Here is a 56,363-nt window from a genome sequence, read left to right on the forward strand (position 1 = left end):
ATTACCGGCTGCGCGGAGGGTCGGGCGGAGGATCAGCGGAAAAAATGATCGATCAAATCGGTGGCAAACATCACGAGGCCCTTCCGGAACCGGAGTCAAGGGGGCAGGATGAGTAAGTTGGCGGCACTGAGTGCCGCCAGTAGGTCCAATGGACGACCCCGAGTGCACTCTCCTGAGCCAAATGGGGGAGGGTGGAGACAGTCAGGGAACCTCGAAGAAGAGGCACTACGTCGGTGAGGGATGACGTGAGCGACAACTCTGTAGTACTGCGGTACGGCGATGACGAGTACACCTACCCGGTGATCGACAGCACCGTCGGCGACAAGGGCTTCGACATCGGGAAGCTCCGGGCGAATACCGGCCTGGTGACGCTGGACAGCGGATACGGCAACACCGCCGCGTATAAATCCGCCATCACCTACCTCGATGGTGAGCAGGGCATCCTGCGGTACCGCGGCTATCCCATCGAGCAGCTCGCCGAGCGCTCGACGTTCCTCGAGGTCGCGTACACGCTCATCAACGGTGAGCTTCCGAAGGTCGACGAGCTTTCGACCTTCAAGAACGAGATCACCCAGCACACGCTGCTGCACGAGGACGTCAAGCGGTTCTTCGACGGCTTCCCGCGCGACGCCCACCCGATGGCCATGCTGTCCTCGGTCGTCAGCGCGCTGTCCACGTTCTACCAGGACAGCCACAACCCGTTCGACGAGGAGCAGCGCCACCTCTCGACGATCCGCCTGCTGGCCAAGCTGCCGACGATCGCCGCGTACGCGTACAAGAAGTCGATCGGCCACCCCTTCGTCTACCCGCGCAACGACCTCGGGTACGTCGAGAACTTCCTGCGCATGACCTTCTCGGTCCCCGCCCAGGAGTACGAGCTGGACCCGGTCGTCGTCTCCGCGCTCGACAAGCTGCTCATCCTGCACGCGGACCACGAGCAGAACTGTTCGACCTCCACCGTGCGTCTGGTCGGTTCCTCGCAGGCGAACATGTTCGCCTCGATCTCGGCCGGTATCTCGGCGCTGTGGGGCCCGCTGCACGGTGGCGCCAACCAGTCGGTGCTGGAGATGCTCGAAGGCATCCAGGCCAACGGCGGCGATGTCGACTCCTTCATCCGCAAGGTGAAGAACAAGGAGGACGGCGTCCGGCTGATGGGCTTCGGCCACCGCGTCTACAAGTCCTTCGACCCGCGCGCCAAGATCATCAAGGCTGCGGCCCACGACGTGCTGTCCGCGCTCGGCAAGTCCGACGAGCTGCTCGACATCGCGCTGAAGCTGGAGGAGCACGCGCTCTCCGACGAGTACTTCGTCTCGCGCAACCTCTACCCCAACGTGGACTTCTACACGGGTCTGATCTACCGGGCCATGGGCTTCCCGACCGAGATGTTCACCGTGCTCTTCGCGCTCGGCCGGCTCCCCGGCTGGATCGCCCAGTGGCACGAGATGATCAAGGAGCCGGGTTCCCGCATCGGCCGCCCGCGCCAGATCTACACTGGCGAGGTCCTGCGCGACTTCGTCCCGGTCGAGGGTCGCTGAATCCCGTAGCACCCTCTGCACCGCCCCGGCCGCAGCGGCCGGGCTGCCTTCGCCCCGCGTACCGCGCTTTCGCACAGAGCGCGGTGTCCGGGGCGATTTGCGTACCCGGCCGGGCCCCGAGAGCGAGAAGCGCCCCGCCATCGATCCCCCCACGGGCCGACAGCGAGGCGCTTCCCATATCCCGGAGCGGATTCCCCCCACGGGATCCGGCCGGGCGTCTGCGGGAGCCGAAGCTCCTGGGTGTTCCTCGACACTGCTGCACTACGTCACTGCGGTTGCACGTCTCGCGGTCTGCCGGGGTACGTACCTTCGGGAGGGCCGCTCATAGCTCCCCGGTGCACGTGCCCCGGCCAACGCTTGCCTGAAGCGTCCCCCAAGACACTTCGTCGGACGTCCCCCAAGACATCCTTGGCATCGCTCTCTTAGACTCGCGAACCCATCGGATGGTTACCCTCAAACCGATGTGATCTAGATCTCTTTGTGGAAATCATGTGAAGGCGCGCAACCGCAGGCTGTTCGTCACGACGAAGACCGATGAGAAGGCCATCGCCGCTCCGGCAATCATAGGGTTGAGCAGGCCAAATGCCGCAAGGGGTAGGACGGCAACGTTGTAGCCAAATGCCCAGAAAAGGTTGCCCTTGATCGTGGTCAGGGTGCGCCGGGAGAGCCGGATGGCATCGGCGGCCACCTTGAGATCTCCACGAACGAGAGTCAGATCGCTCGCCTCGATCGCGGCGTCCGTGCCGGTGCCCATGGCCAGCCCGAGGTCGGCGGTGGCGAGGGCCGCCGCGTCGTTGACACCGTCCCCGACCATCGCGACCGAACGTCCCTCCGCCCGGAGCCGCTCGATGACGTGCACCTTCTCCTCGGGGAGCACCTCGGCATAGACCTCGTCGATGCCGACGGCACGGGCGACGGCGTCCGCCACGGCCCTGTTGTCGCCGGTCAGCAGCACCGGCCTCAGACCGAGGGCGCGCAGCTCGGCGACGGCTGTCGCGCTGGAGTCCTTGATCGCGTCGGCGACCCCGAGAACGCCACGCGCCTCGCCGTCCCAGGCGACCGCGATGGACGTACGCCCCTGGGCCGCCGCGTCCGCGAGGGCGCCGGACAGCGCCTCGGGGACGGCGATCCCGGCGTCGGTGAGCAGCTGGGGACGTCCGACGAGCACCTGGTGCCCGTCGACGGTGCCGCGTATCCCGAGCCCCGGGACGTTGACGAAGGTCTGGACGGCGGGGAGCGCGGCACCGGTGCGTTCGGCGGCGCCGGTGGCGACGGCCCGGGCGATCGGGTGCTCGGAGGCGTGCTCCAGGGCGCCGGCCAGTCGCAGCAGCTGTGTCGCGTCGGTACCGGGCGCGGTGTGGACGTCCTGGAGCGTCATCCGGCCGGTGGTGACCGTGCCGGTCTTGTCCAGGACGATCGTGTCGATACGCCGGGTGGTCTCCAGGACCTCCGGGCCCTTGATCAGGATGCCGAGCTGCGCGCCGCGCCCCGTACCCACCATGAGCGCGGTGGGTGTGGCGAGGCCGAGCGCGCAGGGGCAGGCGATGATCAGTACGGCGACGGCGGCGGTGAAGGAGGCGGTCGCATCGTTCGTGAGCAGCAGCCAGACGACCAGGGTGGCCAGCGCGAGCAGCAGGACGACCGGGACGAAGACCGCGGAGATCCGGTCGGCGAGGCGCTGCACCTCGGCCTTTCCGTTCTGGGCGTCCTCGACGAGCCTGGCCATCCGGGACAGTTGGGTGTCGGCGCCGACCCGTGTCGCCTCGACGACGAGCCGGCCGCCCGCGTTGAGCGCGGCACCGGTGACGGAGTCCCCGACGCCGACCTCGACCGGCAGGGACTCGCCGGTGAGCATCGACGCGTCCACGGCGGAGGCGCCCTCGGTGACGGTGCCGTCGGTGGCGATCTTCTCGCCGGGACGGACCACGAAATGGTCGCCGACGGCGAGATGGGCGACAGGGATGCGCACTTCGGTGCCGTTCCTGAGGACGGAGACGTCCTTCGCGCCGAGGTGCATCAGCGCACGCAGCGCGGAACCGGCCTTCCGCTTGGACTTCGCCTCCAGATGGCGGCCCAGCAGGATGAAGGTGATGACCCCGGCGGCCACCTCCAGATAGATGGTGGAGGAGCCTTCCCCGAGCTCTCGGCTCCGCTCGAGCAGGGGAGACCCCATTGCGCGTGAGACCGAGAAGTCGAAGCCGTGCCGCATCCCGGTCATGCCCGCGTCCCCGAAGAACAGCGCCCAGAGCGACCAGCCGAACGCGGCGAGCGTGCCGACGGAGACGAGGGTGTCCATGGTGGCCGCGCCGTGCCGGAGGTTGGTCCAGGTGGCGCGGTGGAAGGGCAGCCCGCCCCAGACGACCACGGGTGCGGCGAGGGTGAGGGAGAGCCACTGCCAGTTGTCGAACTGGAGGGACGGGATCATGGCCAGGAGCACGACGGGGGCGGCGAGGACGGCCGAGACGAGCAGCCGCTGCCGCAGTGCGGCGAGAGCATCGGCCGCGCCGCGCTCGGCTTCGGTTTCCTCCGGCGCGGTGTCGGTGTCCGCCGCCGCTCCGGATTCGCGGGTCCGTCGGGTCCCTGCGGTCCGTTCGGCCTCGGCGGGGGTGGTGGCCTCGGGCGCCGATGGCGTTTCCGGGGGCGGCGTCGGTGCGGGCAGTTGTACCGGCTGCGCGGTGTATCCGGTCTTCTCGACCGTGGCGATCAGGTCGGCCAGCCGGGTCCCGGCACCGAACGCGACGCGCGCCTTCTCCGTCGCGTAGTTCACGGACGCGGTGACGCCGTCCATCCGGTTGAGCTTCTTCTCGACGCGGGCCGCGCACGAGGCGCAGGTCATCCCGCCGATCGTGAGTTCCGCTTCCGAACTCACGACTGCCGGGGCTCCGGCCTCTGTGGCGCTGTGCATGTCCGAACTCCTGAAATGCCGACCGGGCCGTGTCCCACCAGTATCTGCTGGTCGGTCCGGCCCGGCGGTGCAAGGAGTGGTGCAGGTGATGCTGGCGGTGCGGGGTCCTGGGGGTGTCCGGGTGGGCCCGGACGGCGTTCAGGCCTGGCCGACGAGCTCGTATCCCGCCTCGTCGACCGCGGCGCGGACGGCGTCCTCGGAGAGCGGCGCCTCGGAGACGACGGTCACCTGCCCGGTGGAGGCCACGGCCTTCACCGAGGTGACGCCCTCGATGCCGGAGATCTCCTCGGAGACGGCGCCCTCGCAGTGCCCGCAGGTCATGCCCGTCACCTGGTAGACGGTGGTGACCGCGCCCGCCGGTGCTTCGGTCCCCGCACCGTCGTGGCAGGAGCCACTGGGCGAGCAGCAGGAGCCGGTGGCCTGGGGGAGCTGGGTCTCGGTGGTCATGGTGTTCTCCTCTTCGACGCGTACAGCCGCAGTGTGGCGCCAGGGAGCCCCGGGAAGGCCGGTGCGCCCCAACGGATAGCAACTCTATACCCCTAGGGGGTATGAATGCGAGGGGGGGGGGTGATGTCGCTTCGTGCGCTATCGGCCGTTCGGTGGAGCGGAGGCCGGGGTGGCCGAGGGGGCCCGGAGGGCCCGGTCGCCGACGAGTGGCTCCAGATAGCGGAGGAGCACGGTCTTCAACTCCTTGATGTACGCCTCCCGCTCCTTGCCCTCATGCGCCATGATCACGTCGAGTCCCGCCTTGAAGAGGATGAAGATCATGGTGGCGATGCGGGTGATCTCGGCGGGCGGTGTGTCCGGGAGGTAGCCACCGAGGATGGCCTCGACCCGGGAGAGCATCGTCGTGTGCAGGGTGTCGTGCTCGCGGATGATCACGCCGGGGATCTCGGAGCCGTGCATCAGGACGGTGAAGGCCGGATTCTCGCAGTTGAACGTGATCAACGGATCGAGGATGGCGTCCAGCATCCGGTCGAGGGGGAGTGCCAGGTTATCCGGCAGGAAGGCTGCTCCGTACGTCTCGCGCCAGCGCCCCAGCAGCTGGTCGCCGAGTTCGACGGCGATGGCCTCCTTGTTCGGGAAGAACTGGTAGAGCGTGCCGGGTGAGACGCCGGCCTCGCGGGCGATGGCGTTGGTGCTCGCGGCGGTGTAGCCGGTCGCGCAGAAGACGCTGGCGGCCGCTTTGAGGAGCTGGGCGATGCGGGCTTCGCCGCGGGCCTGGCGGCGGCGGGGCCGGCCGGCGCTGGTGCCCGCGCTCCCGGCGGCGCGTGCGGCCTCGGTGGCACCCTTCCCCTCGGTGGCGCCCGCGTCCCCGGTGGTGCCCTTCCTCCCGGCGGCTCCGGCGGCTCCGGATCTGGCCTCCGACACGGTAATCCCCAGCTTTCCTCACGCGTTTGACAAACGCGAGTGGGCGCTCGCATTCTTGTGGAACGCGAGCGATGACTCGTGTTTGCCAGTGTATGTGGCAACGAGTGACCCATGCTGCCCTGTGCCGCCCGGGTCTGGGGGAAGGGGACACCGCACCATGCCTCAAGTCAACCGCTCGGAGCGTCTGGGGGGCTGGACCCGGTTCGTCACCGCGCGACCACGGCTCGCGCTGCTGGCCGCCCTGGTGATCACGGCGCTTGCGGTGTTCGCGGGCAGCGGCGTCGCCGACCGGATGGGCAGCGGTGGCTGGGAGGCCCCCGCTGCCGAGTCCACGTACACGACCAAGGCGCTGGAGCGCGAGTTTCCCGCGTCACAGCCCAACCTTCTGCTGCTGGTCGACAGCGGCAGAGCTTCTGTCGACGACCCTGCGGTGGCCGCCGAGGCCGCACGGCTCACCGAGGAGCTGGCTGCGGAGAAGGACATCACGGGCGTCGGTTCGTACTGGCAGAGCAAGTCGCCCGGGCTCCGCGCCAAGGACGGGCGGGAGGCATTGATCGCGGCCAGGATCGAGGGCGACGACAAGGCGGTGGGCGAGGTCCTGGACCGGATAGCCCCCACCTACCGAGGGACGCACGGCCCGGTGAAGGTCTCGGTCGGCGGCCCCGTCGCCGTGCGGCACGAGATGCAGACGATCATCCAGGAGGACCTGCTGCGGGCCGAGATGATCGCCCTTCCGGTCACTCTGGTGCTGCTGGTCATGGTCTTCGGCAGCGCGATCGCGGCCCTGCTGCCACTCGGCGTCGGCATCGTCGCGATCCTGGGGACCAACGCCGTACTGCGGGGCATCACCGAATTCACCGACGTCTCGGTCTTCGCCCAGAACCTCACCACGGCCCTCGGCCTCGGGCTCGCCATCGACTACGCCCTGTTCATCGTGCGCCGGTTCCGCGAGGAGCTCGCAGCGGGAGCGGACACCCGGGCGGCGGTGGGCACGACGCTGCGCACCGCGGGGCGCACGGTGGTGTTCTCCGCGCTGACCGTGGCGGTCTCGCTGGCCGCGATGCTGGTCTTCCCGCAGTACTTCCTGCGCTCGTTCGCCTATGCGGGCATTGCCGTGGTTCTGCTGGCCGCCGCTGCCGCGCTGATCCTGCTGCCGGCCGCGCTGATGCTTCTCGGTCCCCGGGTCAACTCCCTGGACCTGCGCCGACTGCTGCGCCGCCGGGGGAGCGAGGCGCACCACGAGCCGGACGCGTCGGGCAGGGGATGGGGGCGGTTCGCGACCCTGGTGATGCGCCGGGCGCCGGTCTTCGCCGTCCTCACCACGGTGGGCCTGGTCCTGCTCGGACTGCCGTTCCTCGGGGTGAAGTTCGGTACGGCGGACGACCGCCAGCTCCCCGCAGGTGCCGAGTCGCATGTCGTCCAGCAGCACATACGGGACGGTTTTCCCGGCAGCCCCGGCGGCGGCCTCGAAGTCCTCGCGGAAGGCAGCGCGACGCCCACCCAGTACGCCGACTACCGGAACAGGATCTCTGCGCTCCCCGGCGTGCTCCGAGTCGACGGACCGGTGACGGAGGGGCGGTCCGCGTACTTCAGCGTGCTGCCCAAGGGGGAGGCCGTGGGGGAGGAGTCCCAGCAGCTCGTACGCGAGCTCCGGGCCCAGCCCGCCCCGTTCGATACCTCGGTGACAGGTACGGCGGCGGTCCTCGTCGACTCCAAGGACGCCATCGCGGACCGGCTGCCGTGGGCGGTGGGCATCATCGTCCTCGTGACGCTGCTGCTGGTCTTCCTGCTCACCGGCAGCGTGCTCATCCCGCTCCAGGCAGTGGTGCTCAACGCTCTGAGCCTCACAGCGATGTTCGGAGCGGTCGTCTGGGTCTTCCAGGACGGGCATCTGTCCGGACTGCTCTCCTTCACCAGTACAGGGGACATCGAGACGACCTTGCCCGTACTGATGTTCTGCGTCGCCTTCGGACTCTCCATGGACTACGGGGTGTTCCTGCTCTCCCGGATCAAGGAGGAGTACGACCGCACCGGAGACCACGAGCATTCGGTGACCTTCGGGCTGAGGCACACCGGCGGACTGATCACCGCGGCGGCCGTGATCCTCGCGGTGGTGATGGTCGCCATCGGTACGTCGCGGGTGACCAACACGAAGATGCTGGGCCTCGGTATCGCGCTGGCCGTGCTGATGGACGCCATGGTGGTGCGGAGCCTGCTGGTGCCGTCGGTGATGAAGCTGATGGGCCGGGTGACCTGGTGGGCACCCGCACCGCTGCGGGCCTTCCACCAGAGGTTCGGGCTGAGCGAAGGGGGGCCCGCACCGGTCCTCACCGGGGACATGTCCGCAGCCGCTCCCGATCGGGACAAGATCAGCACCGGGGCGTAGATTCGACGGTCCGACGATTGCTTCGACGGACAGCACAGGTGGCGGTCCGGCCGGCGGGCGGAACGAAGGGCGGGCTGATGAGGGCAGTGGTGTTCGAGGAGTTCGGGCAGGACGCCGGGGTGCAGGATGTCCCGGATCCGGTCCCCTCCGAGCAGGGTGTCGTGGTTCGGGTCGAGGCGACCGGGCTGTGCCGCAGCGACTGGCACGGCTGGATGGGCCACGACCCGGACATCACCCTGCCGCATGTGCCGGGCCACGAACTCGCCGGTGTGGTCGAGGAGGTGGGGCGGGGTGTTGTCAACTGGCGGCCCGGCGACCGGGTCACCGTGCCCTTCGTCTGCGCCTGCGGGCGCTGCCCCGCCTGTGCGGCCGGGGCCCAGCAGGTCTGTGAGCGGCAGACCCAGCCGGGCTTCACCCACTGGGGCTCGTTCGCCCAGTACGTGGCCCTGGAACAGGCCGACGTCAATCTGGTCGCCGTGCCGGAGGGGCTGTCGTCCGCCACGGCAGCCGGTCTGGGGTGCAGGTTCGCCACGGCGTTCCGGGCCGTCGTCGGTCAGGGGCGGGTTGCACCGGGTGAGTGGGTCGCGGTGCACGGCTGCGGCGGGGTCGGTCTGTCCGCCGTCATGATCGCGGTGGCGTGCGGGGCACGGGTGGTCGCGGTCGACGTCTCGGCTCGCGCGCTCGAACTCGCCCGGTCGTTCGGGGCGGCGGCGTGCGTGGACGCGTCCGCACACCCGGGCGGGGCGGACGAAGCAGTGCGCGAACTGACCGGAGGCGGAGCGCATCTGTCACTCGACGCGCTGGGCTCGCCGGTCACCTGCGCCGCCTCGGTCCGCAGCCTGCGGTGGCAGGGGCGCCATGTCCAGGTGGGACTGCTGCCCACGGTGGCCGGTGACCCCGTTGTTCCCATGGCGCGGGTGATCGGTCAAGAACTGGAGATCCTCGGCAGCCACGGAATGGCCGCGCACGACTACCCGCCGATGATGGACATGGTGCGGGCCGGAACTCTCCGCCCCGACCTGCTGGTGACGTCCACCATCCCGCTGGACGCGGCACCGGCGGCACTCGCCGCGATGGGGAAGACGCCAGGGGCAGGAGTGACGATCATCGACCCCATGAAGTAGCCCGCCCGGCCGAGGGCCGGGCGCCACGGGAACCGGACACGGACGGAGGCCCCGTGCGGCGCCGGGTGGGAGCCGGTCGCCGAACGGGGCCTGGAACGGACGGAGGAGGGGAGAGGGCGTCAGTCCTTGCGGCCCCGGTTGCTCGGGCGGGCAGCGACCCAGGCGCGGACGGTGTCCGCGTACCAGTAGGGCTTACCGCTCTCCACATGGTCGGGTGCGGGAAGGAGGCCGTGCTTGCGGTACGAGCGAACGGTTTCCGGCTGCACCCGGATGTGCGCGGCAATGTCCTTGTAGGACCAGAGCCTTCTGTCCGTCATAAGTGACACCTCTCTGCGCCGCAGCGGCAGCTGGGGGGCTGTCGGGGGCACTGCGGCACGGACGCTGACGATCACTCAGCCTGTGTCCGGTCAACGACACGGAGTGACGGGCGGGGAGGGGCTGTCGAGTGTCTGTGACGGAAGACCCACGTGACGCAGACATGTGTGACGAGGGGGTGATATCTGTGACAGAAGGCGTGCATCTGGGCCGGAGGCGGCTATGCGTGCCAGAGTGCGAACCAGGTCTGCGGACCGACCAGGCCGTCCGGGACGAGTGGCGGGTGGTCCGCCTGGAAACGCAGAACAGCGGCGAGGGTCGTCGTCCCGAAGGTGCCGTCGACGGCGCTCCATGGCAGATAGCGGCGGTTGGCCAGAAGGCACTGCACCTCGGAGACCCGTTCGCCCTGTTCGCCGAAGAAGGTCAGCTGGTTGCCGTCGTAGAACACGCAGGCCGCGCCGGGCGAGGGGAGCGACTGCTCCGGGGCGCGCCCGGCGGCCGAGGCGCCGGGCGCGGCGGTGAGGGTGGCGGCCAAAGCGAGTGCGGCCAGGGCCGAGGCCCCAGCCGTCCTGGCGGAGAGAGACATCGTGCGGATCACGGTGAGTTGCTCCTCGTGCGGTCACGGGGTGCGGAAGGGACCGCACCCGCTTCTCTCCGAGCACAACACCGCACACCGCCCGGACGTCACATCCGAGCCCGGTTCGGTGTGTCCTGCTCGGGCGCGGGTGTCTGCGCAGGGGTGCCGCAGGAGCGAAGGAAGGCGCGGGTACGGCGGGCGATCGGCAGTGGCTTGTCGGGCGGGCACGGATACATGTCCTGCTCGACGATCGCGAACAGGTCGACGTCCAGTCGGCGGGCCGCGTCCAGCACGGGACCCAGGGCGGGCACACCGTTCGGTGGTTCGCACATGACGCCCCGTGCCACGGCCGGTCCGAACGGCACCTCGTCCGCCACGACTTCGGCCAGGACGTCCGGATCGACCTGCTTGAGGTGCAGGTAGCCGATCCGCTCGCCGTAGGTCTCGATCATCTTGACGCTGTCCCCGCCGCAGTAGGCGTAGTGGCCGGTGTCGAGACAGAGCGAGACCAGGTCGGGATCGGTGGCGTCGAGGAACCGGTTGACGTTCTCCTCGCTGTCGATGTGGGTGTCGGCATGGGGGTGGACGACGATCCGCAGTCCGTAACGGTCCCGCACCTCGCGGCCCAGCCGCTCCGTCTGCGTGGTGAGGTGGCGCCACTGTTCCGCGGTGAGGGTGCGGTCCTCGAGGATCTCGCCCGTCCTGTCGTCGCGCCAGAACGACGGAATGACCACCAGATGCCCGGCGCCCATCGCCCGGGTGAGTGCCGCGATGTCGGCGACATGCGCCCAGGTCCGTTCCCAGACGTCCGGGCCGTGGTGCAATCCGGTGAATACGGTGCCCGCGGAAACGGTGAGTCCGCGGCGACCGGTCTCCTCGGCGAGGCGGGCCGGGTCGGTCGGGAGATAGCCGTACGGACCCAGCTCGATCCACTCGTAACCCGCCTCGGACACCTCGTCGAGGAAGCGCTGCCACGGCACTTGACGGGGATCGTCGGGGAACCAGACCCCCCAGGAGTCGGGTGCCGAGCCGATACGGATGCGGGCCGGAGCGGAAGCGGAGGAGGTCATGCGGCCAAGAATTCGGCGCCGGAAGACGAGTGTCAAGAGTACGTCCGTATGTCCGGACAAAATGTTGACAGGGTTCCGGAGAGAGGGCTAGACCTGGGGGCAGCCGCTCCGGTCGCCGGTCGAAGGGACGCGTATGCCTGAGATGTACGACGTGATCACCATGGGGCGGATCGGGGTGGACCTCTACCCCCTGGAGACCGGACGCCCGCTGGCTCAGGTCGACACGTTCGGGAAGTTCCTCGGCGGCTCACCGACCAATGTGGCTGTTGCGGCCGCCCGGCTCGGCCGACGGACGGCGGTGGTGACACGCACCGGCCGGGACGCGTTCGGGGACTATCTCCACCAGCAGTTGCGGGAGTTCGGGGTGGACGACCGATGGGTGACGCCTGTCGACGCGTATCCGACGCCGGTGACCTTCTGCGAGATCTTTCCGCCGGACGACTTCCCCCTCTACTTCTACCGCCTACCCAAGGCGCCCGACCTGGAGATCCACGAAGCGGAACTCGACCTGGACGCGATCCGGGCGGCCCGGGTCTTCTGGATGACCGGCACCGGACTGTGCGCGGAACCCAGTCGCACGGCGACGCTGGCGGCGTTGCGCGCCAGGGGCGAGGCGCGGGCGGAGTCCGGCAGCGAGCGAGGCCTCGCTCGAGGTCGCTGCACGGTCTTCGACCTGGACTGGCGCCCGATGTTCTGGGCCGGCGAGCCCGATCACCCCGGCGCGGACCATCCCGTCCACCCCACGGCCACCGCGCGCTACCGCGAGGCCCTCGCTCACGCCACCGTCGCCGTCGGCAATCTCGACGAGTGCCGGATCGCCACCGGGGAACGCGAGCCGTATGCGGCCGCCCGCGCCCTGCTCGCCGCCGGGGTCGAACTCGCCGTCGTCAAGCAGGGCCCCAAGGGTGTTCTCGCCGTCCACCGGGACGGCACCGTCGCCGACGTCCCGCCCCTGCCCGTGGACGTCGTCAACGGTCTCGGCGCCGGAGACGCCTTCGGCGGGGCGCTCTGCCACGGGCTGCTCGCGGGCTGGGAGACCGAGCGCATCATGCGGTACGCCAACGCAGCCGGTGCCATCGTCGCCTCCCGGCTCGCCTGTTCGCCCGCCATGCCCTTCCCCCACGAGGTGGAGGAGGCACTCGTCCGTGGCGCCGTCACCACCGGCGAACCCGGAACCGGGCCCGGGGCGGTCTCATGACACCCGCGGCCTCCTCCGTCGCCGACCTCGTACGGCTGCGCGTGCGCCACCCCGAAGCCGTCGCCGATGCCGCCGCCCGCCGCCGCAGACGGCCCCTCGTCGGTGACAGCGGGCGCCTGATGATCATCGCGGCGGACCATCCGGCCCGCGGCTCCTTCGCCGTCGGCGGGCACGAACTGGCCATGGCCAACCGGTTCGAGCTCCTGGAGCGGCTCTGCCTCGCCCTCTCCCGCCCCGGCGTCGACGGCGTCCTCGGTACCGCCGACATCCTCGACGACCTGCTGCTCCTCGGCGCGTTGGAGGACAAGGTCGTCATCGGCTCGATGAACCGCGGTGGACTCGCGGGCGCCTCCTTCGAACTCGACGACCGCTTCACCGGCCACCGGCCCGACGACCTCGCCCGGCTCGGCTTCGACGCGGGCAAGTTGCTGCTCCGCATCGACTACGACGACCCCGGCTCCCTCGACACCATGCACGCCACCGCCCGCGCCATCGACGCCATGGCCGCGCACCGGCTGCCGGTCTTCGTCGAGCCGTTTCTCTGCCGCCGGATCGACGGCAAGGTCCGCAACGACCTCGGAGCGGCCGCGGTGACCACGTCGATCGCCATCGCCTCGGGGCTCGCGGGGACCTCCGCGTACACCTGGCTCAAGGTCCCCGTCACCGAGAACCCCGACGACATGGCGCGCGTGATGGAGACATCGACGCTGCCTGCCGTGCTGCTGGGCGGCGAGGTGGGCGGTGACCAGGAGGGGGCGTTCGAGAAATGGCGTGGCGCGCTGCGACTTCCCACCGTTCAGGGGCTGGTGGTGGGGAGGTCGCTGCTCTACCCGGTCGACGGGGATGTGGCCGGTGCCGTCGACACGGCCGTGGCACTGCTGTAGCGAGTGGACAGGGACGGGTAGGGAGAGGGCATGACGACGGACCATGAGGAACGCGTACGGGAACGGCCGCGGAACCGGTGGCATCTGCCCGCGGGCAGCACGGCGGAGGGACCGTACGCCCTGGACATCGATCCGAAGCGGGCCGGCTGGGACCGGTCGAGCCTGCGTGTGGTGGAGCTGCAGCCCGGTGGTGTTCACACACTTGTCACCGGGGAGAGTGAGTGGATCGTCCTGCCGTTGACCGGTGGCTGTACGGTGCACACCTCAGGTGAGATCTTTGAACTGCTGGGCCGGGAAAGCGTGTTCAGCGGGGTGTCCGACTTCGCCTACGTACCACGTGAGGCCCACGCGCAGATCGCCTCCGGCGCAGGAGGCCGCTTCGCCCTGGCAGGAGCGAAGTGCGAGCGACGACTCCCCGCTCGCTACGGCCCCGCGCCGGAGGTACCCGTCGAGCTGCGCGGCTCCGGGACCTGCTCGCGCCAGGTCAACAACTTCGCCGCCGCCGACACGTTCGAGTGCGACCGGCTGATTGCCGTCGAGGTCCTCACCCCCGGCGGCAACTGGTCCTCGTATCCGCCGCACAAACATGACGAGCACCGCCCCGGAGCCGAGTCGGTCCTCGAAGAGATCTACTACTTCGAGATCGAGGAGCGGGGCGGCACGGCCGGGTTCGGCTATCACCGTGTCTCCCCGTCCCGGCCCGGCGGCACGGATGTCCTCGCCGAGGTCCGCAGCGGCGACGCGGTCCTGATCCCCGACGGCTGGCACGGCCCGTCCATCGCCGCCCCCGGCCACACCATGTACTACCTCAATGTGATGGCCGGCCCGGGGGAGCAGCGGGAGTGGCTGATCAGCGACCACCCCGATCACGGCTGGATCCGTGACACCTGGCCGGCGCAGCCGGTCGACCCCCGGCTCCCGCTCCACGGACCCTCCGGTCCCTCCGGACTCTCCGGCCAGGAGGCATCCCGATGAGCACCCGCAGGCTCACCACCGCCCAGGCCCTGGTCTCCTTCCTCGCCCGCCAGTACACCGAGCGTGACGGCCGGCGGCAGCGTCTGATCAGCGCCACCTGGGGCATCTTCGGCCACGGCAACGTCGCCGGAATCGGCCAGGCGCTGCTGGAGACCGGGCCCTCCATGCCCTATCTCCAGGGCCGCAACGAGCAGTCCATGGTGCACGCCGCCGTCGGGTACGCCCGTCAGTCCGGCCGGCTCTCCGCACACGCCGTCACCACATCCATCGGCCCCGGCGCCACCAACCTCGTCACCGGTGCCGCCCTTGCCACGATCAATCACCTCCCCGTCCTGCTGCTCCCCGGCGACACCTTCGCGACCCGCCCCGCCGACCCCGTCCTGCAACAGCTCGAAGTCCCGTCCGCCGGCGATGTCTCCGTCAACGACTGTCTGCGCCCCGTCTCCCGCTACTTCGACCGGATCACCCGCCCCGAGGCGCTCGTCCCGGCCGCCCTCCAGGCGATGCGGATCCTCGCCGATCCGGCGGAGACCGGTGCCGTCACACTCGCGCTGCCGCAGGACGTACAGGCGGAGGTGTACGACTGGCCGGAGGAGTTCTTCGCCGAGCGGATCTGGTACGTACGCCGGCCCGCGCCCGACGCCCATGAGCTGGAGCAGGCGGTACGGGCCGTGCGCACCGCCCGCCGGCCACTGATCGTCGCAGGCGGCGGCGTCCATCACAGCGCCGCCGAGGAGACCCTCGCCGCGTTCGCCGCGGCCACCCGGATCCCGGTCGCCTCCACCCAGGCGGGCAAGGGCTCGCTGCGCCACGACCACCCCGCCGACGTCGGCGGCATCGGCCCGACCGGCACCGCGGTCGCCGACGAGCTGGCCCGCAGCGCCGACCTGGTCATCGGCATCGGCACCCGCTACTCCGACTTCACCACCGCCTCCGCCACCCTCTTCTCCAACCCGGCGGTGCGCTTCCTCAACCTCAACATCACCGGCTTCGACGCCCACAAGCTCGCCGCACTCCCGCTCGTCGCCGACGCCCGCACCGCCCTCGAAGCGCTGAGCGGGGCCCTGAACGGGCGCAACTACCGCGTCGACCCGGCGTACGAGACCGAGTGCACCGAGGCGAAGGAGCGCTGGGAGCAGCGCGTCGACGCCGCGTTCGCCGCCGACGACCCCCACGCCCGGCCCACCCAGGCCCAGGTCCTCGGCCTGCTCGACACCCTGGTTTCCGACGACGACATCCTGATCAACGCCGCGGGTTCGCTCCCCGGCGACCTGCACAAGCTGTGGCGGACCCGCTCCCCACGCCAGTACCACGTGGAGTACGGCTACTCCTGCATGGGATACGAGATCCCGGCCGCGATCGGCGTGCAGCTGGCCGCCCCCGGCCGTCCCGTCTGGGCGCTCGTCGGCGACGGTACGTACCTGATGAACCCCACCGAGATCGTCACCGCCGTGCAGGAGAACCTCCCGATCAAGGTCGTCGTCCTGCAGAACCACGGCTACGCCTCCATCGGCGGGCTCTCCGAGACGGTCGGCGGCGAACGCTTCGGCACGGCCTACCGGCACCGGAGCGCCGACGGGAGTTTCACCGGTCCCCCGCTGCCCGTCGATCTCGCCGCCAACGCGGCCTCCCTCGGAATGCAGGTGCTGCGCGCGAAGACCGTCCATGACCTGCGCGAAGCCCTCACCGAGGCGCGGGGCGCGGACCGCCCCACTTGTGTCTACGTCGAGACCGAAACGGCAGACACAGTGTCGGGCCCCCCTCCGGCGCAGGCGTGGTGGGATGTTCCTGTAGCCGAAACGGCCACCCGCCCATCGGCGGTAAAAGCCCGGGAAGACTACGACCGGCAAGTCGCAGCCCGACGCCGCCACCTCTGAAGGCCTGAAGGAGTTTCGTAATGAAGACCGTCAACCACTGGATCGGTGGCAAGACCGTCGAGGGCACGTCGGGCAACTACGGCCCGGTCACCGACCCGGCCACCGGCGCCGTCACCACCCAGGTCGCGCTCGCCTCCCTCGAAGAGGTCGACGCCGCGGTCGCCGCGGCGAAGGACGCGTACGCCACGTGGGGCACGTCCTCGCTGGCCGCCCGCACCGCCGTCCTCTTCCGCTACCGCGCGCTGCTCGACGCCCACCGCGACGACATCGCCGCGCTGATCACCGCCGAGCACGGCAAGGTGCACTCCGACGCGCTCGGCGAGGTCGCCCGCGGTCTGGAGATCGTCGAGCTCGCCTGCGGCATCACGACCCAGCTCAAGGGTGAGCTGTCCACCCAGGTCTCCAGCCGGGTCGACGTCTCCTCGATCCGTCAGTCGCTCGGTGTCGTCGCGGGCATCACGCCGTTCAACTTCCCGGCCATGGTGCCGATGTGGATGTTCCCGCTGGCCATCGCGTGCGGCAACACGTTCGTCCTGAAGCCCAGCGAGAAGGACCCGTCGGCCGCCAACCTGCTGGCCGAGCTGGCCGCCGAGGCCGGTCTGCCGGACGGCGTGCTGAACGTCCTGCACGGAGACAAGGTCGCGGTCGACGGGCTGCTGAACCACCCGGACGTCGCCGCGGTCTCCTTCGTCGGCTCGACCCCGATCGCCCGCTACATCCACACCACCGCCTCCGCCAACGGCAAGCGTGTCCAGGCGCTCGGCGGTGCGAAGAACCACATGCTGGTCCTGCCGGACGCGGACCTCGACGCCGCCGCCGACGCCGCGGTCTCCGCCGCGTACGGTTCCGCCGGTGAGCGCTGCATGGCGATCTCCGCGGTCGTCGCGGTGGGCGCCATCGGTGACGAGCTCGTCGCCAAGATCAAGGAGCGGGCCGAGAAGATCGAGGTCGGTCCCGGCAACGACCCGACGTCCGAGATGGGTCCGCTGATCACCGCGGCCCACCGCGACAAGGTCGCCTCGTACGTCACCGGCGCGGCGGCCCAGGGCGCCGAGGTCGTCCTCGACGGCACCGGCCACACCGTCGACGGCTTCGAGGGCGGCCACTGGATCGGTCTCTCCCTCCTCGACCACGTGTCCACCGACTCGGACGCGTACAAGGACGAGATCTTCGGCCCGGTGCTCTGCGTTCTGCGCACCGAGACGTACGAGGAGGGCGTCGCCCTCATGAACGCCTCGCCGTTCGGCAACGGCACCGCGATCTTCACGCGCGACGGCGGCGCCGCCCGCCGCTTCCAGCTGGAGATCGAGGCCGGCATGGTCGGCGTCAACGTGCCGATCCCGGTGCCGGTGGGCTACCACTCCTTCGGTGGCTGGAAGGACTCGCTCTTCGGCGACCACCACATCTACGGCAACGACGGCGTGCACTTCTACACCCGTGGCAAGGTCGTCACCACCCGCTGGCCGGACCCGGCGGACGCCCCGGCCGGCGTGGACCTGGGCTTCCCGCGCAACCACTGATCGCCACCGGTTCCGCTGCTCTTCCGCGCCGACGGCCCGTACGGAAGCTGTATCCGTACGGGCCGTCGGCATGCACGGAAGCCGTATCCGGCTGCCCGGCCCGCTCTCACATGCGCCGCAGGCCCACGTACTGGACCGCACCCATGGCCGCCACCGTCAGGCCCTGGAACACGATCCACCCGTTGCCGGCGCCGGTCGCCGTCAGCGCGTCCTCGAGCACGGTCACGACACTTGCCACGGCCCATGCCACGTTCAGGCCGATGACGACGGCGACCGCGCCGCGGCTGATGCGCTCCTGACGGGAGACGACCAGCACCCACAGGGCGTACACGGTGAGGAACACGCCCACGGCGTACTGCACGGACTGAGGCACGCCGAGGAACGAGTCCAGGACCGTGGCCAGCGCGAGGTAGCCGATGCCGTTCGCACCGGTGAGGACCACGTCCGCCACGAGGGCCAGGCGGAGAAGGCCATCGGAACGGGCGGCGCCCGTGGACGGGACCGTACCCACGTTCTGGGACGACATCATGAGGTCTTCCTTTCGTTGTCATGCGGTCACGCGGGCAACGAGCCGCCGCCGGTCCGCGCTGCGGAGGCAGGAGCTGCCCCCGGACGGCGGCGTTCTCGGTGGGACGCAGGCCCGTACCCGGACGGTATGGACGGAGGGCGGAGTCGCTCAATTACCTCCCGGGTAATGGCCGGTCGTCCCATCGGCCGCTCAGCGACGCACCACCTGGGCCGGATCGGTGCCGAGTCCGGAAAGCCGAAGGGGGAGCCGCGACGGCTCCCCCTTCGGCTCACGGCGTCACCGTGCGGCGTCCGCGGCCCTCTCGGCAGGGGCCGCCTCGGCGATCATCCCCGCCATCGGAACGGCGCCCACCCGGCCCGAGACCAGGAACCCGAACACCATCGTCGCCACCATGATCACCGTGCCGAGCCACACCATCGTCTCGACCGGCACGGTGTACGCCCCCACCGTCCGCACCACACACTCACCCAGCAGCGCCGCACCCCACACCGCCGAGAACCGCGCCTCCGCCCGCCGGAACGCCGCCGACTCCGCGGACAGCCGCTGCCATGCGGTGTCCTTGGCCGCATCCCCCTTGACCAGCCACGGCCGTACCGCCGCGCTCATCATCGGCTGCCCCTTCCATGCGGACACCAGGACGACGAGCCCGATGATGCTGCTCACCCCGCTGTCCTTGGCGAGCATCAGCCGCGGGTCACCGACCATCAGGCTCGTCAGCAGTCCGACCACGTTGACCGTCACCATCAGCGCCGCCAGACCATTGAGCCGGCGCCTGCGCGCCACCCCCCACACGGTCCGGACGACCGGCACCACGCTGCTCCAGGCCAGCGCCGCGAACGTCCCCGTGCCCGCCGCCTTCAGCGCGTAGTACGAGACGAGCGGCACGCCCACATCCACGAGCAGCGGAAGCACACTGTCGAGCAGCGCGCTGCGGGGAGCGGACGGGGCGCCGGCGACCGGAGCATCTGCGACAGGGGCGGTGGCTGTGGCGGCCGGGCTGCTCATGACGGGTTCCTCTCCCGTATCGGCGGACGCCTTCGCGGCCCCGCTCTCGGTACGTACAGACTGGCCGCCGGGGCCCGGTGCCCGGCAGAGCCGCGTGTACCGAGGTCCGTATGACGAATGTCAGGCCCGGCCGATGACACCCCGGACAGCGGGCTGGGAATCCGGGGCTCGCACGTGCCCGTAACCCGCTCGCCGAGCCCGTCCGGCGGGTGGTGTGATGAGGCCATGACCGCCCCGACCAGGCCGCAGCACGAGATCCGCGCCCAGTACACGGACACGACCGTCACCGTCTACCAGGCGTACACCCCGTCCATCGGCCTTCCCGCCGCACGTGACGGCCGCTTTCCCGCGGCCTGGAAGCGCGACCGCATGACGTGGATCAAGCCCAGCTTCCTGTGGATGATGTACCGCTGCGGCTGGGGCACGAAGGAGGGCCAGGAGACCGTCCTGGCGGTGGAGATCACCCGCGAGGGTTTCGCCTGGGCTCTGAACCATGCCGAACTCTCCCACTACGTCAGGGGAGTTCACCCGGACGTCGAGAGCTGGCGACGCAGTCTGCGCCGTTCCCCGGCCCGCGTCCAGTGGGACCCCGAACGCGACCTCCGGCTGAACCCGCTCCCGTACCGCTCCCTGCAGCTGGGGCTCGGCGCAGAAGCGGCGCGGCGGTACGCGGACGAGTGGACGGTCTCGATCCGAGACGTCACCCCGCTCGCCCGGGAGATCCACGGCCATGTGCGGGAGGGCCGGCTCGACGAGGCGAGGGCGCTGCTGCCGGCCGAGTTGCCGTACGGGACGGACACGACGCCGCCCAGGGGCTGACCCGACCTGCGCGACCTGGCATTCTGCACGTGTCCACCGGGCCCCGAACGCGGAGACCGGCCAGGGGAGACGGACGAGGGGAGACAGCCGTGGAACCCACGCCTGCCCGGGAGCGGCACGACGCGCTTCCCGAAGGGCTCGCCGGGGCGATACGCGACACCGCCGGGGAGATAGCGGCGCTGCTGCGCGGCTGCACGGACACGAGCGTGCCCGTCCCCGGATCCGAGTGGACGCTCGGTGAGGCGGCAGCCCATCTGGCGCAGGCCAACGAGCTGATGGCGGAGGTCGCCGCCGGCCACGAGCGCAGCTACGGCGACGGCACGCCGCAGAGCCTGGCGGCGGCCAACGAGCGCGCCCTCGCCGGGTTCGAGGAGCGTGGGGCGGATCCGCTGGCCGCAATGATCGTGGCACAGGCGGCCGCCTTCCTCGGAGCCACGGAACACCGAGCGCCGGACGAGCCGGTGGAAACGCCGCTGGGCTCGATGGATCTCGCGGCGCTCGGCTCGTACCTGCTCACCCACATGCTCGGCCACGGCTACGATCTCGCCCGCGCGCTCGGCCGTCCGCACATGCTCGACCGCAGCCGGGTCGAGCTGTCGATGCCCTTCATGCTCACGGTCATGCCGCGGGTCGTCTCCGCCGCATCCGCCGGGCTGACCGCCCGCTTCGGCATCCGTCTGCGCGGCGGCTCGCGGTTCGGGGTGATCGTCACCGACGGTGCGGTGACCGTCGAGCGCGGGCCGGTGAGCCGCCCGGACTGCACGATCCTTATCGAGCCGGTGACGTTCCTGCTGATCGCCCTCGGCCGCTGCGATCCCTGGGGCGCCATCGCCCGCGGCCGCGTGCTCACCTGGGGCCGCAAGCCCTGGCTCGCACCCCGCTTCCCGACCTTGTTCACTGCTCCCTGAGGCAGCCGGGCTCACGGCCCGTCAGTCGGGCGAGGGCCCTGGCGCCGGCGGCGGCCGGCACGCGCGGACTCTCGCGGTCCGATTACGCGGATGCGTCGAACTTCCAGGTCAGCATGGCGAATCGGCCGTCGTCACCCGCCCCCGCCGACCGATACGTCGCGAGGGCGGCCTCGTTGTCGAGGTCCACACCCACCCACATGTCGTAGCAGCCACGCTCCCGGGCGACGGCGGCCAGCGCCTCGGTCAGGGCGCGCCCGATGCCGCGCCGACGGCAGGGCCCGTCGACCGAGAGCTCGTAGAGGCACATCTCCGTTCCCTTGTCCGGGTGGGTCATCTCGATGCCGGAGACGAAACCGGCGGGCAGCCCGTCCACATAGGCGATCAGCATCAGATGGCCGTCGGAGGCGAGGAACCGTTCCGCCCGTTCCTGGCGCACCGGACCGTCGTACAGGTGCTGGGCTGCGCCGAGTTCGGCGACGGTCGTCGCGCGGCGGATCTCCACGTGGTTGTCCATCGGGAACCTTTCGGGAGCCTTTGGTAGGCGGGCCGGGCGCGGGCATACCGCGAACGGAGTACGACAGGGGAGCACCGTACGCCGGAAGGAGGCCGAACAGTTCCCCCTCGCGGCAGCCCGGGCGCGCGGGCCGTGCCTTTAGGGTCGACACATGCAGACCCCTGACTCCCGATGGCGCCGGTGGACCCGCGGGCGCAACCGGTGGGCGGCGGCCGTGGCCGCGCTCGTCGTGCTCGCGGGTGCCGGTACCTGGACCGCGGTGGCCGACGACCGTGCGCCCGCCGTGCACCGCGAGGACCGGAAAATGCGGATCGACGGGGTGTCCCTCGACACCTCGTACTTCACGTCCGGCGGTTCGGAGCGACGGCCCGCCGTGCTGATCGGGCACGGCTTCGGCGGTTCCAAGGACGATGTGCGGGCACAGGCGGAGGAGCTGGCCGGTGCCGGGTACGCCGTCATGACCTGGTCGGCCCGCGGATTCGGGAAGTCCGGCGGGGAGATCTCGCTCAACGCGCCCGACCGCGAGGTCAAGGACGTGTCCGGGCTGATCGACTGGCTGGCCCGGCGGCCCGAGGTGCAGCTGGACGCGAAGGGCGACCCGAGGGTCGGCGTCACGGGCGCCTCGTACGGTGGCGCGGTCTCGCTCCTCGCCGCCGGATACGACCGGCGCGTCGATGCCATCGCGCCGGTGATCACGTACTGGAACCTCGCCGACGCACTCTTCCCCGACGGGGTCTTCAAGAAGCTCTGGGCCGGGATCTTCGTCACCTCGGGCGGCGGTTGCGAGAAGTTCGAGAAGCAGCTCTGTGCCATGTACGAACGGGTCGCCGTCTCCGGGAAGCCGGACGCCGCCGCGCGTGCGCTGCTCAGCGAACGGTCGCCGAGCGCCGTCGGCGACCGCATCAAGGTGCCCGCGCTCATCGTGCAGGGGCAGACCGACTCCCTCTTCCCGCTCGGCCAGGCCGATGCCATGGCGCGGACCATCAGCGGGAACGGCGCACCCGTCGCCGTCGACTGGATCGCGGGCGGGCACGACGGCGGGGACATGGAGAGCGGGCGGGTGGAGAACCGGATCGGGGCCTGGTTCGACCGCTATCTGAAGGAGGACGAGGGCGCCGGCACCGGACCCGCCTTCCGCGTCACTCGTACCGGAGGCATCGATTCCACAGACGGGGCGGCGCTCCGGCGCGGGGCAAGCAGCGACACGTATCCCGGGCTGTCCAGCGGCGACCGGGAGATCGCGCTGACCGCGACGAGCGACGGGCCGGGCATCGCGGGCGCGGGTGCACCGGCGAGCGGCGGGCGGAGCGGTGGATCCGCGGACCGTCGGACGCAGACCTTCCGCAACCCTGCCGGTGCCAACCCGCCCGCCGTCTCCGCGGTCCCGGGCGTCGGCGGCGGCATCGCCCAGCTCTCGTCCCTCGGCGTCGGTCTGTCGGTCGACTTCCCCGGCCAGTACGCCCGCTTCGACTCCGCACCGCTCGATACGTCGATGCGCATCACCGGATCGCCCACCGTCCGCGTGAAGGTGACGGCCGGGCAGGGCGACGCGGTCCTGTTCGGCAAGGTGTACGACGTCTCGCCGGACGGGAAGCAGCAGGTGCTGCCCGCTCAGCTCGTCGCCCCCTACCGGATCACGCCGGAGCGGCAGAACAGGACCGTCGAGCTGACCCTGCCCGCCGTCGACCACGCACTCGACGCCGGACACCGGCTCCGGCTCGTCCTCTCCGCCACGGACCTCGGCTACGCCTCACCGACCGAGCCGACCACGTACAGCGTCTCCCTCGCCGGCCCGCTGACCGTCCCGACCGCCCCCGCGGTGAAGACGGCATCGGCCGCCCTGCCGTGGTGGACCTGGGGACTCCCGGCGGCGGCCGCCGTCATCGCTCTCGCCCTGCTGCTCACCGCACGGCGGCGTACCACGACCCCCGCCCCCGACCCGGTGCTCGCCGAGGTCCCCCTCCAGATCAGCGGACTGTCGAAGAAGTACGCCAAGTCCGCCGACCGGTACGCCGTGAAGGACCTCTCCTTCCGTGTGGAGAAGGGCCAGGTCCTCGGACTCCTCGGGCCCAACGGCGCGGGCAAGACCACCACGCTCCGCATGCTGATGGGACTCATCACGCCCGACGACGGCGAGATCCGCGTCTTCGGGAATGCCATCCGGCCGGGCGCGCCCGTCCTGTCCCGGGTCGGCTCGTTCGTCGAGGGCGCCGGATTCCTGCCGCACCTGTCCGGGCGCGCCAACCTGGAGCTGTACTGGCAGGCCACCGGACGCCCCGCCGGGGACTCGCACATCGAGGAGGCCCTGGAGATCGCAGGGCTCGGTGACGCGCTGGCCCGCGCCGTGCGTACGTACTCCCAGGGCATGCGGCAGCGGCTCGCGATCGCCCAGGCCATGCTCGGCATGCCGGACCTCCTCATCCTCGACGAGCCGACCAACGGGCTCGACCCGCCCCAGATCCGCGAGATGCGGGACGTGATGATCCGCTATGCGGCCGGGGGCCGGACCGTCATCGTCTCCAGCCATCTCCTCTCCGAGGTCGAGCAGTCCTGCACCCACCTGGTGGTCATGGACCGGGGCCGACTCGTGCAGGCCGGACCGGTCGCCGAGATCACCGGCTCGGGCGACATGCTGCTCGTCACCGTCGCCGAGGAGGTCGCCGAACCGCTGGTGGAGAAGATCGCCGCACTCCCCGGGGTCGGCTCGGCCGTCCGTACGGACGACGGGCTGGGCCTGCTCGTCCGGCTCGACGGCGCGGACTCCTCCCGGCTGATCGCCGAACTGGTCCGGCTGGACGTGCCGTTGACGGGGGTCGGGCCGCACCGTCGCCTGGAGGACGCGTTCCTCACTCTGATCTCCGGAGGCTCCGCATGAGTGCCGCAGTCGATGTCACCCACGCCGCCGAGGCGCCCGGCTACCTGGCCCGGCGCACCCTGCCGCTGCGTGTCGAGGCGGTTCGGCAGCTGCGCAGGCGGCGCACCCTGCTGATGGGAGGGGTGCTGGCGGCGCTGCCGTTCATCCTGATCACCGCCTTCGCGATCGGCGGCACCCCGGGATCCCGGGGCGGCGGCGACCGGCTCACGCTGATGGACACCGCGACCGCGTCCGCCGCGAACTTCGCCGCGACCTGCCTGTTCGTCTCGGCCGGGTTCCTGCTCGTGGTGCCGGTGGCACTGTTCTGCGGGGACACCGTCGCCTCGGAGGCCGGCTGGTCCTCGCTGCGCTACCTGCTCGCCGCACCCGTGCCACGGGCCAGGCTGCTGTGGAGCAAACTCGTCGTGGCGCTCGGCTTCAGCCTGGCCGCAATGGTGCTGCTGCCGCTCGTCGCACTGGCCGCGGGAGCGGCGGCGTACGGCTGGGGGCCGCTCGAACTCCCCACCGGCGGTGCGCTCGCGACCGGCGACACCGTGCCGCGGCTCGCCCTCGTCGTCGCCTTCATCTTCGTCTCCCAACTGGTCACCGCCGGGATGGCGTTCTGGCTGTCGACGAAGACCGACGCCCCGCTGGGCGCGGTCGGCGGTGCGGTCGGGCTGACCATCGTCGGCAATGTGCTGGACGCTGTCACCGCGCTCGGCTCCTGGCGCGACTTCCTGCCCGCGCACTGGCAGTTCGCCTGGGCGGACGCGCTCCAGCCGGACCTGGAGTGGGGCGGCATGGCGAAGGGGGCGTCGATCTCGGTGACGTACGCCCTGATCCTGTTCGCTTTCGCGTTCCGCGGGTTCAGTCGTAAGGACATCGTGTCCTGACGTTGATGTTCCGCGGCGGTTCGCGCCGTTTCTGCCCGCCGTTGCCGCATCGAGACTGTTCCGCAACGTCTTCGTCTGCTCCCCGGAGCCGCCCCGAACGTCACATTCACAAGTGCTGACGCGATGGTTGGGGGTATGGGATGGGAAACCGGACGCAGGGCCGGACGTATCGAAGGACGCTCGGCCTGGTGCTGGCGGCCGGAATGCTTGCGGGTGGGGCGCTGCTCACCGGCTGCGGGGTGGGGGGAGGCGGGTACAACTCGACCGCCGATCGTGCCGACGGTCCGCAGGGGAAGAGCCGGGGCGGCCAGGTCGCCCCCGCGCCCGCGCCCGGCGTCGAGGACGGCGCCTCGCAGAAGACGGAGGACAGGCCGGAGAAGCCCGTGGCGCCGGACTATCTCTCCACGTTCGCACTGGACGTGGACACCGCCAGTTACGGGTACGCGCGCCGCAAGCTCGGAGACGGCGAACTGCCGAGGGCGGAGACCGTACGGCCCGAGGAGTTCGTCAACAGCTTCCGCCAGGGCTACCGGCGGCCGGCCGGCAACGGATTCTCGGTGACGGTCGACGGGGCACGTGCGGGCGAAGGCTCCGGTGACTGGTCGCTCGTACGGGTCGGTCTGGCCACCCGTGTCGCCGGCGAGGACGGCGAACGCCCGCCCGCCGCGCTGACCTTCGTCGTCGACATCTCCGGCTCCATGGCCGGGACCGGCCGCCTCGACCTGGTGAAGAAGTCCCTCTCGATCCTCACCGACGAACTCCGCGACGACGACTCCGTTTCCCTGGTCACCTTCAGCGACAAGGCGAAGACCCTGGTGCCGATGACCCGGCTGCGGGACCACCGCGGAAGGATCCGTGACGCCGTCGATTCCATGAAACCCACCGACTCGACCAATGTGGAAGCCGGTGTCCGGCGCGGTTACGAAGAGGCGGTCGCCGGTCACCGTGCGGGCGCGAACAACCGGGTCGTCCTGCTCTCCGACGCCCTCGCCAACACCGGCGAGACCGATGCCGACGCCATCCTCGAACGGATCGACGACGCCCGCCGTGAGTACGGCATCACCCTCTTCGGCGTCGGCGTCGGCAGTGACTACGGGGACGCGCTGATGGAACGCCTCACCGACAAGGGCGACGGCCACACCACCTACATCGGCGACGAGACCCAGGCCCGCAAGGTCTTCGTCGACCAGCTTCCCGCCCACATCGAACTGCGGGCCCGCGACGCCAAGGCGCAGGTCGCCTTCGACCCGAAGAACGTCAAGCAGTTCAAGCTCATCGGGTACGAGAACCGCAAGGTGGCCGACGACGACTTCCGCGACGACAGCGTGGACGGCGGCGAGGTCGGCCCCGGGCACACGGTGACCGCGCTCTATGCCGTACGGCTCCGGGACGGCGCCGCCGGACATGTGGCGACCGCGACGGTGCGCTGGCTGGACCCGAAGACACGGGCGCCGCACGAGCAGTCGGGAACGGTCGGGACCGGCGCGATCGACGGCAGCCTGTGGAGCGACGACGGCAACAAGCGGTTCCAGGTGGCCGCGGTGGCGGCGTACTTCGCGGAGGAACTGCGCGGCGGCACTCTGCCGGGTCAGCCGGGTCTCGGTGAACTCTCCACCCGGGCGTCGGCGTTGGCTGCCGGAACGGAGGACAGTTCCGTACGGAAGCTGGCGACGGCGATCGCGCAGGCGGACCGGCTCCGGGGCGACGACAGGGGGCCCGGCGGCGGGGGTGAGCAGGAGGGCGAGATGGGCTGACCCGGCCGGGGGCACCGGATTCGGTCAAGGGCGTCTCAGAGTTGGCTCACGTTTGGGCAAGGGAACCACTCATACGGTCGAAATCGGATTTCCGTATGAGAAGGTTTGCTGCTTCCGAGTCGCCTGTTGACGCAGTGTCCAGCCGGCTCCGTCTCGTCCCTTGTCGTCCCCGTACTCATCGTCGAGGTCTCTGTGTCGAATCACCGCATGTCGAAGAAGCGGCGCCGGACAGGAATGGCGCTGGCCGGGTTGGGCGTGCTGGCCGGTGCGGCGTTCGCCGCAGAGGCGGCCACCGCGACCACCGTCACCCGGCCCGCGCCGACCGTCTTCACCGGCCACGCCTTCGACACCTGCACCGCACCGACGCTCACCACCATGCAGAAGTGGCGGGCCACCTCGGTGTACCGGGCTGCCGCGGTGTACATCGGCGGGAAGAACCGCGGGTGCGCCCAGCCCCAGCTCACCCCGTCCTGGGTGAAGTCCGTGAGTGCCAGGGGCTGGAAGCTGATCCCGCTGTACGTCGGCGCGCAGCCGCCGTGCCAGACCAGCAACAACCCCGAGAAGATGACCGCCGCCAACGCCACCGCGCTGGGCGCCACCGACGGCGCCGACGCGGTGGCCAAGGCGTCCGCGCTGGGGATGAGGACCGGCAGCCCGGTCTACCTGGACATGGAGTACTTCGACCCCACCAACACGTCCTGCGTGAACACCGTCCTCGCCTACATCCGCTCCTGGGACAAGACGGTCCACGCCAAGGGGTACTGGACCGGCTTCTACGGCTTCAGCAACTCCAGCGCCGCCGTCGTCGCCAAGGCCACGACGCGCACCGACCTGCCGGAGATCCTCTGGTACGCCCGGTACGACGACATCTACTCCACGACCACCGGATTCCCGTACGACACGACCCTGTGGACCGGGCACCGCCGCGGCCACCAGTACGCGGTCAACAAGAAGGTGACCCACGACGGGGCCACCCTCACCATCGACCGCGACGCGTGGGACGCGCCGGTGGCCGTCGTCGCCAAGTAGCGCCCGGCGGACATGAAGCGGGGGCGGACGGGGGCAGGGGGCGGGCCGGGCAGCGGTGCCTTCGCGAAAGGGTGCGGCGCGGCCCGCCGCGCCGCGCCATGATGTGCGCCATGGCCTCTCTGCTGCTCGCACTCGCCGCCGTCACCACCGGTCTCTATGCCGGCTTCCTGGTGTGCTTCACGACCGGGATCATGCCCGGCCTGAAGCTTTTGCCGGACGATCAGTTCACCTCCGCGATGCGCCGCTTCAACGAGACGGTGCCGAGGCCGGTGTTCCTCGTCCTCTTCCTCGGCGTGATCGCCTTCCCGGTTGCCGCGCTCGTCGTCCCCGTCGACGGCCGGACGTCCGTCGAGCGGGGACTCGTTGCAGGCGGGCTGGTCTGCGCGGCGCTCAGCCACCTTGTCACCGTGAGCGGCAACATCCCGCTCAACTCGGCGCTCGCGGCGGCCGAGGGCGGCGACGACAGCACGGCCCGCCAGGCATTCGAGTCCCGCTGGACCGCCCTCCACCGGATCCGCACCGTGCTCTCGGCAGCGGCATTCGCGCTGCTGGTCGCCGCCGCGGTGTAGCTCTTGGACCAGGTGGAGGACCCCGTCAACCGCCGAGCCGCCGCGGAGAGTCCCGGGGGTATGCCCAGCCCCACCCCCGGGACTCCGGCAGCACGGATGGTTCCGGCGGAACAGCGTCTTCTACGGTGGGGCGATGCGCCCTCGGAACGTGTGGCAGGCCCTGCCGGGACCCCGCTATCTGCTGTCGTCGTGGCCCTGGCGGTCGGCCGGATACCTGCTGAGCGGAGCCGCGGCAGGCGTCGTGGTGCTGTTCGTGATCACGCTCGGCGTGCTGCTCGGCGGTGCGCTCACCCTCGTGGTGCTCGGGCTGCCGCTGCTCGCGCTGACGGCCCTCGCGGGGATCCCGGTGGGGTCCCTGGAGCGGTTACGGCTCCGCCTGATGGACCGGACCCCGGCGCCCGGCCCGCACCGCCGCCCGGCCGAACCCGGGCTGTGGAGCTGGCTGGCGTTCCGTTACCGGGAACCGGCGACCTGGCGGGAACTCGAGTACACGCTGCTCTGGGCCGTGGTCCTGTGGCCGCTCGACGCCCTCGCGCTGGGTGTGTGCGTGGCCGTCCCACTGGCGCTGATGTCCACCCCCGCGGTGATGCAGGTGTACGGGAACGGCGAAGAGGCCCGCGTGGTGAAGCAGTGGACGGTCACCACCTGGCCCGAAGCCTTCGCCACCGCTGCGCTCGGACTCGTCCTCCTCGCGCTCGGCTGCTACGCGCTGGGCCTGCTGGCCGGGGCGAGAGCCGGAATGGCCCGCCTCCTCGTCGCCGACAGGGGCGACGACATGGGGGACACGGTCACCGAACTCACCCGCTCCCGGGTCCGGTTGGTCGACGCCTTCGAGGCGGAACGGCGCCGCATCGAACGCGATCTCCACGACGGCGCCCAGCAGCGCATCGTCGCACTCACCATGACCCTCGGACTCGCGCGCCTCGACGCGCCGCCCGGCCCCCTCGCCGACCAGTTGGCCAAGGCCCACCAGGAGGCCGGTCAGGCACTGGCTGAACTGCGCGAACTGATCCACGGCATCCATCCCAAGGTCCTTGCCGACTACGGCCTGGAAGCCGCCGTCTCCGACGCGGCCGACCGGTCCGCGACCCCCGTCGACCTGGAACTGGCGCTCCCCGGCCGGTTCCCCGAGGCCGTCGAGGCGGCCGCGTACTTCGTGGTCTGCGAGGCGCTCGCCAACGTCGCCAGGCACAGCGCTGCGACCCGCGCCGAGGTGACAGGCGGCCACGCCGCGGGCCGGCTCTTCCTGGAGATCCGCGACGACGGGCGGGGCGGTGCGCGCACCGGTGGCGAAGGAACGGGGCTGACCGGTCTCGCCGACCGGGTCTCCGTACTGGATGGCAGACTTGCGCTGTCCAGCCCGCCCGGCGGCCCGACCCTGTTGCGTGTGGAGATTCCTTGCGAGTGGACCGATCGCTGCGCGTAGTGCTGGCCGAGGACAGCGTGCTGCTCCGTGAAGGTCTCATCGGACTGCTCACCCGCTGCGGCCACGAGGTCGTCGCCGCCGTCGGCGACGCGGAAGCCCTCCTCGCGGCCGTCGCCGCACACACTCCGGACATCGTCGTGACCGACGTCCGGATGCCGCCCGGTCTCCAGGACGAAGGACTGCGCGCGGCGGTGGAACTCCGCGAGAAGCAGCCCGCTCTGCCGGTTCTGGTGCTCAGCCAGTACGTGCAGCGGACGTACGCCGCCGAACTCCTGGACTCAGGAGACGGATCCGGTGTCGGCTACCTGCTCAAGGACAGGGTCGGCCAGATCGAGGAGTTCATCGACGCCCTGCGGGAGGTCGCCGACGGCGGCACCGTCGTCGACCCGGAGGTCGTACGCCAACTCCTGCGCCGCCGCCGCGATCCGCTGGAGCGGCTCACCGCCCGCGAGCGGGAAGTGCTCGCCCTGGTCGCCCAGGGCAGGTCGAACGGCGCGATCGCCCGCGACCTGGTGGTCTCCGAGGCCGCGGTCGGCAAGCACATCGGCAACATCCTCGCCAAGCTGGACCTGCCGCCGGCCGACGAGACGCACCGCAGGGTGCTGGCGGTGCTGGCGTTCCTCCGCGCGTAACTCCCCTTCCCGTGGACGCCCGTGCGACAGTGCTGTGGGTGATACGGCGTCAACCGCCCTGTGCGGTAGTCGATGTACCGCTGTGTGCAGGGCATACAGCTCCCGTATACATCCGCGACAGTCCGCTGCCGGATGCTGTGCCCGTCCCGAGCGAAAGACCGCCGGGACAGTCGCGTTCCCCCACCAAGGAGCTCCCCATGCGCCGACGCCTCACCGTCGCTCTGGCCACCGCTGCCGTCGCCCTGTCCGCCGCACTTCTCCCCGCCGTCGACGCCACCGCCGCGCCCGCCGACAAGCCGCAGGTCCTCAGCGGCTGGACCCAGACGAGCGCAAGCAGCTACCAGGCGTTCTTCGCGGCCAGAGGCAACCGGAGCGCATGGAGTGCGTACGGGTTCGACTGGTCGACCGACTACTGCTCCACCTCGCCGGACAACCCCTTCGGCTTCCCCTTCGCCAACTCCTGTGTCCGCCACGACTTCGGCTACCGCAACTACAAAGCGGCCGGCACCTTCAGCGCCAACAAGGCCCGGATCGACAGCGCCTTCTACGCCGACCTGAAGAGGGTCTGCGCGGCATATTCGGGCGTCAAGAAGGCCTCCTGCGACGCGACGGCCTGGACCTATTACCAGGCGGTCGACAAGCTCGGCTACACGGCGGTGGTGGACGCCGCGTAGCCGGGGCGCGGTAATCGCCTGCACATTCGCTCGCCCGTACCCGTACGTACAATTAAGTGGGCAATATTACTCATTCCGGGTGCCCTGTGTCCTACGCGGGTTCGCGGAAGGAAGCGAGCGATGGCTGAGCGGCTCCTCATGGACAAGGCCGGTGCGGCACGGCTTCGGATGATCATCGAAGCGGGGGTTGGGCTGGGGGGAGTCGATCTGCTCGGATTCGCCCTGGAACATGCGGTGACGGAGGCCGACGGGCTGGGCGGAATGGTCCATGTGAGGGGTCCCGGGGGCCGGGGGCTGCTGCTGATGGCGACCAGCGGGATCGTCCGCACCGTGGCCCAGGACTGGGAAGAGATCGCGGTGGACGACGACACCGCGCCGGCGCGCGCGGTGGCCGGTGGCGCCTCGGTGTGGATGCCCGCTCTGGGCGGGCGGAGCCTCGGCCTCCCCGAGGTCTCCGTGACCCGGCGCAGCACGGGGGGCGGTACGGAACGCGCCGGAGAGGGCCGTACGGGCGGCGGCGCAAGCAGTGCGGACGACAGCGCACAGCGCGGCGGCCGGGGCCCCGACAGCTCCCTCGGCCACCACCCCCACGCCGCCGCCCCCTGGTCGCCGCTCTCCGCGCTGCCCGCAGGCAGCGGGCTGCTGGCCGTACCGCTCCTCACGCCGGACGGGGTGGCGGGCGCGCTGTCCGTGCTCACCGTCGGCGAGGGGCAGCCGACGCCGCAGCAGCGGTCGGCCGTCGAGACGCTCGCCGCCTGGGCCGCCCTGCGGCTGCGGGAGCCTTCGATGGACTGGGGCAGGGCCGACCCCAGGCGGCCGGGGAAGGAGCCCCCCGTCACCCGGCTCCGGGAGGCACTGGAAGCGATCAAGGTCGGTTCCTGGGAATGGGACCTGGCCACCGGGGAGCAGCTGTGGGACGAGTCCACGCTCGCCATCCTCGGTATGGCAGGGCAGTCCACGAACCAGCGCTTCGACACCTGGAGCGGGCTGGTCCACCCCGACGACCTGCCGTGGCTCCTGGTCGAGATCGAGCAGGCGATCCGTAACCAACGGGTGTCCGGTGTGGAGTACCGGATACGCCGCCCGGACGGGACCACGCGCTGGGTCAGCTCGCGGGGCAGGGTCCTGCCGGGGGAGGGCGGCCGGCCCGGCCGCATGGTCGGCACGGTGTGGGACACCACCGAGAGCCGGATCGCCCGGGACTCGGTCAGCCGCGCGCTGCGGCACATGAGCGACGCGTTCTTCGCGGTCGACGGCGAGTGGCGGATCACCTTCCTCAACATGGAGGCGGAGCGGCTGCTCGGAGCCTCGCAGGAGCTGCTCGGCCAGAACCTGTGGGACGCATTCGCCGAGATCGGTATCGACGCCGTGGGACTCGGCCTGCACGCGTCGTACCGGCGGGCCGTCGACCGCGGTACCCCGGTCGGCTTCGTGGTGCGGTGGCCCACCAACCGGCGTCAGTACCAGATGCAGCTGATCCCGGTACCGGACGGCTTGATGGTGTACGCCACCGATGTCACCGAGATGCGGTCGCGTGAGGCCGAGTCCGTCGCCGCGGAACGGATCACGGCCGACCGCAACGCCCGCATCACCGCCCTGGCCGGTGCCCTTGCCGAGGCCCTGACGGTGCAGGATGTCGTGAACGCCGCCGCCGAGCGGATCATGGCGCCGTTCGGCGCCTCCGGTCTCGTCGTCCATCTCATCGAAGCGGACACGCTGCACGTCGCCGGGCAGGTCGGATACCCGGAGACGTTCTTCCGCGACTTCGAGGGAATGCCGGTCGGCGACATCGCCCCGCTCGACGAGGTGCATCACACGAGAACGGCCGCCTTCATCGACTCGGTGGAGGAGTACGTCGAGCGCTACCCCCGGATGGCCGACCGCCCGGCCGAGGCCAGGAAAGCGTCCTGGGCGTTCCTGCCGCTGATTGTCTCCGGCCGCTCCGTCGGCTGCTGCGTCGTCTCCTTCACCGAGCCGCGGCGTCTCGGCGGTGAGGAGAAGGCTCTGCTCATCACACTCAGCGGACTGATGGCGCAGGCCATCGAGCGCGCCCGGCTGTTCGACGCCGAGCACGTGAGGGCCCAGGAACTCCAGCGGGGACTGCTGCCGAGTGAGCTTCCGACGCTGTGCGCGGTCAGCACCGCCGCCCGCTACGTGCCCGCCAACGAGGGCATCGAGGTCGGCGGCGACTGGTACGACGTGATCCCGCTGTCCGGCGCCCGGGTGGCGCTGGTCATCGGCGATGTGATGGGACACGGCCTGTCCGAGGCGGCCACCATGGGGCGGCTGCGGACCGCCGTGCACACGCTCGCCGATCTGGAGTTCCCGCCCTCCGAACTCCTCACCCGCCTCAACCAGGTGGTGAACGACCTCGGCGACGACTTCTACGCCACGTGCCTGTACGCGGTGTACGACCCCGTCACCTGCACATGCAAGTTCGGCTCCGCAGGGCACCCGCCGCCGGCCGTCGTGTATCCGGACGGCACCACCGAGTTCCTCGACCACCGCCCGGATCCGCCGCTGGGCACGGCACGCCCGCCGTTCGAGACCACGGAGGTCGTTCTCCCCCAGGGCAGCCTGCTGGTGCTCTACACGGACGGACTGATCGAATCCGCCACCCGCGACATCGACCGGGGCATGCTCCACCTGGCCAAGGCGCTGTCGGGTGCGGCGGCCGCCGTACGGGAGGACGATGCCGCGGGCAGCTCGCCCGGGCTGGAGCGGCTGTGCGACAACGTCGTGGCCGAGCTGCTGCCGGGCACCCAGCTCATGGACGACGCCGCACTGCTCGTCGCCCGCACCTTTGCGATACCGGCCGATTCCATTGCCAGCTGGACGCTTCCCGACGGCCCGATCGCCGCGAGCGAGGCACGGCACCATGTCCGCGACCAGCTGGCGGGCTGGGAGCTCGACGAACTCGCCATGACCGCCGAGCTCCTGGTCAGCGAGCTGGTCGGGAACGCGGTCCGGTACGGCAGAACCCCCATCGCCCTCCGCCTGCTCCGCGCCGAGGGGCTGATCTGCGAGGTCTCCGACGGCAGCCTGTCCACACCCCGCATCCGCAATGCGGCGGAGACCGACGAGGGCGGCCGCGGTCTGCAACTGGTCGCCGCCCTCGCCCACCGCTGGGGCGCCCGCTACACCGCCACCGGCAAGTGCATCTGGACCGAACAGCCGGTGAGCTGACCGCCGTGCGGCGGTTCAGAAGGGCGTGCCCCCGCGTCCCTGACAGGTCCGCGGGTCGGCGTAGGTCCGGCGGCGCTCCGGCTCCGCGTCGATCTCCGCCTCCGCCGTGCGGCGGCACGCACCACGGCGACACCGGCTGCTTCGCGGCGGCCCAGGGGCGGCACGAACAGGCCGACCGTGCGCCGGATCAGCGGCGCAGGTCGACGAATTCGTCCGGGACGGCCGATTCCCCTCCGGTCTCCGCCGACGGCGAGCAGAGGGAGGCCAGTTCGCCCGCCGGGTACGCCGGCCGCTTGCGGGCCTCCGGCGGCCCGACCACATCGACCTGCGATCCGAGACCGGCCAACTGCCGTGCAAGAACATCCAAGGACGGGGCGTCGGCCTCGATCTCCACCCGTCCAACGGCGAGTTCACGGCCGATCCGCAGTCGCGCGCCCATCAGCCCCTCACCATCGGCGGGGCACCCCGCTCGGCACGGGCCCGCACCGTCACCCGCCGGCATGCGCTCCTCGACCTGAGCCGCGAGGGACCGCCACACCTGATCGTGCCGATCAGGTGTCAGCAGAGGCCCATCGCCCGGTCGACCGCGATCTCGATCACCACCAGACCCGCTGGGGACGGGGGCGCGGACCAGTACCGTTTCGCATAGTGCCGGGCACCTTCGACCACCCGCTGCGGATCGTCGGACACCGTGGCGGTGCCCTCAAGGGTGATCCAGCGCGGACCCGCCGCCTGGCAGACCGCGACGCGACTGCCCGGGCCGGCCAGCAGGTTCCTGACCTTCTGCCGCGAGGCGGCGGTCATGACCCGTGCCAGCCCGGCGTCGGGGTCCCAGGTGAAGCGCACCGGCGCCACGTGGGGCGAGCCGTCGGGCCGGACGGTGGTCAGCGTGCACACGTGGTTCTCGGCCAGAAAGGCCTCGGCCGATTCCGACAGGGGCAGCGACATGCTGTTCCTCCGCCCTTCACGCCCCGGGGATGCCGTCGTGTTCCGACGTCCTCATCATCGGCAGCAGCAGCGCGATGACGATGGCGCCCACGGCGAACCAGGCCCCGACGACGAATGCGTGGTGGAAGACGCTCGTACGGGCCTCCCGAATGAGGTCGGGGTCACCGTGGGCCCACTTCTCCAGGCCGCGGGTGGCGCTGAACGCGATGGTGGCGGCGACGGCCACGCCGAGGGCGCCGCCCGCCTCCTGGCTCGTTCCGATGAGACCCGCGGCCAGACCGGACTCGCTCTTCTCGACCCCGGTGAACGCGGCGATCTGCAGCGGTACGAAGGAGATACCGAGGCCCAGGCCGACGACGAGGAATGCCGGCAGCACATGGGACACGTAGGTGCTGTCCGACGGCAGTCGCCACAGCATGAGCATGCCGATGAAGGTGAGGGCGAGACCGGTGAGGAGCACCGGCTTCGCCGCGATCCTGGTGATCAGCTTCGATGCGACGCCCGCGCCGACCGCCGTGATCAGGGCGAGCGGCGCATAGGCCAGACCTGCTCTGATCGGCGAGTAGCCCAGGACCATCTGCATGAAGAGGCTCGCGAAGAAGAACAGCGTCACCAGGGTGCCGAACAGCAGGACGGCGACGATGTTGGCCATGGTCAGGACGCGGCGCCGGAAGATGCTGAGCGGGATGAGCGGCGACTGCGCCCGCTGCTCGACCATGAGGAAGGCGATCAGCAGGACGGCCGCGACGGCCAGGCTGCCGAGGGTCCGGGTGGACAGCCAGCCGACGTCGATGGTCTGGCCCAGGGTGTAGATGGTGAGCACCAGGGTGGCGGTGAGGAGGATGGCCCCGGCCGCGTCGAAGGACTTGCGGCGCTCCTCGGAGCGGCTCTCGGGAAGGACGAACGGCGCCGCGAACGCGGCCGCCAGGCCGATCGGCACGTTGATGAAGAAGATCCAGCGCCAGCCGGGGCCCTCCGTGAAGAGGCCGCCCAGAATGACGCCGGCCACCGACGCCAGACCGCCCATCGCACCCCATACACCGAGTGCCTTGTTGCGTTCGGAACCCTCGGCGAAGGTGTTGGTCAGAAGACTGAGAGCGGCCGGAGCGATGAACGCCGCTCCGAGACCCTGCACGGCGCGGGCGGTGATGAGCATGGTGGCGCCCTGGGCGATGCCCGCCAGCAGGGACGCCACGGCGAACACGATCAGGCCCGTCCGGAGCATGCGTCGGCGCCCGAAGGTGTCGGCGAGCCGGCCACCGAGCAGCAGGAATCCGCCGAGGACCGTTCCGTAACCCGTCACCACGTACTGTAAATAGCTTTCGGAAATGTGGAGGCTTTCCTCGATGCTCGGCAGAGCGACGTTCACGACGGTGACATCGAGAAACGTCATGAGTCCGGCAACGCAGAGGAATGCCAGAATCAGCCCGGGCCGACGGACTGCCCGGGGCTCTGGTGCGACTGATATCTCGCGGGGACTGGACAAGGATCCTGGGATCGACATGGCAATTCCTGGCAGTCGGTGGGATGAGGAAGCCGGCGCGAATGGCACAGAGGTGCCGAATAAGGGTCGTTATTGCGTCGACCCGGCGAAGCTAGCATCCGAAGTGAAGTAGGTACCTAGAGGAAAGTGACTTCCCTGGAGGAGGCCCATGGGGCGGCGAGGCCCTTCGGGCGGCGCGGCGTCGAGCCGCCACCGGCTCCGGGAATCAGTGCCGGGACGATCCGGTGAGTTGCTCGGCCTTCAGGCCGGTGCGGACGACTGCCTGGTCGAGCCGTACGGCTACCGGGACCTCATGGCCCGCATGGATGCCGTTGCGCGGCGCACGATGTCATGGTCGACGACATCCACGATTTCGCACGGCCTCCTGCACATCGACCCGTGCAGCCGGCAGATGCGCGTCGGCGAGCGGGTCGTCGAGGTCACCCGGAAGGAGTTCGACGGCGACAGCGTCTGGATCGTCACGGTCCGAGGCATGGGGTGTCGCCTGGGCGAAAGGGCGGCGAGCTGAGCGCCGTAACGCTGCCGCTGCGCAGTGTTCCGTCGCTGTTTCCGGACGTGCGGTACGGAAATTCGCCCGGCCGGATTCCAGGGACAGCTCTTAGTTCTCGCTCCCGGCCTCGGGTGCGTCCGGTTCCTCGACCGTGGCCAGCAGCCGCTCGGCGCGGGTCTCGGTGATCTCAAGCATGGCGAGCACGGCCGGCAGGGCAATGCTCGGCAGTACATAGCGCAGCAGCATCGAGATCCGCTGCTCCAAGTCCTCTCGCTCGCAAAGAACCTGGGACATTTCCTGGATTCCGGAGAAGGCGCCGGCCAGGAGCTGCGCCGCCTCCGCGGGATTGACATGGGACAGCACCTCGCCCTGCTGCTTCGCTTCGATCAGCAGCGTTTCGAGCCGGGCTATCCAGGAGTGGAACGGCAGGCCACGGTCCAGTTCACCGCCCCCCTGCTCCATGGCCAGCCCGACGCTCGCGCGCACCAGCGGCTCGTGGCGGAGCCGGTGGGCCAGCACCAGACCCTGGTCGACCAGCTCCTGCAGTTTCGTCAACTGGGGTGGAAGCACGCCGAGTTCCAGCTGCGCCTCCATCACTCCGAGGGCCAGCTCCTCCTTCGAGGCGAAGTGGAAGTAGAGAGCCCCCTTGGTCACGCCGGCCCGTGTGAGAATCTCACTGATGGTGGCGGAGCCGTAGCCGCGCTCGTCAAAGACAGTGGCGGCCGCCAGCAGGATCGACTGCCGGGTCTGGATCGCTCGAGCTTGTTGGGCCATCGGCTGTGCGTTCCTGCCTCTCGTGGTGTTGTGGCCTTGAATGCACCGGCCGGACTGTAGAAAAAACAGGGCCGTCGGTAACTTACCGTGGGGGAGCGAGATACTCCCTCATGGATGAGCTGGGGGTATTTCGATGGTTGATGTTGATTTGCCCGATACTGTCACCCGCGCCGAGACCGAACCGTCCGGTCTCTATCGGTTGGCGATCCCGCCGCAGAGAGGCTGGAGAACTGATGTCTTGCATGAATTCGTTCACCGGTCCGACCCCAGGGACATCTTTCCCACCGCCTGGTGCAGGCTGAGCGATACGGAGTTCTCCGTAGCGGCCCAATGGCCGCGCCCGCACCACTTCTTCGCTGTCGCATCGGGCAGCCACCAGGATCCGCTGCTGATAGCCGAGACCATGCGGCAGGCGACGATGATGCTGGCCCACGCGGAGCTGGGAGTCCCGGTCGACGACCAGTTCGTGATGTGGGACCTGGCGTACGAGACCGTCGTACCGGGTTTCGCCCTGGAGGTCGCGTCCGGGAAGGTCCTGATCCATCTGACCTGCTCGGATGTGCGCAAGCGGGGCAAGAGCATCGCCGGTATGCGGGTCGACCTGCGCTTCCACCGGGGCGGCACCGTCCTGGCGACCAGCTCGGGTCGGATCAGCTGCACATCGGCGCGCGCCTACCGCCGTCTGCGTCAGGACCGTCTGGACATGGTGGGCCGTCCCGTACCGCTGTCGCCCGGTGCGGATCCGTACGAGGTGGGCCGGACGGCGGAGTCGGACGTCGTGCTGACGCCGACACCCCAGCCCAACCGCTGGCGGTTGCGGCTGGACACCACCCACCCGACTCTGTTCAGGCGCCCGAACGACCATGTTCCCGGCATCCTGCTCCTGGAAGCGGCCCGGCAGGCAGCCGTCGCTGTCACCCCAGGGCACACATTCCTCCCGACGTCGGTGGAGATCGCCTTCCACAAATACGCCGAACTCGACAGTCCGTGCTGGGTCGAAGCCGAGTTGATGCCCTCCGACGACAGTTCCCGGACCATTGTGCGAGTACGCGGACAACAGGACGGCGAGCCGGTATTCACCAGCGAACTCGCCCACACGGATGAGGGCGACCGGTCGTGACCACACACATTCTCGTCACCGGGGCGAGTGGCTTCGTCGGCAGACATGTGGTGGCGGCTGCGGACGCCGTCCCCGGGCTCCGGCTGCGACTGATGGAGCACAGGGCGCCCGTGAACGTCCCCTCCGCCGTCGGCTCCGGCATCGAAACCGTGCAGGGGGACCTCGCCACCGCCGCATCGTTGCGCGGCGTCTGTGACGGGGTCGACACGGTGATTCACTGCGCCTCGCAGATCAACGGGGACGAGCGAACGGTCCGGTCCGTGAACGACCTCGGGACGCGGGCGCTGGTGGAGGAGGCGGAGCGCGCAGGAGTCGCCCGCATCGTCTATCTGAGCACGGCAGCGGTCTACGGACGCGGGCCGTTCAGGGACCTGGCCCCCGGCCGGGCGCCGCTCGCACCGGGCTCGCTCACCAGCGTCACGCGTGCCGCCGCGGAGCGCCACGTGCTGGCCGCGGGCGGGACCGTGCTGCGCCCTCACCTCGTCTACGGCGAGGGGGACCGCTGGGTGATCCCCGGCCTGGCCGCGCTGGTCCGGGAACTGTCGTCCGGGTTTGCCGGGTGCGCCGCCCGGCACTCCCTGATCGATGTGCGAGTGCTGGGCCGGGCTCTGCTCGCCGCGGCGCTCTCGCCCCGGGCGACCGCGGGTGTCCACCATGTCAACCACCCTGATCCGGTGGCCTGTTCCGAGCTCGTCGCGGCAGTCTCCGCCGGGCTCGGACTGGAGTGGGGCGCCGCCGACATCGCGTTGGACGAGGCCCGGGCGCAGCTCGCCGAGTCACCGCGCCTCCTGCACTCCCTCCAGTTGCTCACCGTGGACCACTGGTTCACCGATGACGGGGTCTGGGAGCTCCTCGACTGCGATCCCGGTGACGGCTTCAAGGCGGACTTCCCGCTCCATGCCGACTGGTACAGGAACTTCCTGACACCTGCCGGGAAGGGATGACGGGCAGGCCGGTGGGGCGACAGCGGCCCGTCCCGGGTCGGAGCAATCGGGCGACGGCTCCGGGGCCGATGGCGTCGAACTGGCCGAGTTCCAGCTGATTCGCGGTGTCGTGGCCCGGATCCGAGGGCCGGTCGGAGCTGTCCGTCGAAGCGGCGCGGCGAGCTGATGCCAATGGATCCTGGGCCCGTCAAGGGCGTTGGGGGCGAACGGCAGCGTGACGAAGCCGAGAGTGGAGGCACCCTCTCCCGGAAGGGTTCCTCGACTGAGCACCTGATGTTCCGTCATCGATGTGATGGGTGGGGGATGTCAGGTGCTGCGCCGGGCGGTGCGGTCTCCGGCACGCTGCCGGGTACCGCGGGACCACGCGCCAGGAGGTGTCGACACCTGCATGTCGGAACCCGGGAAGCGTCCCTCCGGGGTCGCCTCCAGGAAGCCACTGTTCTGAGTACAGTGGCTTCCTGGAGGAAAGTGACATCCCTGGAGGCGTCATGCCCTACACCCCCGTCCCCCGGACTCCCGCTTCGGGAAAGGCAGTTCCGTCCGCCACGACGGTCGCCCCGGCCCAGGCGTGTCCCATCGGACCGGTGGTCGACATCGTCTTCAGTCGCTGGACCACCCCGATCCTCTGGGCCCTGCACACGTTCGGGCGGCAGCGCTTCGTGGAGCTCGAACGCCGCATCGGCACCATCACGTCCAAGGTGCTGACGCAGCGACTGCGGCAGATGGAGCGGGACGGTCTCGTACTGCGCACCTATTACCCGGAAGTGCCGCCGCGGGTCGAGTACGAGATCAGCGACCTCGGCCGGAGCCTCTCGCCGCTGTTCGCCGTACTGGCCGACTGGTCCCAGGCCAACCTGGAGCGGGTCGAGGAGGCCCGGCGTGCGTACGACGCCCCCGGCGAGACCGGTCCGGTCACGAGCCGTCGCCCCTGAGACAGCCCGGGCAGGCAGTCTCGCGCGACCCAGCAGGCCAGTCGGTTCACCCCCTGACGGCCTTGATGCAGCAAGCCGGGGCAGGGCGGGTGCATGAGCCCTTTACGGAGGATCGTGATTTCACAAAGGGCCCAGCCCCGGTGAGGCGATCGGCCGGTCCCAGGCGGACCGACCACGAAGATCCACTTCGCCTGCGACGGCCGAGGTGACGTACGCCGGCAGGGAGCCGGTCACGACGGTGGGTTGGCCGCCATCCGGCAGGCACCGTTCGCGGCGCCGCCCGGCACGCCGACCCCGGTCAGGGCGCTCGCACAGCCTTGCAGGTCACCGTGCACACCTTGGGTGCACGCCGTTCCGACGGTGTCCGAGACTTGGACACCCGCCTGTTGGACCATGTTCGTGCAGGCCGGGATGTCGGCGTGGGCGGCGGGAGCGGCGAAGGCCAAGCCGCCCAGTGCGAAGGTCAGACCGGTGAGGACTCCGGCTGTACGGGCCGACGTGCGCATGGGAGCCACCTGCTCTCAAGGGTTGGTCGGGGAATCGCGGATTCAACGCCGAGCAGCGGACGCGGCCGGTGTACAACTGCGGTCCCGGGCCCCCGCACCCGTCGGCTCGGCAGGGCCGCCCCTTCTCTGTCCGACGCTAGAACAGTCCGCCGCCGCGCGCACTCCGGCCCGGTGGCGGGGCACTTCCCAGCGGGTTTCGTGAACACATTGCGACGGAGAAATCCGAGCCTGTGATCTGCTCTTCCCGGGGAGAATGGTGACCTGCTCCCCGGGCGTTGTTTTGGCGGGCCCGGCGGACCGCACACATGGAATTTCTCGTCCCTGAGGAGTTCGCCTCGCCATTCGGTAAGTGGGCCTGCGACCCGGGGCACACCGTTCGCTGCAGCAGCCTCGCTACGGTGCCACGACCAGCGAGAAGGCACTCCTGGTGGAAGGGCCCGATGTCGTACGGGCAGAGCGCCCCCCCCCGCAGGACTCGAACCTATGGGACAGCCCTTAGAAGGCGCCCGCAGGGGCCACTCGCCCAGCTGAGCCATTTCGCCGTTGACATGCGAAGCCTCGCAGCCCTCATGCTCGGCCAATGAGGTGGAACGCAGTTATTGCCGCATGTGTATATGAGCCTATCTGTTCCGCCGGTGCCGTACTTTTCAGAACCGTGCCTTAGGGCGCAGAAATCCCACCCCTATAAGCTGAAGGGACATCATGTCTGTTCGCACGTCGATCAGGCGCGTCGCTCAGGTCGCCGGCCTGGGCGTCGCCATCACCGTCGGTGCGTCTGCCTTCCCGGCGACCGCGCAGCCGGCCCCGTTCGTCGCCTGCAACGAGGGCGCCCTGTCAACGGCCATCGCACTGGCCAACGCCGCACCGTCCGCCACGCTGTCGCTCGACCCTGGCTGCGTGTACAGCCTCACGACGCGGCTACCGGACGTGACCGGGAACATCACGATCAACGCGAATGGCGACACCATCACCCGCGACAACGGGGCACTTTCCTTCCGCATTCTCACGGTCTCAGGCCGGCTCACCCTGAACAACGCGACCGTCTCCAACGGGAACGCAGCCGGGGAAATTCAGAACTTCGGCGGGGGCATCGGCGTGATCGATTCGGGTTCCCTTGCCGTGAACCGGAGCAGCATCGTCAACAACAAGGCTGACTTCTCCGGCGGGATCGGTGGTCTTTCAAGCACGACGATCACAGTCGATCGCACCACCATCACGGGCAATGAGGTGACGCAGAGGGGTGGTGGCTTCATCGCTGACGGCGTCGGGACCATCACCAGAAGTCGAATCATCGGAAACAGCGCCGGAAATCAGGGGGGCGGAATCGCCAACGCAGGCGGTCAGTTGACGGTCCGGGACAGCAACGTCAACGACAACGTGGCGGGTGATGGTGGTGGGATCGTCAATCTCAGTGGCACCGTCAACCTGATCCGCACCAACGTCAACAGCAACGAGGCCACAGGCGGAGTAGGCGCCGGTGGCATTCTCAGGACCGGTGGCACAGTCAGCCTCGACAGCAGCCGCGTCCGCGGCAACGTGCCGACGAATTGCGCGGGCACGGTACCCGGCTGTACCGGTTGAAGCAATGCCGCGCCGGAGCCTTCCAGCGTCTGGCGCGGCACCGTCCCGCCGGGGTGGAGCATTTAAACCTCCAGCCCTTGCAGGCGAAAGGCTCAGCCGCAGCTGCAACTCGCTGCCGTCGCAGTCGTTTCGGTGTTCCGGCTGGTGCAGCAGCCGTCGCCGGTGGTGTCGGGGTCGGCGCTCTTGCCGAGGGTGTCGGCGTCGGCCTTGACCACGTAGACCTCCCAGGGTTCCTTGCCGGGGCCGTGCACCCAGACCTTGTCCTGGAGGGCGTAGCAGCAGGAGGTGTCGTTCTCCTCGAAGGTGGCCAGGCCGGCGTCCTCGAGCCGGGCGGTGGTCGCGTTGACCTTGTCGGTGGACTCGACCTCGACGCCGAGGTGGTCCAGCCGGGTCTCCTTGCCGGGCTCGCCCTCGATGAGTACGAGCTTGAGCGGGGGCTCAGTGATGGCGAAGTTGGCGTAGCCCTCGCGCCGCTTGGCCGGTTCGGTGCCGAACAGCTTCGAGTAGAAGGCGATCGACGCCTCCAGGTCGCTGACCCGCAGGGCGAGCTGAGCACGGGACATGGCAGGGCTCCCATCGGCTTGGATTGATGTCTGTCGATGCAACCTTGCGGCTTGGATCGAAGGGTGTCAATATAGAAGAATGTCGAAGCAAGAGCTTGTGGTGCTCGGACAGAGCGACGAGGCCGGCGCATGCCGCCCCGGGCTGGTGGCCGCACCGCTGGACGAGGACCAGGCGGCGGAGCTGGCGAAGCTGTTCAAGGCGCTGGGCGACCCCGTACGGCTGCGTCTGCTGTCGTTGATCGCCTCGCGGGCGGGCGGTGAGGTCTGCGTGTGTGACCTGACCCCGGCCTTCGACCTGTCTCAGCCGACGATCTCGCATCACCTCAAGCTGCTGCGGCAGGCCGGCCTGATCGACTGCGAGCGCCGGGGTACGTGGGTCTACTACCGGGCGCTGCCGGCCACCCTCGACCGGCTCGCCGCCTTCCTGGAGACATCGCAGACGGCCGAGGCAACCGCATGACCGCGTCGCTGGGACGACGGGCCCTCGCCGAAGCCGTCGGCTCGGCCGCACTGGTCGCAGTGGTCGTCGGCTCCGGCATCCAGGCAACCGAGCTGTCCAGGGACGTCGGCGTGCAACTGCTGGCCAACTCGCTGGCCACCGTCTTCGGGCTCGGCGTGCTCATCGCGCTGCTCGGGCCGGCCTCGGGTGCGCACTTCAATCCTGTCGTCACCCTCGCGGCCTGGTTCACCGGCCGTCGCACCGGGGATGGGCCGGCCGCGCGGGACGTCGCCACATACATCCCGGCCCAGATTGCGGGCGCCATCGCCGGTGCCGTCCTCGCCGACGGCATGTTCGGCAAGCCGCTCGTGCGGTGGTCCACCCATGACCGCTTTGCCGGTCACCTGTGGCTGGGTGAGGTGGTCGCGACCGCCGGACTCATCCTTCTGATCTTCGGACTGGCCCGCACCGACCGGGCCCACCTCAGCGCCGTGGCCGTGGCGTCCTACATCGGATCGGCGTACTGGTTCACGTCCTCCACCTCGTTCGCGAACCCTGCGGTCACCATCGGCCGTGCCTTCACCGACACGTTCGCCGGCATCGCCCCCGTCTCGCTCGGCCCTTTCATCGCGGCCCAGCTGGTCGGTGCCGCGCTCGGGCTGGGGCTGGTGTTCGCGGTGTTCGGACGCCCGGCACCCGCACACATCAGCACCGCACTGCGTCCAGGCGAACCCGAACTCGCCGCTCCGACGATCCCCTGACCAGCCCGCTCCCGAGAGAGACACCCGCCATGAACAACCCTGGTGAACGTACGTCCGTGCTGTTCGTCTGCGTTCACAACGCCGGGCGGTCCCAGATGGCCGCCGCGTTCCTCTCACACCTTGCGGGCGGCCGCGTACAGGTACGTTCCGCCGGTTCCGCGCCCGCCGACACGGTCAACCCGGCCGTCGTCGAAGCGATGGCGGAGGCAGGCATCGACATCTCTGCCGAGGTGCCAAAGGTGCTCACCGTTGAAGCCGTCCAGGTCTCCGACGTGGTCATCACGATGGGCTGCGGCGACACCTGCCCGGTCTTCCCGGGCAAGCGTTACCTCGACTGGGAGCTCCCCGACCCGGCCGGACAGGGTGTCGACGCCGTTCGCCCCATACGTGACGAGATCGAGAAGCGCATCCGCGGGCTGCTCGACGAGATCGCCTCTGTGAGCCAAGCATGAGTGTGCCAGGCGGAGTTCGCATCGTGGCCATGGGCGCCGAGCACGCCGCCGAGGTACTGGTGATCCATCAATTCGGCATCGACGAAGGAAACGCCACGTTCGAAACAGCTGCACCGGGTCGGTAGCAGTTCGATGCCGTCAAGCTGCGCGGACCCCGGTACGTCGCCGTCGGCGAGGCGGGCAAGGTGCGGGGCCGGGTCGCAGCCGTGCCGGTGTCCGACCTGCTTCCACGCCGGCGTGGTCGAGCACTCGGTGTGCGTCCGCCCCGACGCCCGCGGCCGAGCGGCCGGCACCGCGGCGTTGCCCTGGCCTTGCCGGGGATCTTGGTGACCTGTCGGACCGGACCGCGGCTCTCCTCGACCGGATTCGGCGCCGGCCACGCGGAGACGAGCGGTTGCACCCCTTCTTCGCCACGCTGTACTACTGCGGTCCGCGTCCCGAGGAAGCCGTGGCCATGCGGGTGAAGGACGTGGCCTTGCCCGCCCCCCCCGGCGCCGACGACCAGTGGTGTGAGCTGCTGATCCACACGGCGACGCCGGAGATCGGCAAGCAGCGGACGAAGTGGCTCAACGACGGGATGCCGCCAGCCCGGGCGGCGGACCGGGCCGGCAACAGCGTTCCACCCGTGCTGCCGGCCACCTGCGCCCGGTGCGTCGAGGGGCAGCTTCCTGATCTCAAGAGGCGGCTCGAAGCTGCGGGGGATCTCCTCGAGCTGCCGGACGTCGGCTGACTGTTCCGGCCGAAAACGTTCGACACGGTCCGGCGCTTACGCGTTCGCTACAGGGCCCTCGCTACCGTGCCATGGAGCAAAAAGGCCCTCCCGAGGGAGGGCCTGATGTCGCACGGGCTGTGCGCCCCCGGCAGGACTCGAACCTGCGGCCAAGCGCTTAGAAGGCGCCTGCTCTATCCACTGAGCTACGGGGGCCGGGTGGTGGTCTCGGCGGCCTGGAGCCCTGGGGCCGGGCCGGTCCGTGACCTTGCCGGGACAAGGATAGGGCTCCGATCGCCTCGCCCCGGTTGCCTCACCTGCGTGGCACGATGTGTAGGTTCGGTGAAGCGAACCGATAATCGCAGGTAGGCGCGGCTCGCGCATCGCTTTTGACGCCTCGCGCCCCGGGTGTTGTGCACTCGTTATGCCTGCGCCCCACTCGCCCCCTCTGTCCCGACGGCGCAATCGGCGCGCAGAGGGGGCTATACGCTTCAAAAAGGCGCCAAAATTGGGCATTCTTCGCATGTGGTGACCATGGACGTACGGCCTCAGCTCATCGACGCACTTTCCGCCCTGCGCGACCGTGTCGCCGCCGTGCGTCTCCCGCTCCCGCTCCCCGGCGTGACACGCGCCCGGCAGACCAGGGTCGAGCTGCTCGCACAGCTCGACGACTACCTGCTTCCCCGGCTCAAGGATCCCGAAGCGCCCGTGCTCGCGGTCATCGGCGGATCCACCGGCGCCGGGAAGTCGACGCTCGTCAATTCGCTCGTGGGGCGGCGGGTCAGTGAGGCCGGGGTACTGAGGCCGACCACCCGGATCCCCGTCCTTGTCTGCCATCCGGATGACCATCACTGGTTCGCCGGGGGCAGGGTGCTGCCGCAGCTGACCCGGGTCTGGCTGCCGCCGGTGGAGTCCACGGATCCCGGCGTCTGCGACGAGCGCGACGGGCTCGACGACGACACGGAGGAGGACGGGACCACGCTGCGGGTCGAGACCGCCGCGAGTCTGCCGCGTGGGCTCGCACTGCTCGACGCCCCCGACATCGACTCGCTCGTCGTACGGAACCGGGTGCTCGCCGCCGAACTCATCTGTGCCGCCGACGTCTGGGTCATGGTGACCACCGCCTCCCGGTACGCCGACGCGGTGCCGTGGCATCTGCTGCGTACCGCGAAGGAGTACGACGCCTCGCTCGTCACCGTGCTCGACCGGGTACCGCACCAGGTGATCGGCGAGGTCTCGCGGCAGTACGGGGCGCTCCTCGCCAAGGCGGGACTCGGTGAGGTGCCCCGGTTCACCATCCCGGAACTGCCCGAGTCGGCGGGCGGCGGCAGCGGGCTGCTGCCCACTACCGCGGTTGCCCCGCTGCGCGCCTGGCTCAGCCACCGCGTACAGGATGCGGCGGCCCGTCAGCAGTCGGTGGGGCGTACGGCGGTCGGGGTCATCGACTCGCTGGACGTACGGATGCCGGAGCTGGCCGGTGCCGTCGCCGCGCAGCACGCCGCGGCCGTGCGGCTCACCGGCGTGGTCGAGGACGCCTACCAGAAGGAGGGTGAACGGGTCCGGCGGCGGGTGGAGAACGGTGGCGTGCTCTCCGGGGACGCCCGTACCCGATGGCGCGGATACCCGCACTACAGCACGTCCGAGGAACTTCTCGAAGCGCTGGTGGACAGCCTCGCCGCGCTGCTGCAGTGCGCCGTGGCCGCCGCCGACGAACAGATCCGGACCACCTGGCAGCGCGAACCCGCGGCCGGTGTGTTCGGGTTCGGGAACGCGGGCCGGGAAGCCGGGGGATGGGGCCCCGCCGAGGATGTCCGGGGCCGGATCGCCATGGCCGTACGGCGGTGGCGGCGGGTCCTGGAGGAGCTGGCCGAGGAAGAGGTGCGCCGGCTGGACCGCAGCGCCGCACCCGACGCCGAGACGGTGGCCGCGCTCCTGGCCGCCGCGCTGCTCGGCGGCCGTCGTGCCCGCAGCGCCGGGGAGCAGCTCGCCGAACGCCTCGGAGCCCAGGGCGCGCTGCGGCTGCGCGACAAGGGCGGGGCGCTGCTGACCAGTTACCTCGACCGGGTGCTGGGCAGCGAGCGCGACCGGCGGCTGGCGCCGCTCGACGCGCTCGACGTGGCCCCGGAGCCGCAGGCCGAACTGATTGCCGCGCTGTCCGTACTGCAGAAGGAGAGGTGGCAGCGTTGACTGCCGTCACTGACCAGGATCACGGCCAGGAACAGGGCGAGGAACAGGGCGAGGCCGGTGGCGTCGTCGTATGCCAGGACCGGCACGTCCCCGCGTCCGACGGCCGGTGGGACGACGGGCTCATCGCCCGGCGCGCAGCGGTCCTCGCCAAGGAACCCGAGGACGCCGAGGCCGCCCCCGACGACGACGCACGTCCCCAGGTCGAGGCGTACGTACGCGCCGGCGGCCTGCTCCGGCCGCGGCTCGACGCGCTGCGCGAACTCGTCGGGCTGTCCCGGGCCCGCCTCGACGCGACCATGCTCGCCGAGGCGGGGCGCGTACTCGACGAGGCCGCCGCACGGCAGCGGCTCTCCTCACGACACACCGTCGTCGCCATCGCCGGGGCGTCCGGCAGCGGCAAGTCGATGCTCTTCAACTCCCTGGCGGGCGCACAGATCTCCGAGACGGGGCTGCGTCGGCCGACCACCGCCGCGCCCCTGGCCTGCTCCTGGACCGATGGCGCCGCTGGACTGCTGGACCGGCTGGCCATTCCGGGACGGCTCAGGCGCAGGCCGCAGCAGGGCGGTACCGAGGCGGACGAGGCGCTCCAGGGGCTTGTCCTCGTCGATCTGCCCGACCACGACTCGGCAGCGGCCGGTCACCGCGAGCAGGTCGACCGGGTGCTGGCACTGGTGGACGCGGTGATCTGGGTCGTCGATCCCGAGAAGTACGCGGACGCCGCCCTGCACGAGTGCTATCTGCGACCACTGGCCGGTCACGCGGAGGTCACGTTCGTCGTCCTCAACCAGGTGGACCGGCTGCCCGGTGACGCCGCCGACCAGGTCCTCGACGATCTGCGCAGGCTCCTCGACGAGGACGGCATGGCGCTCGGCGAACACGGCGAACCGGGCGCCACCGTCCTGTCGCTGTCCGCGCTCACCGGCGAAGGTGTCGGTGAACTGCGTGAACTGCTCGGCCGGTTCGTGCAGGAGCGCACCGCAGCGGCGCGTCGGCTCTCGGCCGATGTGGACGCCGCGGCGGCGAAGCTGCGTCCGGAGTACGTCGCCGAGGGGCGGGCGGGACTCGGGGAACGGGCCCGCGAGGAGTTCGCGGACCGGCTGGGGGAGGCTGTGGGCGCGGCCGCGGCCGGCCAGGCCGCCGAACGTGAGTGGCGCAGGAACGCCGGACGGGCCTGCGGGACGCCGTGGCTGCGGCTGTGGCGGTGGTACGAGTCCACTCGGCGGCCGGGAAGTCCGGACCGGGCGGCGGCAATGCCCGCACCGCCGGAGGAGCAGCTCACCTCCCGGCAACGCGTCGAGCAGGCGGTACGGACGGTGGCGGACGCCGCCGCGGACGGACTGCCGGGTCCCTGGGCGCAGGCGGTCCGAGAAGCCGCGGTGCACGGGGCGACGGGGCTGCCGGAGGCGCTGGACGAGCTGGCCGAGAAGGCCGGAACGGTGGGGTACGGGCGGGCCAGGGGCGCAGGCGACGACGCGGGGCGCGGTACTGAGGGCGCAGTCGGCGGTGGGGGTGTGGTCGCCACCGGTGTGACCGGTGCCTCGGGTGTGGCGCACAGCGGGCGGGTGGGAGGCAAGCCGCCGAGGCCCGCATGGTGGCCCGCCGCCGTGCTGGCACAGGCGTCCATGACGCTGCTGCAGATCTTCGGCGGGCTCTGGCTGGTCGGCCAGATCATCGGCGTCATCGAACCGGGACTGCTCACGCCCGCGCTGGTGATGCTGGCGGGCGTGATCGGCGGGCCACTGGTCGAATGGTCGTGTGCGGCGGCAGCCCGGGGACCCGCCCGGCGGTACGGGCAGGAGGCCGAGCGGCGCCTGCGCCAGGCGGCGGCGGCCGTCGGCCGGGCGAGGGTGCTCGATCCGGTGGCGGCCGAACTGGTGCGGTACCGGGAGGTGCGCGAGCGGTACGTGACGGTGACGAAGATTTCCACAACCGGTCGGTAGTACACAGCCCTCAGCAGGATCCCCGCCTCCCCTTCAGCATGAGATCAGTGACCGCGCGGCAGCGGTCACGGAGCCGAAGGGGAGGCGGAGGCATGAACGAGACCGTGGTGACACTGGTGGGCAATGCGGCGACCGGGGTGGAGTTCCGGGAAACCGCGACCGGGGGAATGGCGCGATTCCGGTTCGCCGTGACGGCCCGCCGCTGGGACCGGGAGCAACAGCTCTGGACGGACGGGCACACCAGCTTCTACACCGTGTGGGCGTGGCGCACACTGGCGGCGAATCTCGCGGGCTCGGTCTCCGTCGGAGAACCGCTGCTCGTGCACGGCCGGTTGAAGGTGCGTGAGGAGGAACGGGGCGGACAGCGGCGGACGTTCGTGGACATCGAGGCGGTGGCGGTCGGACACGATCTGACACGGGGAACCGCGGCCTTCCGGCGGGTGCTGCGGGGTGACCCGACGCTGACGGCCCGGCCGGGCAGGAGGGACGCGGCAGTCGTAGCGGGTGAGGCGGCGGGGACGCCTGCGCAGGCACCGACGGGGGTGATGATGCGTCAAGAGTCGTTCCCTGAGCTGGCGTCGGCGCCGTGACCCCGCCCGGAGGCGGGCCGAACGGGGGTCGGCAGGTCGCAAACAGTTCCGGCGATAACGATTCTGATTCGGAATGGTTGTACGACGGTATGACGAAGGACTGGGCTTCGTCGCTTCCTTAGGATTCCCCAGTACTCACGCGGCACTTGAGTCGACTGGCGGGGCAATCCCCACACGCGCATCAGGCGCGGAAGGCCCTGCCCGGAGGGGACATCTGTGTTTTCTGCTTCTTCAGCGACCTTTTCATCGTCCAACGCGGGGGCGAACCCGCCACGGGGCCGGGGCATTGCCCGGCTGGCCGCATCGGTGGTGGCATCGGGACTCGTCATAGCCGGGGCCCTCGTCGGCGCGGGCACTGCGTCCGCCGACGAGGCACCGCAGCACCAGGGCGGTGCCACCGCAGTCCTGGACGGGTTGAAGACCTTCGACCGGGCTGTGCTCACCACGGACGGGAAGAAGCAGGAGCTGCCCGCCGGGCTGTTCGAGATGACCGTCGACGGCGGCGGCAAGCTCAAGACGTACTGCATCGACATCCACAACCCCACCCAGGACCAGGCGAAGTACCTGGAGACCCCCTGGAACCAGACGTCGCTCGGCGCCAACAAGAACGCGGGCCGGATCCGCTGGATCCTGGAGCACTCCTACCCGCAGATCGACGACCTCGCGGCGCTCGCCGAGCAGGCCGGCACCGGGCCGCTCACCGAGCGGACCGCGGCGGCGGGCACCCAGGTCGCCATCTGGCGTTACTCGGACAACGCCGATGTCGAGGCCGGAGACAAGCAGGCCGAGAAGCTTGCCGACTGGCTGGGCGAGAACGCCGAGGACGTCGCCGAGCCCAAGGCGTCCCTCGCCCTGGACCCGGCCGCGGTCTCCGGCCGGTCCGGTGAGCGGCTCGGGCCGGTCACCGTCCACACCAACGCAGGCCAGGTCTCGGTGACCCCGCCCGCCGACTCCGCCAGCGGCGTCAAGGTCACCGACAAGAGCGGCAAGCCCGTCACCGCCGCCGCCAACGGCGCCGAGCTGTACTTCGACGTCCCGACGGGTGCCGCCGACGGCACCGCCTCGCTGACCGTCCAGGCCACCACCTCGGTGCCGGTCGGCCGGGCCTTCGCCGGAGTGACCAAGAGCCAGACGCAGATCCTGGCCGGCTCCAGCGAGTCCACGGTCTCCGCGACCGCCACCGCGACCTGGGCCAAGAAGGGCGCGATCCCCGCGGTCACCGCGAAGAAGAACTGCGCCAAGGGTGGCGTGGACGTCACCGCGAGCAACGAGGGCGACGAGGCATTCACCTTCGAGCTGGCCGGCATCAAGCACACCGTCGAGGCCGGCGCGTCGGAGACGGTGACCGTCCCGGTCGCCGAGGACCAGGCGTACGACTTCACGATCACCGGACCGAACGGGTTCACCAAGACGTTCAAGGGTGTCCTGGACTGCAAGACCAGCGGCAGCTCCACCGGCGGCACCGACACCCAGACCGTCGACCAGCCCGCCCCGGCCTCCGCGGGCGGCAGCTCGGCCGGGACCGGGGGCGACCTCGCCGAGACCGGTGGCTCGAGCGCCACTCCGGTCATCGCGGGCATCGCCATCGCCCTGGTCGTCGTCGGTGGCGGCGCGGTCTTCCTCCTCCGGAAGCGGAAGACGCAGACCGCCGCGGAGTAAACACTGAGTGATGCATCGGGGCCACACCGTCACGATGCGCTGATGGCAGCCCCGGTACGCCCACGCGTACCGGGGCTGTCGCGTACCGGAGGGCGTCCATGGCATGGGGCGTACCGTCGGGCGGACGGGTGAGCCGATGCCGACCTTCGGTCCGGTCGGCGTCAGCCAGGGCGGGGTCACACGTCAACGGGCGGGAAGGGCCTCATTGTTCGGTCAGCGTCGCCGACACACCGCATCCGACGGACAGCACGCATACGTGCAGGCCGGGCCTGCTGAGCTGGCTCGCCGGACGCCACCGCTCGCAGTGTGCGGAGCTCTTCAGCCGGCCTTGGCGATGATGCGAACCATCTCCTCCTGGCCGAAAGCCCGCAGAGTCGTGGTACGGACGTTGCCCACTCCGCCGAGCTGCAGGAGTGTCGCGGTGGCGGTTTCGTCGTCGGGCGCCTCGACGACGGCCACGAGGTCGTATGGGCCGACGGTCCAGTAGATACTCAAAAGCTTCGCGCCGAGCTTCTGTGCCCCTGCGGCGAAGGCCTCGGCGCGTTCGGCAGTGTCCTTATAGTTTCGGACCCCTTGATCGGTCCAGTTCAGCAACGCGACATACGTCGCCATCTTCTTTCACCTCCACGAGGAAACACATCGTGAGGACAATCCTCGACATCACGACTGAAGCCTGCGCGAGGTACGCACCTGAACGAGCTAATACGGGCGATCACAGGCGGTTGATCACGGTGGCCGGAACGTGCGAGAGCCGCTTTGAATTACCACCGGATCGCAAAGGCTGCACCGCTCGTTCCAGATCCTGGCGCGGCCATGCGGGATGCTGCGCGCGACCGTCGAATGACTCAGTGACGCGCTCCCGCGTCACCGCACGTGGAGCTGCACCCGTGGCGGGGTCAGGTCGAAGCACGCGAGGAACCTCGCGAGGACCTCGGGCTCACCCGCGACCTCGACCGCGTCATCCTGCTGCAGCGTGTCCCAGGTCGTGCTCCCCGAGGCCAGCGCGAGGAACCGGTCCTTCGGGAGACTCAGAGTCGCGTCGGGGTCATCCGCGGTCTTGTCGACCCGGAGCACGCTGTGGCGGAGCTCCAGCCGGGCGCGTTCACCACTGTCGCCGAGCACCACGTCGACGACGAGACGCTGCTCCCCGGCGCGGCTCGGTACGACGTTGTAGCGGAAGGAATCGAGAAGCCCGAGAAGCGGTGTCGAGGACGACGTGAGCGTCTTGCGGGCGAGACCGCTGACGACCGCGGGATCGAAGGCGCCTTCGAGCTCCAGCGCGCCGGTGAGGTAGAAGTTGCGGCGCGGTGCGTTCTGCTCGGCGTAGCCGAGGAGGCGCAGACCCGCGGCCTTGAGCCGGCGAGCCTCGCGGTCCTCGGTGTCGACGCTGACGCACAGGCCGGCCAGCTCTGCGCACCACTGGCCGTCGCCGTCGTCGAGCGCTGCTCGTGCCGCCTCGATGACCCGGTCTCGACCACCCATCAGCGCTACCGTCCGACTGGCCCGTTCGGCGCGCGGCAGCGGCGCCAACTCGATGGCGTCACCGCCGAACCATCCCAGGTAGCCGGTCATCTGCGCCGCAGCGTTGTTGGCGACACTGCCGTACATCTCCCGGGTGAACGGTTCGAGGTCCAGATGGCCGGGCAACTCGACGAGACCCGTCCGGAGCTCCTCGGCTGTGGCGCCGCGCAGGATGTGCCGCACCGCTTGGTCGTGGTTGTACTGGATCGCGTCCTGGTAGACGCCCAGGACCTGCTCGATCTGCTCGCGCCCTTCCAGCGGCGGCATGTGGCACCCCAGGAGCAGGTCGACATCCCGGGCCAGCACCTTCTCGCTCGCCGCTGCCCAGCGCATCGCGTCCCGGAACTTGGCGCCGCGGAGGGTGTAGAGGTTGGGAAGCGAGATGTAGACCTCGTCCGCGATCAGCGCCGTGCGGTAGTCCGGCAGATACATGCCGATCTCGCTGGCAGCCTCCCCGCCGGTGAGGAACAGGGTGAACCGGACGCCGGCGATGTCGAAGTCGGTCTCGCTGTCGATGAGCGTGGTCGGCTCGATGAAGGTTCCCACGCTCCCGCCGATGAACCGACCACCGAGCCCGGTGTACGGGAGATCTTCGGGTGGGAGCAGGGCGCCGGACATATAGGCAACGCGGATGCCCATGATGGGCCCCACGACCCGATTCTCGTCGGCGTACTCGCGAGGGAAGCTCGACCACGCGATGATCTCGACCTCGCCGCCGGCCACTGCTTCGGGGGACACGATCGCGTCGGTTCCCTGGCAGTGATCCGCATGGTGGTGGGAGTACACGACGGCCCGCACCGGCTTGTCCGAGAGCCGCGCGATCTCGGCAGCGATGAGCTCTCCTTGCTCCCGGCAGATTCCCGTGTCGTAGACGACCAACCCGTCGTCGCCTTCGATGACGATGCTGCTCACCGACCACCCGCCCAGGTTCTCCAGCACCCAGATCGGCCGACCCTTGATCTTGGTCACCCGACCGGTCGTGTATCGCTCACGATGCTCGCGGTAGTAGGCGGGGAAAGAACGCTCGACCTTGGGCTGCGACACCGCGTCACCTCGACTCGCTGAGCGGAATACACGGGGCTTACCGTTGAGATCGTATTCAGCCGCCCTGGAGGCGCACGCAGCCACGCCGTGGGGTTGGGTAGACCCCCTAAGGGCTGTCCATCAAGATCCGGGCCAGTCACGGACCACCCCCGGCGTCGGGGGCCATGGAGGGACATCGCCGCAGGCCGAGCGGCGTTGCGGGCGCAGTCGTCAAAGCAGCACCCCTTCCCCCTTCCCGCCCTTCCGACCTGCAAGAAACGCCGGCTCACCCGCGCGAACAGGACAAGGGGGTGTTCTTCGTCGAGTCGGATTGGGTGAGGTGCCGGAGCCGTCGGCATGCGACGCTAGGACTATGACGTCTGCAGCGATCGCGCGGGGTACGTCCGCCCAGCGGTGGCTAGCGAGGCTCAGCTTCGTGCTGGCAGGCCTGGCTATCGTGATCCTGGTCGTCTTCGCCGAGCTGAAGAGCCTGGCCATGTTCGCCGTTGGCCTGACTGCCGCGGTCGTGAGCGTGGCGGCAGCGTACTTCTTCCTCTCCCGACGAGGCGTCGTGCGGTGGCTGTCGCTTGGGGTCTTCGTCCTGGTGCCGATCGCGGTGGTCGTCATTTTCGCGGTCAGCGGCGTGCTGTGGGTGGCCATCGTGTCGGCGGGAGTCTGGCTCTACGCGGGCGTGACCGCGCACCAGGCGCTGAAGGGAGACCAGCCGGACTGGCGCATGCCCGAGTATCCGGTGCAGCCACCGGCCCGGCATCCGTATCTGATCATGAACCCGAAGGCGGGCGGCGGGAAGGTCGAGAAGTTCGACCTCAAGCGCAAGGCCGAAGCCCTTGGCGCCGAGGTGTTCGTCCTGGACGGGTCGACCGACGTGGCCGCGGTAGCCCGGCAGGCGGTGGCCAACGGCGCTGACCTGCTGGGGGTGGCCGGCGGTGACGGCACCCAGGCACTGGTAGCGGGTATCGCTGCCGAGCACGACCTACCGTTCTTGGTGATCAGCGCGGGCACCCGCAATCACTTCGCCCTGGACCTGGGGCTGAACCGGGAGGACCCGACCGCCTGCCTCGGCGCCCTGGCCGACGGTGTGGAGTTGCGGGTCGACCTGGGGTTGATCAACGGGCAGCCGTTCGTCAACAACGCCTCCTTCGGTGCCTACGCCCAGGTCGTGGAGAGCCC

51 protein-coding genes and 1 tRNA gene (2 of these 52 cut by a window edge) are annotated in these 56,363 nt (G+C 70.2%); 34 read left to right on the plus strand and 18 right to left on the minus strand.

Going from position 1 to position 56,363, the window contains the following annotated elements; all coding sequences use genetic code 11:
- Together ACFU6I_RS05145 and ACFU6I_RS05150 are read left to right on the plus strand one after the other, a co-directional pair.
- On the plus strand, positions 1-116 hold the 3' end of the coding sequence (locus ACFU6I_RS05145; protein ID WP_384361746.1) for an ATP-dependent RecD-like DNA helicase. 2,185 nt of this gene lie to the left of the window's left edge; only the last 116 of its 2,301 coding nucleotides appear in the window; the start codon falls outside the window, past its left edge; it ends in the stop codon at positions 114-116.
- Positions 117-245: 129 nt separating this feature from the next.
- A complete protein-coding gene (locus ACFU6I_RS05150; protein WP_327246261.1) occupies positions 246-1,535 on the plus strand; it encodes a citrate synthase in 1,290 nt (429 codons plus the stop codon).
- A 487-nt stretch (positions 1,536-2,022) separates the two neighbouring features.
- Here ACFU6I_RS05150 and ACFU6I_RS05155 read toward each other — a convergent pair whose 3' ends face one another.
- The 3 genes from ACFU6I_RS05155 to ACFU6I_RS05165 form a co-directional block, all read right to left on the minus strand.
- On the minus strand, positions 2,023-4,440 hold the full coding sequence (locus ACFU6I_RS05155) for a heavy metal translocating P-type ATPase (protein WP_384361749.1): 2,418 nt from the start codon (positions 4,438-4,440) through the stop codon (positions 2,023-2,025).
- Between the two features lie 138 nt (positions 4,441-4,578).
- Positions 4,579-4,887: a heavy-metal-associated domain-containing protein gene (locus ACFU6I_RS05160; protein ID WP_384361752.1), complete on the minus strand. Its 309-nt coding sequence runs from the start codon at positions 4,885-4,887 to the stop codon at positions 4,579-4,581.
- A 138-nt stretch (positions 4,888-5,025) separates the two neighbouring features.
- A complete protein-coding gene (locus ACFU6I_RS05165) occupies positions 5,026-5,817 on the minus strand; it encodes a TetR family transcriptional regulator (protein WP_384361919.1) in 792 nt (263 codons plus the stop codon).
- Positions 5,818-5,968: 151 nt separating this feature from the next.
- Here ACFU6I_RS05165 and ACFU6I_RS05170 point away from each other — a divergent pair, with 151 nt between their 5' ends.
- Entirely contained in the window at positions 5,969-8,197 is a 2,229-nt protein-coding gene (locus ACFU6I_RS05170; RefSeq protein ID WP_384361755.1) for an MMPL family transporter, read from the plus strand.
- A 77-nt stretch (positions 8,198-8,274) separates the two neighbouring features.
- On the plus strand, positions 8,275-9,321 hold the full coding sequence (locus ACFU6I_RS05175) for a zinc-dependent alcohol dehydrogenase family protein (RefSeq protein WP_345518087.1): 1,047 nt from the start codon (positions 8,275-8,277) through the stop codon (positions 9,319-9,321).
- A gap of 119 nt (positions 9,322-9,440) precedes the next feature.
- On the opposite strand, the gene ACFU6I_RS05180 is transcribed toward ACFU6I_RS05175, so the two are convergent.
- The 3 genes from ACFU6I_RS05180 to ACFU6I_RS05190 form a co-directional block, all read right to left on the minus strand.
- Entirely contained in the window at positions 9,441-9,638 is a 198-nt protein-coding gene (locus ACFU6I_RS05180) for a MarR family transcriptional regulator (RefSeq protein ID WP_345518089.1), read from the minus strand.
- Between the two features lie 218 nt (positions 9,639-9,856).
- A complete protein-coding gene (locus tag ACFU6I_RS05185) occupies positions 9,857-10,234 on the minus strand; it encodes a peptidoglycan-binding protein (protein WP_384361758.1) in 378 nt (125 codons plus the stop codon).
- A gap of 86 nt (positions 10,235-10,320) precedes the next feature.
- On the minus strand, positions 10,321-11,283 hold the full coding sequence (locus ACFU6I_RS05190) for a sugar phosphate isomerase/epimerase family protein (protein WP_384361761.1): 963 nt from the start codon (positions 11,281-11,283) through the stop codon (positions 10,321-10,323).
- 133 nt (positions 11,284-11,416) lie between these two features.
- Here ACFU6I_RS05190 and iolC point away from each other — a divergent pair, with 133 nt between their 5' ends.
- From iolC to mmsA, 5 genes are read left to right on the plus strand one after another with little or no spacing between them, the layout of a single operon-like run.
- The gene (gene iolC, locus ACFU6I_RS05195; RefSeq protein ID WP_384361764.1) at positions 11,417-12,481 is read left to right on the plus strand and encodes a 5-dehydro-2-deoxygluconokinase; all 1,065 of its coding nucleotides are present in this window, start codon (positions 11,417-11,419) and stop codon (positions 12,479-12,481) included.
- Positions 12,478-13,365: a deoxyribose-phosphate aldolase gene (locus tag ACFU6I_RS05200; RefSeq protein ID WP_384361767.1), complete on the plus strand. Its 888-nt coding sequence runs from the start codon at positions 12,478-12,480 to the stop codon at positions 13,363-13,365. The genes iolC and ACFU6I_RS05200 overlap by 4 nt, the downstream gene beginning before the upstream one ends.
- Positions 13,366-13,395: 30 nt before the next feature.
- A complete protein-coding gene (gene iolB, locus ACFU6I_RS05205; protein WP_384361770.1) occupies positions 13,396-14,340 on the plus strand; it encodes a 5-deoxy-glucuronate isomerase in 945 nt (314 codons plus the stop codon).
- Entirely contained in the window at positions 14,337-16,217 is a 1,881-nt protein-coding gene (gene iolD, locus ACFU6I_RS05210) for a 3D-(3,5/4)-trihydroxycyclohexane-1,2-dione acylhydrolase (decyclizing) (RefSeq protein WP_384361773.1), read from the plus strand. The genes iolB and iolD overlap by 4 nt, the downstream gene beginning before the upstream one ends.
- Before the next feature lie 20 nt (positions 16,218-16,237).
- Positions 16,238-17,737: a CoA-acylating methylmalonate-semialdehyde dehydrogenase gene (gene mmsA, locus ACFU6I_RS05215; protein WP_384361776.1), complete on the plus strand. Its 1,500-nt coding sequence runs from the start codon at positions 16,238-16,240 to the stop codon at positions 17,735-17,737.
- Positions 17,738-17,843: 106 nt separating this feature from the next.
- On the opposite strand, the gene ACFU6I_RS05220 is transcribed toward mmsA, so the two are convergent.
- Together ACFU6I_RS05220 and ACFU6I_RS05225 are read right to left on the minus strand one after the other, a co-directional pair.
- Entirely contained in the window at positions 17,844-18,266 is a 423-nt protein-coding gene (locus ACFU6I_RS05220; RefSeq protein WP_345518104.1) for a hypothetical protein, read from the minus strand.
- A 276-nt stretch (positions 18,267-18,542) separates the two neighbouring features.
- On the minus strand, positions 18,543-19,271 hold the full coding sequence (locus ACFU6I_RS05225) for a VC0807 family protein (protein WP_384361779.1): 729 nt from the start codon (positions 19,269-19,271) through the stop codon (positions 18,543-18,545).
- Between the two features lie 225 nt (positions 19,272-19,496).
- Here ACFU6I_RS05225 and ACFU6I_RS05230 point away from each other — a divergent pair, with 225 nt between their 5' ends.
- Positions 19,497-20,090 carry a DUF4291 domain-containing protein gene (locus ACFU6I_RS05230; RefSeq protein WP_384361782.1) on the plus strand — a complete coding sequence of 198 codons (594 nt, stop codon included), beginning with the start codon at positions 19,497-19,499 and terminating at the stop codon, positions 20,088-20,090.
- An 89-nt stretch (positions 20,091-20,179) separates the two neighbouring features.
- On the plus strand, positions 20,180-20,998 hold the full coding sequence (locus ACFU6I_RS05235) for a maleylpyruvate isomerase family mycothiol-dependent enzyme (RefSeq protein WP_384361785.1): 819 nt from the start codon (positions 20,180-20,182) through the stop codon (positions 20,996-20,998).
- Positions 20,999-21,080: 82 nt separating this feature from the next.
- On the opposite strand, the gene ACFU6I_RS05240 is transcribed toward ACFU6I_RS05235, so the two are convergent.
- Complete coding sequence (locus ACFU6I_RS05240) at positions 21,081-21,500, minus strand: GNAT family N-acetyltransferase (RefSeq protein WP_384361922.1); 420 nt, start codon at positions 21,498-21,500, stop codon at positions 21,081-21,083.
- 163 nt (positions 21,501-21,663) lie between these two features.
- Here ACFU6I_RS05240 and ACFU6I_RS05245 point away from each other — a divergent pair, with 163 nt between their 5' ends.
- The 9 genes from ACFU6I_RS05245 (at position 21,664) to ACFU6I_RS05285 (ending at position 34,529) form a co-directional block, all read left to right on the plus strand.
- Positions 21,664-24,387, plus strand: coding sequence for an alpha/beta fold hydrolase (locus ACFU6I_RS05245; protein WP_384361788.1), 2,724 nt, complete (start codon positions 21,664-21,666; stop codon positions 24,385-24,387).
- Positions 24,384-25,259 carry an ABC transporter permease gene (locus tag ACFU6I_RS05250; RefSeq protein WP_327246275.1) on the plus strand — a complete coding sequence of 292 codons (876 nt, stop codon included), beginning with the start codon at positions 24,384-24,386 and terminating at the stop codon, positions 25,257-25,259. The genes ACFU6I_RS05245 and ACFU6I_RS05250 overlap by 4 nt, the downstream gene beginning before the upstream one ends.
- A gap of 140 nt (positions 25,260-25,399) precedes the next feature.
- Entirely contained in the window at positions 25,400-27,013 is a 1,614-nt protein-coding gene (locus ACFU6I_RS05255; RefSeq protein WP_384361791.1) for a von Willebrand factor type A domain-containing protein, read from the plus strand.
- Between the two features lie 207 nt (positions 27,014-27,220).
- Positions 27,221-28,042: a glycoside hydrolase domain-containing protein gene (locus ACFU6I_RS05260; protein WP_384361794.1), complete on the plus strand. Its 822-nt coding sequence runs from the start codon at positions 27,221-27,223 to the stop codon at positions 28,040-28,042.
- 110 nt (positions 28,043-28,152) lie between these two features.
- Positions 28,153-28,611 carry a DUF1772 domain-containing protein gene (locus ACFU6I_RS05265; protein ID WP_384361797.1) on the plus strand — a complete coding sequence of 153 codons (459 nt, stop codon included), beginning with the start codon at positions 28,153-28,155 and terminating at the stop codon, positions 28,609-28,611.
- Between the two features lie 133 nt (positions 28,612-28,744).
- Positions 28,745-30,037 carry a sensor histidine kinase gene (locus ACFU6I_RS05270; RefSeq protein ID WP_384361800.1) on the plus strand — a complete coding sequence of 431 codons (1,293 nt, stop codon included), beginning with the start codon at positions 28,745-28,747 and terminating at the stop codon, positions 30,035-30,037.
- Positions 30,010-30,669, plus strand: a complete 660-nt coding sequence (locus ACFU6I_RS05275) for a response regulator transcription factor (protein ID WP_327246280.1) — start codon at positions 30,010-30,012, stop codon at positions 30,667-30,669. Before ACFU6I_RS05270 ends, ACFU6I_RS05275 begins: the two co-directional genes overlap by 28 nt.
- A 197-nt stretch (positions 30,670-30,866) precedes the next feature.
- Positions 30,867-31,343 carry a phospholipase gene (locus ACFU6I_RS05280; protein WP_384361803.1) on the plus strand — a complete coding sequence of 159 codons (477 nt, stop codon included), beginning with the start codon at positions 30,867-30,869 and terminating at the stop codon, positions 31,341-31,343.
- 120 nt (positions 31,344-31,463) lie between these two features.
- Positions 31,464-34,529 carry a SpoIIE family protein phosphatase gene (locus tag ACFU6I_RS05285; protein ID WP_384361806.1) on the plus strand — a complete coding sequence of 1,022 codons (3,066 nt, stop codon included), beginning with the start codon at positions 31,464-31,466 and terminating at the stop codon, positions 34,527-34,529.
- A 187-nt stretch (positions 34,530-34,716) separates the two neighbouring features.
- On the opposite strand, the gene ACFU6I_RS05290 is transcribed toward ACFU6I_RS05285, so the two are convergent.
- The 3 genes from ACFU6I_RS05290 to ACFU6I_RS05300 all read right to left on the minus strand — a co-directional run bounded on the left by ACFU6I_RS05290 (position 34,717) and on the right by ACFU6I_RS05300 (position 36,981).
- On the minus strand, positions 34,717-34,968 hold the full coding sequence (locus ACFU6I_RS05290; RefSeq protein WP_384361809.1) for a WYL domain-containing protein: 252 nt from the start codon (positions 34,966-34,968) through the stop codon (positions 34,717-34,719).
- A gap of 119 nt (positions 34,969-35,087) precedes the next feature.
- On the minus strand, positions 35,088-35,477 hold the full coding sequence (locus ACFU6I_RS05295) for a pyridoxamine 5'-phosphate oxidase family protein (RefSeq protein ID WP_384361812.1): 390 nt from the start codon (positions 35,475-35,477) through the stop codon (positions 35,088-35,090).
- A 16-nt stretch (positions 35,478-35,493) separates the two neighbouring features.
- On the minus strand, positions 35,494-36,981 hold the full coding sequence (locus ACFU6I_RS05300; protein WP_384361814.1) for an MFS transporter: 1,488 nt from the start codon (positions 36,979-36,981) through the stop codon (positions 35,494-35,496).
- Between the two features lie 229 nt (positions 36,982-37,210).
- On the opposite strand from ACFU6I_RS05300, the gene ACFU6I_RS05305 reads away from it, so the two are divergent.
- The gene (locus ACFU6I_RS05305) at positions 37,211-37,489 is read left to right on the plus strand and encodes a hypothetical protein (protein ID WP_384361817.1); all 279 of its coding nucleotides are present in this window, start codon (positions 37,211-37,213) and stop codon (positions 37,487-37,489) included.
- Positions 37,490-37,579: 90 nt separating this feature from the next.
- Here ACFU6I_RS05305 and ACFU6I_RS05310 read toward each other — a convergent pair whose 3' ends face one another.
- Positions 37,580-38,245: a ScbR family autoregulator-binding transcription factor gene (locus ACFU6I_RS05310; RefSeq protein ID WP_384361819.1), complete on the minus strand. Its 666-nt coding sequence runs from the start codon at positions 38,243-38,245 to the stop codon at positions 37,580-37,582.
- Positions 38,246-38,483: 238 nt separating this feature from the next.
- Between ACFU6I_RS05310 and ACFU6I_RS05315 the strand changes: the two genes are divergently transcribed.
- The 3 genes from ACFU6I_RS05315 (at position 38,484) to ACFU6I_RS05325 (ending at position 41,241) form a co-directional block, all read left to right on the plus strand.
- Complete coding sequence (locus ACFU6I_RS05315) at positions 38,484-39,365, plus strand: ScbA/BarX family gamma-butyrolactone biosynthesis protein (RefSeq protein ID WP_384361823.1); 882 nt, start codon at positions 38,484-38,486, stop codon at positions 39,363-39,365.
- Positions 39,362-40,309, plus strand: coding sequence for an NAD-dependent epimerase/dehydratase family protein (locus tag ACFU6I_RS05320; protein WP_384361826.1), 948 nt, complete (start codon positions 39,362-39,364; stop codon positions 40,307-40,309). Before ACFU6I_RS05315 ends, ACFU6I_RS05320 begins: the two co-directional genes overlap by 4 nt.
- Before the next feature lie 488 nt (positions 40,310-40,797).
- Complete coding sequence (locus tag ACFU6I_RS05325; RefSeq protein WP_384361829.1) at positions 40,798-41,241, plus strand: winged helix-turn-helix transcriptional regulator; 444 nt, start codon at positions 40,798-40,800, stop codon at positions 41,239-41,241.
- Positions 41,242-41,471: 230 nt separating this feature from the next.
- Here ACFU6I_RS05325 and ACFU6I_RS05330 read toward each other — a convergent pair whose 3' ends face one another.
- Positions 41,472-41,747, minus strand: coding sequence for a hypothetical protein (locus tag ACFU6I_RS05330; RefSeq protein WP_384361831.1), 276 nt, complete (start codon positions 41,745-41,747; stop codon positions 41,472-41,474).
- Between the two features lie 702 nt (positions 41,748-42,449).
- On the opposite strand from ACFU6I_RS05330, the gene ACFU6I_RS05335 reads away from it, so the two are divergent.
- Positions 42,450-43,328 (plus strand): hypothetical protein, encoded by an 879-nt coding sequence (locus ACFU6I_RS05335; protein ID WP_384361834.1) that lies wholly within the window; start codon positions 42,450-42,452, stop codon positions 43,326-43,328.
- A gap of 92 nt (positions 43,329-43,420) precedes the next feature.
- On the opposite strand, the gene ACFU6I_RS05340 is transcribed toward ACFU6I_RS05335, so the two are convergent.
- Entirely contained in the window at positions 43,421-43,891 is a 471-nt protein-coding gene (locus tag ACFU6I_RS05340; RefSeq protein WP_384361836.1) for an ArsI/CadI family heavy metal resistance metalloenzyme, read from the minus strand.
- 79 nt (positions 43,892-43,970) lie between these two features.
- Here ACFU6I_RS05340 and ACFU6I_RS05345 point away from each other — a divergent pair, with 79 nt between their 5' ends.
- The 4 genes from ACFU6I_RS05345 to ACFU6I_RS05360 all read left to right on the plus strand — a co-directional run bounded on the left by ACFU6I_RS05345 (position 43,971) and on the right by ACFU6I_RS05360 (position 46,273).
- On the plus strand, positions 43,971-44,351 hold the full coding sequence (locus tag ACFU6I_RS05345) for an ArsR/SmtB family transcription factor (RefSeq protein WP_384361839.1): 381 nt from the start codon (positions 43,971-43,973) through the stop codon (positions 44,349-44,351).
- The gene (locus ACFU6I_RS05350; RefSeq protein WP_384361842.1) at positions 44,348-45,091 is read left to right on the plus strand and encodes an aquaporin; all 744 of its coding nucleotides are present in this window, start codon (positions 44,348-44,350) and stop codon (positions 45,089-45,091) included. The genes ACFU6I_RS05345 and ACFU6I_RS05350 overlap by 4 nt, the downstream gene beginning before the upstream one ends.
- A 29-nt stretch (positions 45,092-45,120) precedes the next feature.
- Positions 45,121-45,543: an arsenate reductase ArsC gene (locus tag ACFU6I_RS05355; RefSeq protein ID WP_384361844.1), complete on the plus strand. Its 423-nt coding sequence runs from the start codon at positions 45,121-45,123 to the stop codon at positions 45,541-45,543.
- Between the two features lie 394 nt (positions 45,544-45,937).
- Complete coding sequence (locus tag ACFU6I_RS05360; RefSeq protein ID WP_384361846.1) at positions 45,938-46,273, plus strand: hypothetical protein; 336 nt, start codon at positions 45,938-45,940, stop codon at positions 46,271-46,273.
- A 122-nt stretch (positions 46,274-46,395) separates the two neighbouring features.
- Here ACFU6I_RS05360 and ACFU6I_RS05365 read toward each other — a convergent pair.
- Positions 46,396-46,468 (minus strand) — tRNA-Arg (locus ACFU6I_RS05365).
- 318 nt (positions 46,469-46,786) lie between these two features.
- Here ACFU6I_RS05365 and ACFU6I_RS05370 point away from each other — a divergent pair.
- The 4 genes from ACFU6I_RS05370 to ACFU6I_RS05385 all read left to right on the plus strand — a co-directional run bounded on the left by ACFU6I_RS05370 (position 46,787) and on the right by ACFU6I_RS05385 (position 52,628).
- Positions 46,787-48,439 (plus strand): dynamin family protein, encoded by a 1,653-nt coding sequence (locus tag ACFU6I_RS05370; protein ID WP_384361848.1) that lies wholly within the window; start codon positions 46,787-46,789, stop codon positions 48,437-48,439.
- Entirely contained in the window at positions 48,436-50,379 is a 1,944-nt protein-coding gene (locus ACFU6I_RS05375; protein ID WP_384361851.1) for a GTPase, read from the plus strand. The genes ACFU6I_RS05370 and ACFU6I_RS05375 overlap by 4 nt, the downstream gene beginning before the upstream one ends.
- 92 nt (positions 50,380-50,471) lie before the next feature.
- Complete coding sequence (locus ACFU6I_RS05380) at positions 50,472-50,969, plus strand: single-stranded DNA-binding protein (RefSeq protein ID WP_384361854.1); 498 nt, start codon at positions 50,472-50,474, stop codon at positions 50,967-50,969.
- 216 nt (positions 50,970-51,185) lie between these two features.
- The gene (locus ACFU6I_RS05385; protein ID WP_384361856.1) at positions 51,186-52,628 is read left to right on the plus strand and encodes an LAETG motif-containing sortase-dependent surface protein; all 1,443 of its coding nucleotides are present in this window, start codon (positions 51,186-51,188) and stop codon (positions 52,626-52,628) included.
- Between the two features lie 318 nt (positions 52,629-52,946).
- Here the strand turns inward: ACFU6I_RS05385 and ACFU6I_RS05390 are convergent, their stop codons facing one another.
- Together ACFU6I_RS05390 and ACFU6I_RS05395 are read right to left on the minus strand one after the other, a co-directional pair.
- Positions 52,947-53,240, minus strand: coding sequence for a GYD domain-containing protein (locus tag ACFU6I_RS05390; protein WP_384361859.1), 294 nt, complete (start codon positions 53,238-53,240; stop codon positions 52,947-52,949).
- A 252-nt stretch (positions 53,241-53,492) separates the two neighbouring features.
- The gene (locus ACFU6I_RS05395; RefSeq protein ID WP_384361862.1) at positions 53,493-55,193 is read right to left on the minus strand and encodes an alkyl sulfatase dimerization domain-containing protein; all 1,701 of its coding nucleotides are present in this window, start codon (positions 55,191-55,193) and stop codon (positions 53,493-53,495) included.
- A 415-nt stretch (positions 55,194-55,608) separates the two neighbouring features.
- On the opposite strand from ACFU6I_RS05395, the gene ACFU6I_RS05400 reads away from it, so the two are divergent.
- A protein-coding gene (locus ACFU6I_RS05400) for a diacylglycerol/lipid kinase family protein (RefSeq protein WP_384361865.1) crosses the window boundary here: on the plus strand, positions 55,609-56,363 show its 5' portion. 517 nt of this gene lie beyond the right edge of the window; only the first 755 of its 1,272 coding nucleotides appear in the window; the start codon lies at positions 55,609-55,611; its stop codon lies beyond the right edge, outside the window.

Source organism: Streptomyces sp. NPDC057486 (assembly GCF_042802415.1).
In the GTDB taxonomy this organism is placed as follows: domain Bacteria; phylum Actinomycetota; class Actinomycetes; order Streptomycetales; family Streptomycetaceae; genus Streptomyces; species Streptomyces yanii.

Coding starts and splice junctions, on each gene's coding strand:
- ACFU6I_RS05325 (WP_384361829.1), top strand. CDS start 40,798: ATGCCCTACACCCCCGTCCCCCGGACTCCCGCTTCGGGAAAGGCAGTT.
- iolD (WP_384361773.1), top strand. CDS start 14,337: ATGAGCACCCGCAGGCTCACCACCGCCCAGGCCCTGGTCTCCTTCCTC.
- ACFU6I_RS05220 (WP_345518104.1), bottom strand. CDS start 18,266: ATGATGTCGTCCCAGAACGTGGGTACGGTCCCGTCCACGGGCGCCGCC.
- ACFU6I_RS05370 (WP_384361848.1), top strand. CDS start 46,787: ATGGACGTACGGCCTCAGCTCATCGACGCACTTTCCGCCCTGCGCGAC.
- ACFU6I_RS05265 (WP_384361797.1), top strand. CDS start 28,153: ATGGCCTCTCTGCTGCTCGCACTCGCCGCCGTCACCACCGGTCTCTAT.
- ACFU6I_RS05355 (WP_384361844.1), top strand. CDS start 45,121: ATGAACAACCCTGGTGAACGTACGTCCGTGCTGTTCGTCTGCGTTCAC.
- ACFU6I_RS05335 (WP_384361834.1), top strand. CDS start 42,450: ATGTCTGTTCGCACGTCGATCAGGCGCGTCGCTCAGGTCGCCGGCCTG.
- ACFU6I_RS05285 (WP_384361806.1), top strand. CDS start 31,464: ATGGCTGAGCGGCTCCTCATGGACAAGGCCGGTGCGGCACGGCTTCGG.
- ACFU6I_RS05260 (WP_384361794.1), top strand. CDS start 27,221: ATGTCGAAGAAGCGGCGCCGGACAGGAATGGCGCTGGCCGGGTTGGGC.
- ACFU6I_RS05350 (WP_384361842.1), top strand. CDS start 44,348: ATGACCGCGTCGCTGGGACGACGGGCCCTCGCCGAAGCCGTCGGCTCG.
- mmsA (WP_384361776.1), top strand. CDS start 16,238: ATGAAGACCGTCAACCACTGGATCGGTGGCAAGACCGTCGAGGGCACG.
- ACFU6I_RS05155 (WP_384361749.1), bottom strand. CDS start 4,440: ATGCACAGCGCCACAGAGGCCGGAGCCCCGGCAGTCGTGAGTTCGGAA.
- ACFU6I_RS05230 (WP_384361782.1), top strand. CDS start 19,497: ATGACCGCCCCGACCAGGCCGCAGCACGAGATCCGCGCCCAGTACACG.
- ACFU6I_RS05300 (WP_384361814.1), bottom strand. CDS start 36,981: ATGTCGATCCCAGGATCCTTGTCCAGTCCCCGCGAGATATCAGTCGCA.
- ACFU6I_RS05175 (WP_345518087.1), top strand. CDS start 8,275: ATGAGGGCAGTGGTGTTCGAGGAGTTCGGGCAGGACGCCGGGGTGCAG.
- ACFU6I_RS05390 (WP_384361859.1), bottom strand. CDS start 53,240: ATGGCGACGTATGTCGCGTTGCTGAACTGGACCGATCAAGGGGTCCGA.
- ACFU6I_RS05295 (WP_384361812.1), bottom strand. CDS start 35,477: ATGTCGCTGCCCCTGTCGGAATCGGCCGAGGCCTTTCTGGCCGAGAAC.
- iolB (WP_384361770.1), top strand. CDS start 13,396: ATGACGACGGACCATGAGGAACGCGTACGGGAACGGCCGCGGAACCGG.
- ACFU6I_RS05280 (WP_384361803.1), top strand. CDS start 30,867: ATGCGCCGACGCCTCACCGTCGCTCTGGCCACCGCTGCCGTCGCCCTG.
- ACFU6I_RS05190 (WP_384361761.1), bottom strand. CDS start 11,283: ATGACCTCCTCCGCTTCCGCTCCGGCCCGCATCCGTATCGGCTCGGCA.
- ACFU6I_RS05180 (WP_345518089.1), bottom strand. CDS start 9,638: ATGACGGACAGAAGGCTCTGGTCCTACAAGGACATTGCCGCGCACATC.
- ACFU6I_RS05160 (WP_384361752.1), bottom strand. CDS start 4,887: ATGACCACCGAGACCCAGCTCCCCCAGGCCACCGGCTCCTGCTGCTCG.
- ACFU6I_RS05310 (WP_384361819.1), bottom strand. CDS start 38,245: ATGGCCCAACAAGCTCGAGCGATCCAGACCCGGCAGTCGATCCTGCTG.
- ACFU6I_RS05345 (WP_384361839.1), top strand. CDS start 43,971: ATGTCGAAGCAAGAGCTTGTGGTGCTCGGACAGAGCGACGAGGCCGGC.
- ACFU6I_RS05340 (WP_384361836.1), bottom strand. CDS start 43,891: ATGTCCCGTGCTCAGCTCGCCCTGCGGGTCAGCGACCTGGAGGCGTCG.
- ACFU6I_RS05380 (WP_384361854.1), top strand. CDS start 50,472: ATGAACGAGACCGTGGTGACACTGGTGGGCAATGCGGCGACCGGGGTG.
- ACFU6I_RS05200 (WP_384361767.1), top strand. CDS start 12,478: ATGACACCCGCGGCCTCCTCCGTCGCCGACCTCGTACGGCTGCGCGTG.
- ACFU6I_RS05245 (WP_384361788.1), top strand. CDS start 21,664: ATGCAGACCCCTGACTCCCGATGGCGCCGGTGGACCCGCGGGCGCAAC.
- ACFU6I_RS05290 (WP_384361809.1), bottom strand. CDS start 34,968: ATGGGCGCGCGACTGCGGATCGGCCGTGAACTCGCCGTTGGACGGGTG.
- ACFU6I_RS05255 (WP_384361791.1), top strand. CDS start 25,400: ATGGGAAACCGGACGCAGGGCCGGACGTATCGAAGGACGCTCGGCCTG.
- ACFU6I_RS05250 (WP_327246275.1), top strand. CDS start 24,384: ATGAGTGCCGCAGTCGATGTCACCCACGCCGCCGAGGCGCCCGGCTAC.
- ACFU6I_RS05225 (WP_384361779.1), bottom strand. CDS start 19,271: ATGAGCAGCCCGGCCGCCACAGCCACCGCCCCTGTCGCAGATGCTCCG.
- iolC (WP_384361764.1), top strand. CDS start 11,417: ATGCCTGAGATGTACGACGTGATCACCATGGGGCGGATCGGGGTGGAC.
- ACFU6I_RS05170 (WP_384361755.1), top strand. CDS start 5,969: ATGCCTCAAGTCAACCGCTCGGAGCGTCTGGGGGGCTGGACCCGGTTC.
- ACFU6I_RS05330 (WP_384361831.1), bottom strand. CDS start 41,747: ATGCGCACGTCGGCCCGTACAGCCGGAGTCCTCACCGGTCTGACCTTC.
- ACFU6I_RS05270 (WP_384361800.1), top strand. CDS start 28,745: ATGCGCCCTCGGAACGTGTGGCAGGCCCTGCCGGGACCCCGCTATCTG.